The organism is Haloactinospora alba (assembly GCF_006717075.1).
Taxonomy (GTDB): domain Bacteria; phylum Actinomycetota; class Actinomycetes; order Streptosporangiales; family Streptosporangiaceae; genus Haloactinospora; species Haloactinospora alba.
The window spans coordinates 283554-339111 of the sequence record NZ_VFQC01000002.1 but is presented as its reverse complement, the minus strand read 5'-3'; the positions used below and the strand labels follow the sequence as shown (position 1 = coordinate 339111).

The 55558-nt window shown below is 69.7% G+C and carries 52 protein-coding genes, 2 tRNA genes, 1 other RNA gene and 1 pseudogene (2 of these 56 only partly in view); 26 read left to right on the top strand and 30 right to left on the bottom strand.

Going from position 1 to position 55558, the window contains the following annotated elements:
• The 7 genes from trxB to FHX37_RS19170 form a co-directional block, all read right to left on the bottom strand.
• Window positions 1-927, bottom strand: partial view of a thioredoxin-disulfide reductase gene (gene trxB, locus FHX37_RS19200; protein WP_141925610.1) — the 5' portion only. It extends 6 nt beyond the left edge of the window; only the first 927 of its 933 coding nucleotides appear in the window; the start codon lies at window positions 925-927; its stop codon lies off the left edge, out of view.
• A 134-nt stretch (window positions 928-1061) separates the two neighbouring features.
• Entirely contained in the window at window positions 1062-1937 is an 876-nt protein-coding gene (locus FHX37_RS19195) for an anti-sigma factor family protein (RefSeq protein WP_141925609.1), read from the bottom strand.
• A complete protein-coding gene (gene sigM / locus FHX37_RS19190) occupies window positions 1934-2554 on the bottom strand; it encodes an RNA polymerase sigma factor SigM (RefSeq protein WP_141925850.1) in 621 nt (206 codons plus the stop codon). The genes FHX37_RS19195 and sigM overlap by 4 nt, the downstream gene beginning before the upstream one ends.
• A gap of 8 nt (window positions 2555-2562) precedes the next feature.
• Complete coding sequence (locus FHX37_RS19185) at window positions 2563-4131, bottom strand: protein kinase family protein (protein WP_141925608.1); 1569 nt, start codon at window positions 4129-4131, stop codon at window positions 2563-2565.
• Between the two features lie 194 nt (window positions 4132-4325).
• Window positions 4326-6191: a murein biosynthesis integral membrane protein MurJ gene (gene murJ / locus FHX37_RS19180; protein ID WP_141925607.1), complete on the bottom strand. Its 1866-nt coding sequence runs from the start codon at window positions 6189-6191 to the stop codon at window positions 4326-4328.
• Window positions 6192-6245: 54 nt separating this feature from the next.
• Window positions 6246-8000 carry a murein biosynthesis integral membrane protein MurJ gene (gene murJ, locus FHX37_RS19175; RefSeq protein WP_342777633.1) on the bottom strand — a complete coding sequence of 585 codons (1755 nt, stop codon included), beginning with the start codon at window positions 7998-8000 and terminating at the stop codon, window positions 6246-6248.
• Window positions 8001-8062: 62 nt separating this feature from the next.
• Window positions 8063-10414, bottom strand: a complete 2352-nt coding sequence (locus tag FHX37_RS19170) for a DUF6049 family protein (protein ID WP_211351961.1) — start codon at window positions 10412-10414, stop codon at window positions 8063-8065.
• A gap of 498 nt (window positions 10415-10912) precedes the next feature.
• Between FHX37_RS19170 and FHX37_RS19165 the strand changes: the two genes are divergently transcribed.
• The gene (locus tag FHX37_RS19165; RefSeq protein ID WP_141925848.1) at window positions 10913-12292 is read left to right on the top strand and encodes a CCA tRNA nucleotidyltransferase; all 1380 of its coding nucleotides are present in this window, start codon (window positions 10913-10915) and stop codon (window positions 12290-12292) included.
• Window positions 12293-12315: 23 nt separating this feature from the next.
• Here the strand turns inward: FHX37_RS19165 and FHX37_RS19160 are convergent, their stop codons facing one another.
• From FHX37_RS19160 to FHX37_RS19150, 3 genes are all read right to left on the bottom strand, one after another.
• Window positions 12316-12885, bottom strand: coding sequence for a hypothetical protein (locus FHX37_RS19160; protein WP_141925606.1), 570 nt, complete (start codon window positions 12883-12885; stop codon window positions 12316-12318).
• Between the two features lie 166 nt (window positions 12886-13051).
• Complete coding sequence (locus FHX37_RS19155) at window positions 13052-14131, bottom strand: inositol-3-phosphate synthase (protein WP_141925605.1); 1080 nt, start codon at window positions 14129-14131, stop codon at window positions 13052-13054.
• A 90-nt stretch (window positions 14132-14221) separates the two neighbouring features.
• Window positions 14222-14854, bottom strand: a complete 633-nt coding sequence (locus tag FHX37_RS19150) for a PadR family transcriptional regulator (protein WP_141925604.1) — start codon at window positions 14852-14854, stop codon at window positions 14222-14224.
• Window positions 14855-15585: 731 nt separating this feature from the next.
• Between FHX37_RS19150 and FHX37_RS19145 the strand changes: the two genes are divergently transcribed.
• The 7 genes from FHX37_RS19145 to FHX37_RS19115 all read left to right on the top strand — a co-directional run bounded on the left by FHX37_RS19145 (window position 15586) and on the right by FHX37_RS19115 (window position 22273).
• The gene (locus FHX37_RS19145; RefSeq protein ID WP_141925603.1) at window positions 15586-18129 is read left to right on the top strand and encodes a transglycosylase domain-containing protein; all 2544 of its coding nucleotides are present in this window, start codon (window positions 15586-15588) and stop codon (window positions 18127-18129) included.
• Window positions 18130-18138: 9 nt separating this feature from the next.
• Window positions 18139-19509 carry a glycosyltransferase family 87 protein gene (locus tag FHX37_RS19140; RefSeq protein ID WP_141925602.1) on the top strand — a complete coding sequence of 457 codons (1371 nt, stop codon included), beginning with the start codon at window positions 18139-18141 and terminating at the stop codon, window positions 19507-19509.
• A 75-nt stretch (window positions 19510-19584) separates the two neighbouring features.
• Window positions 19585-19875, top strand: coding sequence for a 30S ribosomal protein S6 (gene rpsF / locus FHX37_RS19135; RefSeq protein WP_141925601.1), 291 nt, complete (start codon window positions 19585-19587; stop codon window positions 19873-19875).
• 60 nt (window positions 19876-19935) lie between these two features.
• Window positions 19936-20490: a single-stranded DNA-binding protein gene (locus FHX37_RS19130; protein ID WP_141925600.1), complete on the top strand. Its 555-nt coding sequence runs from the start codon at window positions 19936-19938 to the stop codon at window positions 20488-20490.
• A 94-nt stretch (window positions 20491-20584) separates the two neighbouring features.
• Entirely contained in the window at window positions 20585-20821 is a 237-nt protein-coding gene (gene rpsR, locus FHX37_RS19125; RefSeq protein ID WP_141925599.1) for a 30S ribosomal protein S18, read from the top strand.
• Window positions 20822-20848: 27 nt separating this feature from the next.
• On the top strand, window positions 20849-21295 hold the full coding sequence (rplI, locus tag FHX37_RS19120; protein WP_141925598.1) for a 50S ribosomal protein L9: 447 nt from the start codon (window positions 20849-20851) through the stop codon (window positions 21293-21295).
• A gap of 165 nt (window positions 21296-21460) precedes the next feature.
• On the top strand, window positions 21461-22273 hold the full coding sequence (locus FHX37_RS19115) for a peptidoglycan recognition protein family protein (protein ID WP_141925597.1): 813 nt from the start codon (window positions 21461-21463) through the stop codon (window positions 22271-22273).
• A 6-nt stretch (window positions 22274-22279) separates the two neighbouring features.
• Here FHX37_RS19115 and FHX37_RS19110 read toward each other — a convergent pair whose 3' ends face one another.
• A complete protein-coding gene (locus FHX37_RS19110) occupies window positions 22280-23632 on the bottom strand; it encodes an MATE family efflux transporter (protein ID WP_141925596.1) in 1353 nt (450 codons plus the stop codon).
• A 341-nt stretch (window positions 23633-23973) separates the two neighbouring features.
• Between FHX37_RS19110 and dnaB the strand changes: the two genes are divergently transcribed.
• Window positions 23974-25728, top strand: coding sequence for a replicative DNA helicase (gene dnaB, locus FHX37_RS19105; RefSeq protein WP_211351960.1), 1755 nt, complete (start codon window positions 23974-23976; stop codon window positions 25726-25728).
• 249 nt (window positions 25729-25977) lie between these two features.
• Here the strand turns inward: dnaB and FHX37_RS19100 are convergent, their stop codons facing one another.
• The 5 genes from FHX37_RS19100 to upp form a co-directional block, all read right to left on the bottom strand.
• On the bottom strand, window positions 25978-26217 hold the full coding sequence (locus tag FHX37_RS19100; protein ID WP_141925594.1) for a hypothetical protein: 240 nt from the start codon (window positions 26215-26217) through the stop codon (window positions 25978-25980).
• Window positions 26218-26449: 232 nt separating this feature from the next.
• Window positions 26450-26959: a PH domain-containing protein gene (locus FHX37_RS19095; RefSeq protein ID WP_141925593.1), complete on the bottom strand. Its 510-nt coding sequence runs from the start codon at window positions 26957-26959 to the stop codon at window positions 26450-26452.
• Window positions 26960-26969: 10 nt separating this feature from the next.
• A complete protein-coding gene (locus FHX37_RS23015) occupies window positions 26970-27134 on the bottom strand; it encodes a hypothetical protein (RefSeq protein WP_170181645.1) in 165 nt (54 codons plus the stop codon).
• Window positions 27135-27275: 141 nt separating this feature from the next.
• Window positions 27276-27500 carry a hypothetical protein gene (locus FHX37_RS19090; protein WP_141925592.1) on the bottom strand — a complete coding sequence of 75 codons (225 nt, stop codon included), beginning with the start codon at window positions 27498-27500 and terminating at the stop codon, window positions 27276-27278.
• 370 nt (window positions 27501-27870) lie between these two features.
• Window positions 27871-28524, bottom strand: a complete 654-nt coding sequence (gene upp / locus FHX37_RS19085; RefSeq protein ID WP_141925591.1) for a uracil phosphoribosyltransferase — start codon at window positions 28522-28524, stop codon at window positions 27871-27873.
• A gap of 252 nt (window positions 28525-28776) precedes the next feature.
• On the opposite strand from upp, the gene FHX37_RS19080 reads away from it, so the two are divergent.
• The 4 genes from FHX37_RS19080 to FHX37_RS19065 all read left to right on the top strand — a co-directional run bounded on the left by FHX37_RS19080 (window position 28777) and on the right by FHX37_RS19065 (window position 30432).
• Entirely contained in the window at window positions 28777-29283 is a 507-nt protein-coding gene (locus FHX37_RS19080; protein WP_141925590.1) for a tRNA adenosine deaminase-associated protein, read from the top strand.
• 44 nt (window positions 29284-29327) lie between these two features.
• Window positions 29328-29840, top strand: coding sequence for a tRNA adenosine deaminase-associated protein (locus FHX37_RS19075; RefSeq protein WP_141925589.1), 513 nt, complete (start codon window positions 29328-29330; stop codon window positions 29838-29840).
• On the top strand, window positions 29837-30337 hold the full coding sequence (locus tag FHX37_RS19070) for a nucleoside deaminase (protein ID WP_394344520.1): 501 nt from the start codon (window positions 29837-29839) through the stop codon (window positions 30335-30337). The genes FHX37_RS19075 and FHX37_RS19070 overlap by 4 nt, the downstream gene beginning before the upstream one ends.
• A 10-nt stretch (window positions 30338-30347) precedes the next feature.
• Window positions 30348-30432 (top strand) — tRNA-Ser (locus FHX37_RS19065).
• Between the two features lie 233 nt (window positions 30433-30665).
• Here the strand turns inward: FHX37_RS19065 and FHX37_RS19060 are convergent.
• The 3 genes from FHX37_RS19060 to FHX37_RS19050 form a co-directional block, all read right to left on the bottom strand.
• On the bottom strand, window positions 30666-31472 hold the full coding sequence (locus FHX37_RS19060; protein WP_141925587.1) for a nucleotidyltransferase domain-containing protein: 807 nt from the start codon (window positions 31470-31472) through the stop codon (window positions 30666-30668).
• Window positions 31473-31789: 317 nt separating this feature from the next.
• Window positions 31790-32215, bottom strand: a complete 426-nt coding sequence (locus tag FHX37_RS19055; protein WP_141925586.1) for a TIGR03668 family PPOX class F420-dependent oxidoreductase — start codon at window positions 32213-32215, stop codon at window positions 31790-31792.
• Window positions 32216-32316: 101 nt separating this feature from the next.
• A tRNA-Ser gene (locus FHX37_RS19050) sits at window positions 32317-32401 on the bottom strand.
• A 120-nt stretch (window positions 32402-32521) separates the two neighbouring features.
• Between FHX37_RS19050 and ffs the strand changes: the two genes are divergently transcribed.
• The 3 genes and pseudogenes from ffs to FHX37_RS24240 form a co-directional block, all read left to right on the top strand.
• An RNA gene (gene ffs / locus FHX37_RS19045) (signal recognition particle sRNA small type) lies at window positions 32522-32617 on the top strand.
• Window positions 32618-32729: 112 nt separating this feature from the next.
• Window positions 32730-34943: a DNA polymerase III subunit gamma and tau gene (locus FHX37_RS19040; RefSeq protein ID WP_141925585.1), complete on the top strand. Its 2214-nt coding sequence runs from the start codon at window positions 32730-32732 to the stop codon at window positions 34941-34943.
• Between the two features lie 177 nt (window positions 34944-35120).
• Window positions 35121-35297 (top strand): annotated as a pseudogene (locus FHX37_RS24240) (YciI family protein); the annotation flags it as partial.
• A gap of 5 nt (window positions 35298-35302) precedes the next feature.
• On the opposite strand, the gene FHX37_RS19035 reads toward FHX37_RS24240, so the two are convergent.
• The 4 genes from FHX37_RS19035 to FHX37_RS19020 all read right to left on the bottom strand — a co-directional run bounded on the left by FHX37_RS19035 (window position 35303) and on the right by FHX37_RS19020 (window position 37509).
• On the bottom strand, window positions 35303-35704 hold the full coding sequence (locus tag FHX37_RS19035; protein WP_141925584.1) for an NUDIX hydrolase: 402 nt from the start codon (window positions 35702-35704) through the stop codon (window positions 35303-35305).
• An 83-nt stretch (window positions 35705-35787) separates the two neighbouring features.
• Window positions 35788-36924 carry a methyltransferase domain-containing protein gene (locus FHX37_RS19030; protein ID WP_141925583.1) on the bottom strand — a complete coding sequence of 379 codons (1137 nt, stop codon included), beginning with the start codon at window positions 36922-36924 and terminating at the stop codon, window positions 35788-35790.
• Between the two features lie 172 nt (window positions 36925-37096).
• On the bottom strand, window positions 37097-37303 hold the full coding sequence (locus FHX37_RS19025) for a hypothetical protein (RefSeq protein WP_141925582.1): 207 nt from the start codon (window positions 37301-37303) through the stop codon (window positions 37097-37099).
• Window positions 37300-37509 carry a helix-turn-helix domain-containing protein gene (locus FHX37_RS19020; protein ID WP_141925581.1) on the bottom strand — a complete coding sequence of 70 codons (210 nt, stop codon included), beginning with the start codon at window positions 37507-37509 and terminating at the stop codon, window positions 37300-37302. The genes FHX37_RS19025 and FHX37_RS19020 overlap by 4 nt, the downstream gene beginning before the upstream one ends.
• Window positions 37510-38100: 591 nt before the next feature.
• Between FHX37_RS19020 and FHX37_RS19015 the strand changes: the two genes are divergently transcribed.
• Both FHX37_RS19015 and FHX37_RS19010 read left to right on the top strand, forming a co-directional pair.
• Window positions 38101-38331, top strand: coding sequence for a GntR family transcriptional regulator (locus FHX37_RS19015; protein ID WP_170181644.1), 231 nt, complete (start codon window positions 38101-38103; stop codon window positions 38329-38331).
• Window positions 38332-38459: 128 nt separating this feature from the next.
• Window positions 38460-39656, top strand: coding sequence for a helix-turn-helix domain-containing protein (locus FHX37_RS19010; protein ID WP_141925580.1), 1197 nt, complete (start codon window positions 38460-38462; stop codon window positions 39654-39656).
• Window positions 39657-39838: 182 nt separating this feature from the next.
• Here FHX37_RS19010 and FHX37_RS19005 read toward each other — a convergent pair whose 3' ends face one another.
• The 3 genes from FHX37_RS19005 to FHX37_RS18995 all read right to left on the bottom strand — a co-directional run bounded on the left by FHX37_RS19005 (window position 39839) and on the right by FHX37_RS18995 (window position 43220).
• On the bottom strand, window positions 39839-40681 hold the full coding sequence (locus tag FHX37_RS19005) for a polysaccharide lyase family protein (protein WP_141925579.1): 843 nt from the start codon (window positions 40679-40681) through the stop codon (window positions 39839-39841).
• On the bottom strand, window positions 40678-42285 hold the full coding sequence (locus tag FHX37_RS19000) for an alkaline phosphatase D family protein (RefSeq protein ID WP_141925578.1): 1608 nt from the start codon (window positions 42283-42285) through the stop codon (window positions 40678-40680). Before FHX37_RS19000 ends, FHX37_RS19005 begins: the two co-directional genes overlap by 4 nt.
• Window positions 42286-42611: 326 nt before the next feature.
• Window positions 42612-43220: a TetR/AcrR family transcriptional regulator gene (locus FHX37_RS18995; RefSeq protein ID WP_141925577.1), complete on the bottom strand. Its 609-nt coding sequence runs from the start codon at window positions 43218-43220 to the stop codon at window positions 42612-42614.
• A 125-nt stretch (window positions 43221-43345) separates the two neighbouring features.
• Between FHX37_RS18995 and FHX37_RS18990 the strand changes: the two genes are divergently transcribed.
• Both FHX37_RS18990 and FHX37_RS18985 read left to right on the top strand, forming a co-directional pair.
• Complete coding sequence (locus FHX37_RS18990) at window positions 43346-44323, top strand: ABC transporter ATP-binding protein (RefSeq protein WP_141925576.1); 978 nt, start codon at window positions 43346-43348, stop codon at window positions 44321-44323.
• A complete protein-coding gene (locus tag FHX37_RS18985) occupies window positions 44323-45912 on the top strand; it encodes an ABC transporter permease (RefSeq protein WP_141925575.1) in 1590 nt (529 codons plus the stop codon). Before FHX37_RS18990 ends, FHX37_RS18985 begins: the two co-directional genes overlap by 1 nt.
• Before the next feature lie 83 nt (window positions 45913-45995).
• On the opposite strand, the gene FHX37_RS18980 is transcribed toward FHX37_RS18985, so the two are convergent.
• On the bottom strand, window positions 45996-47216 hold the full coding sequence (locus tag FHX37_RS18980) for an MFS transporter (protein WP_141925574.1): 1221 nt from the start codon (window positions 47214-47216) through the stop codon (window positions 45996-45998).
• A gap of 213 nt (window positions 47217-47429) precedes the next feature.
• Complete coding sequence (locus FHX37_RS18975; protein WP_141925573.1) at window positions 47430-48551, bottom strand: alkene reductase; 1122 nt, start codon at window positions 48549-48551, stop codon at window positions 47430-47432.
• 69 nt (window positions 48552-48620) lie between these two features.
• On the opposite strand from FHX37_RS18975, the gene FHX37_RS18970 reads away from it, so the two are divergent.
• Both FHX37_RS18970 and FHX37_RS18965 read left to right on the top strand, forming a co-directional pair.
• Complete coding sequence (locus FHX37_RS18970) at window positions 48621-48983, top strand: MerR family transcriptional regulator (RefSeq protein WP_141925572.1); 363 nt, start codon at window positions 48621-48623, stop codon at window positions 48981-48983.
• A 132-nt stretch (window positions 48984-49115) separates the two neighbouring features.
• On the top strand, window positions 49116-49475 hold the full coding sequence (locus FHX37_RS18965; protein WP_141925846.1) for a YbaB/EbfC family nucleoid-associated protein: 360 nt from the start codon (window positions 49116-49118) through the stop codon (window positions 49473-49475).
• Window positions 49476-49534: 59 nt separating this feature from the next.
• On the opposite strand, the gene FHX37_RS18960 is transcribed toward FHX37_RS18965, so the two are convergent.
• Window positions 49535-50248 (bottom strand): DUF6882 domain-containing protein, encoded by a 714-nt coding sequence (locus FHX37_RS18960; protein WP_141925571.1) that lies wholly within the window; start codon window positions 50246-50248, stop codon window positions 49535-49537.
• A 160-nt stretch (window positions 50249-50408) separates the two neighbouring features.
• Here FHX37_RS18960 and recR point away from each other — a divergent pair, with 160 nt between their 5' ends.
• From recR to FHX37_RS18945, 3 genes are all read left to right on the top strand, one after another.
• Window positions 50409-51008 carry a recombination mediator RecR gene (gene recR / locus FHX37_RS18955; RefSeq protein ID WP_141925570.1) on the top strand — a complete coding sequence of 200 codons (600 nt, stop codon included), beginning with the start codon at window positions 50409-50411 and terminating at the stop codon, window positions 51006-51008.
• Between the two features lie 172 nt (window positions 51009-51180).
• Complete coding sequence (locus FHX37_RS18950; RefSeq protein ID WP_141925569.1) at window positions 51181-52452, top strand: aspartate kinase; 1272 nt, start codon at window positions 51181-51183, stop codon at window positions 52450-52452.
• A complete protein-coding gene (locus FHX37_RS18945; RefSeq protein ID WP_141925568.1) occupies window positions 52449-53507 on the top strand; it encodes an aspartate-semialdehyde dehydrogenase in 1059 nt (352 codons plus the stop codon). Before FHX37_RS18950 ends, FHX37_RS18945 begins: the two co-directional genes overlap by 4 nt.
• A 124-nt stretch (window positions 53508-53631) precedes the next feature.
• On the opposite strand, the gene FHX37_RS18940 is transcribed toward FHX37_RS18945, so the two are convergent.
• Window positions 53632-54840, bottom strand: coding sequence for an MFS transporter (locus FHX37_RS18940; protein ID WP_141925845.1), 1209 nt, complete (start codon window positions 54838-54840; stop codon window positions 53632-53634).
• A gap of 174 nt (window positions 54841-55014) precedes the next feature.
• Here FHX37_RS18940 and FHX37_RS18935 point away from each other — a divergent pair, with 174 nt between their 5' ends.
• On the top strand, window positions 55015-55558 hold the 5' portion of the coding sequence (locus tag FHX37_RS18935) for a LysR family transcriptional regulator (protein WP_141925567.1). Its footprint extends 386 nt past the window's final position; only the first 544 of its 930 coding nucleotides appear in the window; it begins with the start codon at window positions 55015-55017; its stop codon lies off the right edge, out of view.

Genomic DNA, 55558 nt, shown 5'->3' with positions numbered 1-55558 from the left:
GCCCATTTCCGCGAGGTAGCGTTCAGCGTCCAAGGCGGCCGAGCACCCCGTCCCCGCGGCGGTGACGGCCTGCCGGTACGTGTGGTCCACGACGTCGCCACTGGCGAAGACGCCGGGAATGTTGGTCTTGGTGGTGGGAGCGGCGACCGCGAGGTAGCCGTCCTCGTCCAGTTCGAGCTGATCGCTGAACAGCTCGACACGGGGGTCATGGCCGATCGCGACGAACAGGCCGGTGACGTCGAGCGTGCTCTCCTCGCCGGTGAGCGTGTTGCGTAGCCGGACCCCGGTGACCTTGCTGTCGCCCTGGACCTCGGCCACTTCGCTGTTCCACACGAACCGGATCTTGTCGTTGTTGAAGGCCCGCTCCTGCATGATCTTGCTGGCGCGCAGCTCGTCCCGCCGGTGGACGACGGTCACGGAACGGGCGAACCGGGTGAGGAAGGTCGCTTCCTCCATGGCGGTGTCCCCACCGCCGACCACGGCCAGGTCCTGGTCCCGGAAGAAGAAACCGTCGCAGGTAGCGCACCAGGAGGTCCCCCGGCCGGAGAACTCCTCCTCGCCGGGAACCCCGAGTTTCCGGTACCCGGATCCGGTGGCGATGATGACCGTGTGCGCGTAGTGTGCCTCGTCGCCGACCTTGACTACCTTCGGGGTCGCCCGCAGGTCGACCTCGGTCACGTCCTCCGGTACGAGTTCGGCACCGAACCGCTCGGACTGCTTGCGCATGTGGTCCATGAGGTCCGGCCCCATGGCGCCGTCGGGGAAACCGGGGAAGTTCTCCACATCTGTGGTGTTCATCAACGCACCGCCGGCCGTGATGGAGCCTTCGAACACGAGCGGCCGAAGTTCGGCACGCGCCGCGTAGATGGCTGCGGTGTACCCCGCCGGTCCTGATCCGATGATGATCACGTTACGGACGTCGCTCACGCTCGTGGGCCCTTCGCGTCGCTCGGATAGTCACTACGGTGAGTGACCCTCTGGGAAGTCGTTCAGTACCAACAGCTGGCACCCCCCGCCCATTCCCGGTGCGGTAGTGTCGCTGTTCCCGAGGCGAGAGTGCCCTACGGCGCGGGGATCGTGGTTTCGGTCTCCGGCGTGGCGGACCCGGAACCGCACTCCGTCGGCAGGATGAGGACCTCGTAGACCGCCGGCGGGTTGTCCGCGTCCGCCGAGGGGGCGGAGGCGTAGTACATCACCCAGGCGTCCTCTCCCTGGAAACGCGCCAGATCGACCAGTTCGGGCGCACCCGTGTCCTGCTGCTGGTCGATCTCCTGCGCGCAGGAGGGAACGTTGGTGGGAACCTCCTGCGGAGTCGCGAGTGTGTTCTCCTCGGCCGCGTCGTCGGACTCGGAGGCCACCCCGGAGGCTTCCAGCACGTGTGCGGCCTGACTGTCGAACCGGTTCTCGGTGTAGGAGGTACCGCTTTCCACGAGCACGGCCTGGTAGGCGGCGGCGGCGTCCGGACCGTTCTGCGCGGAGGAACTGTTGCTGGAGTCGTGGGGGGAGTTCCCGTCCGGCGCGGTCGTGGGCATCATGCCCCGTGCGATCGCGATCCCGCCTCCGACCACGAAGACCGCTGCCGCGGCGGCCGCGATGTAGGGCATCCAGCGTGCGAGTCCGGACTTGTGGCGCAGGGGAGTGACTGGGACGGGAGAGGGCGGCACGGCGGAAGAGGACGACTCCTCCGGCTCCCGTGCGGCGGGACCGTCACTCTCCGCCTCGGCACGCAGAGCCTCGTCGATTCCGCGTGCCGTGTCCTCGGGCAGTGGTGCTGCGGAAACCTCCGCCAGGACCCGGGATACGTCGGACAGCTCCGCTGCCTGGGCGGTACACGTCTCGCACTCCTGCACATGCTCCTGTACGGAACGCTCGTCCTCCTCGTCCAGAAGCCCTTCGGCTGACAGGGCGAGAGTTTCCGCGTCCACATGAGACGTCACGATCTCCAGTCACCTCCTCTCGGAGATGTGACGTCGGAGGAGGGCTCAGGGTTCCTGAGATGGACAAGATGTGGCAGAAGTCGCGCTCGCCCGCGGGCGCAGCGGCTCTTGACGGTTCCGGAGGCGACCTCGAGGATGCCGGCCGCCTCCTCGACGCGGTACCCCAGCATGTCCACCAGGACGAGCGCGAGACGTTGGTCGGGGGGAAGCTGGTCCAGGGCCGCGTGTACGTCCATGGAGGAGTCGCTGCGGGACGTCGGGTCGGGGCCGGTGCCCTTGGTCCGCTCGTTGGACAGCACGTCCAGAGTGACGTCGTCGGTCGGTACGGCGGGCCGCACCATCTTGCGGCGCATCCGGTCATGACACGCGTTGACGATGATGCGATGCAACCAGGTACTCACCTGGGCCTCACCGCGGAAACGGTGCGCTCCGCGGAATGCCGAAAGAAAGGCCTCCTGGAGCGCGTCGGCCGCTTCCTCCGGGTCACCGAGGACCCGGATGGCGACAGCCCACATGCGCTCTCGGTGTCGCCGGACCAGTTCACCGAAAGCTGTGTCGTCACCGTCGGTGTGTTTGGACAACAGCTCCTTGTCCGGAAGCTTCTCTGCCGCGTCCATCAGCGTTGTCACGTTTTCCCGCGCAATTCGACCTCGTTGATTGTCCCCCGGTACTCCCCGTCCTGAGGGAGTGATGTGAACCATATGGCTACATATCTCCCCTCGGCCGGATCAGACAGCTTAACGTCCTCTTCCCCGGACACCCCACTGGCCTCCGCCTTCTGCTGCAGCGCCTCGAACTCGGGGTCGTCCCCGACGAGAAGCTGCACGTCGGCGGCGCCGGCTTCCCCCAGGCTGAGGGTGGCCTCGTGCACCTCGGCCGTGTCGCCGAGATCGACGAGGAGCCCCACACCCTCCTTGAGCTTGCCGAAACTGGGTCCGTCGTAGCCCTCGGTCTTCCACCGGCTGTCCGGATCCCCGTCGATGGCCTTGCCGGCGTTGTCGCTGTGCTCGTCTCCGTCCCCGAGGGGATCGAACCCTTCGGCGTCGCTCAGCTCGATGGTCTCCAGCTCCGGATCGTCCCCGGATCCGCTCTGCCCGTCGCCGGGTTGGGGGTCCGCGTTCTGGCCCGGGTCCGCGTCGTCGCCTCCCATGGTGCTCCCGAGGGTCCACGCACCGGTCACCACGCCCACGAGTACGAGGAGCGCGGCGCCGGCGATCGCGATCTTGGCAAGCACCGGCGAGCGGGACGCGTCCCGCGACTGGTCCGGCGCGGAGGAGGCCCGGCCACGCGAGGCGCCGCGGGTCTCCCGTCCGGGAGCCGCGCCGAAGGCGCCGGAGGTGCGCGAGGTACCCCGTTCCGGTGGGGGAGCGTTCGCGGCGGCCGGCTGGGTGACCGGGATGGGCGCCATACGGGGGGCGTCGGACAGGGCGTGGGCGATCGCTCGGGGAGTGGTGAGGGACCCGCGCGCCTCGGGAGCGGGAGCCGCCGCGTAGCCGGCGATCTCGTCCAGGCGTTGCGGAACCTCGGCGCGCAGCTGCCTGGGCGGGAGTATCCCGTCAGCCGCGGGGGCCGCGGGGAGGTTGTACTTGGTGGCGTGGTGTTCGGGGGCGTGCGCCGACTCGGGCCAGTGCCCGGTGAGTGAGGCGTAGAGGAGTCGGCCCAACCCGTAGGCGTCCACGGCGGCGACGTCGGGTGTCTGCTCCGGGGGGAGGCCGCGTAGTGCCGCGTCCACGCCGATCCCGGTGACCTTTACGGCCCCTCCGACGCTCCAGATGAGTTTGTTGGGTGTCAGGAACTGGTGGGACAGCCCGGTCTCGTGGGCGGTCGCGAGGGCCTCGGCGGCCTCGGCGATCAGGCCGGCGGCCCGTTCCGGTGCGAGCGGGCCGCCGGACAGCAGGTCCGTGAGGGACTGTCCGATGACCCACTCCTCCACCAGGTACGGAGGCTGCGCGGTGTCGTCCGCGTCGAAGACCTGTGTGACCCGGGAGTCGGCGATGCGGCTGGTGGCGCGGGCGGCGTGGATGACCGCGCTGGTGTTGGGGAATCCGTCGGCGAAGGTCCAGACCGCGACCAGTCTGGCCAGGGTTTCGTCGGTCGCTTTCCAGAACGTTGCGCCGTTGGTCTCGCTGACGGGCTCGTCGAGGCGGTAGCGGTTCGCGAGACGCGCACCGGGTTCGATCATGAAAGTGCTCATGCCGGGAGTGACGGACACGACAGAGTTGTGTCCCCAACCTCCCTTCGGGCAGCTCGGACATACAGGGGGTGCGGGCGAACAGGTGCTGTTCCATGTTAGGACGCCCCGGGGGCGCTCCCGGAGGGCACGCGTGTCACCCAGAGGGGGGCCAGTAGGGCCGCCTGCGGTTACGCACCGTCATGCGTTCCTGGGTATCAACGGCGCAGGACCCGGCTACGCACCATTTCCAGGAACGTTGTGACTTCTGTCACCCCTAGGCGCCGCGCGACTAGGATAAACAGTACAGCACCGACAAGCCCGCCCACAGTAAGGGACAGCAGTGGGGGAAGAACAGCCCCGGGAAGGACCCCGAAGGCCAGAACCATCGCTGTCCCGAAGATCGTACTGGGTACGGACGCGACGTACAGCAGTACCAGTGTCCGCAGGATCCGACGTCCGTCCAGGCCGTTCATGCGCGTGCGCAGCCTCCACCAGGCGAGGACGGAGCCCACGACGTAGTAGAGGCCGTAGGCCACCGGTAGCCACACGACGATACGCGACGGCGGTGCCAGGAACAGCAGCGCGAACGCCGCGACCGTGTGGGTGACCTCGGCGGGGATCGCGATCAGCGACGGCATCCGGGTGTCGCCGAGCGCGTAGAAGACCCGCAGCAGCAGTTGGAACAGGGTGAACGGGATCAGCATCAGCGAGAACGCCATCAGGATCAGGCCGATGCTCTGCGCGTCCTCCACGGAGGTACTGCCGCGCGCGTAGATCAGGGTGCAGAACGGGACGGCGAACACCACCATCGCCGTCGAGATCGGCACGATCAGTACGGAGGACAGCCGCAGGCCCCGGGAGAAGTCCGAACGCACCAGGTCCTTGCGGCCGTCGGCGACGTGCGCGCTCATCCGGGGGAGCAGCGCGGTGATGACCGAGACGGCGATGATGGCGTACGGCAGCTGGAACAGCAGGGACGCGTACTGGTAGGCGGTGATCCCCGCGCCCGCGGTGGAGGCTCCCGCCTCCGCGGCGCGCACGCCGGCGCGGGTGGCGACGTTGGTCGTCACCAACAGTCCGGCCTGGGCGACACCCACGTAGACCATCATCCACGCGGCGGTGCGCATCGCCTCGCCGAGTCCCGAACCGCGCAGGTCCAGGCGGGGCCGCCAGCGGAACCCGGAGCGGAACAGGGACCAGAGGAGAACCGCGCACTGCAGTACCTGCCCGAGGGCGGTCCCCAGACCCAGCAGGGTCACCTGGCCGGTGGTGACGGAGCCGGGCGAGCTGCCCGATCCGGCGGTCACGAGGAACAGCACCCCGACCGTGATGATCACGAGGTTGTTCAGCACGGGGGCCCACATGGGCGCGCCGAAGTGCTTCCTGCTGTTCAGCATCGCGCTGGCGATCCCGCTCGCGCCGATGAAGAAGATCTGACCGAGCATGAAACGGGCGAGGAGGGTGGCGACCTCGTGCTGGGCGTCGGTGAACTCCCCCGCGTACAGCCGGATCAGCCACTCCGCGGCGAGGATGGCGAGCAGGGTGATCGTGCCCAGGGCCAGCACCATGACGGTGAACAGCCGCTGCTCGGTGGCGGTCCCGCCGTCCTGGTCGGATTTCTTCCGTTTCACCAGGAAGGGGACGAAGACGCTCGCGAGCAGCCCGCCGATGAGCAGGTCGTAGATCGCGAACGGCACCATGTTCGCCGTCTGGTAGGCGTCGCCGAGCAGCTGGGTGCCCAGCGCCGCGGCGAGCACGATCGTCCGGATGAAGCCGGTGGCCCGGGAGACGACGGTTCCCAGCGCCATGATCGCGCTGGAACGGGTCAGGTTCTCCTCGTCCTCGCCGTCGGAGGCCGCGTGGGCGGCCCCTCCGATCTCGTTGCCCTCCTCGCCGGGACGGTCGGCGGTTCCCAGGTCACCGTAGTCGCTGGGATCGTGGACGGTGGTGAGGCCGCTTTCCGGATCGGTGTCCGGTTCGCTGCGTTCGACCTCGTCGAGTACTTCACCCGGCAGCAGGATCCGGCCGTGCCATTGCTGTCTCGTCTGCCGGTATTCGTCGTTCGACACCGTGGGGGCCATCCTCGTGGTGGAGACGTTACGTCGGGGGTGGTTTTCGGAGGGGTGTGGCGGTACCTACCGTTTGAGCCGGGTTCGCACCAGGTGGAGAACCGAGTCCAGCTCCCGGATCCGCAGTAGCCGAGCGCAGAGCAGGAACAGTGCCCCGCCGGCCACACAGCCGGTGAGGGGGGCGCCGATGTTCGTGGCCAGCCCCGCACCGAACAGCCCGCCGAACAGTCGCAGGGTGAGGAGCCCCACGGCGACGCTCGGGGCCGCTGCCAGGTACAACCGCAACAATGTGCGACAAATGTGACGACCGTCAAGTCCGTTCAACCGGCGGCTGAGGATCGCGCCCGCGATGGAGAGGCCGGTGACGAAGGAGAACATGAAGCCGGCGGCGACACCGATGACGACCTGGTCCGGCGGCAGGATCATGTAGGCGGTCACCGCCAGCGTCCCGTGCACGGCGACGTTGGCGATGCTGATCAGGGCGGGGGTGCGGGTGTCGCTCATGGCGTAGAACACCCGCAGCATGAGCTGGAAGATCGTGAACGGGACGAGGCCGAGCGCCATGACGGCGAGGACGCTTCCGATGTTGTGCGCGTCGGCGGTGGAGGTGCTGCCGCGCGCGAAGATCAGTGTGGCGACCTGGGTCGCGAAGATGGCCGTCGCCAGCCCCAGCGGGACCAGGACGAGCGCCGACACGCGCAGTGTGCGGGAGAAGCCCGCACGGACCTCCTCCCAGTTGCCCTCCTCGACGTTACCGCTCATCCGGGGGAGGAGCACGGTGATGAGGGAGACGGCGATGATGGCGTACGGCAGCTGGAAGAGCTGGTAGGCGTAGTTGTAGGCGGTGATCCCCGCGCCGACGTCCGTGTCGGCCTGCACGCTGGCGACGCCCGCGCGGGTCGCGATGTTCGTGGTGATCAGCAGGCCGAGCTGGGTCATGAGGGTGTACAGCAGCATCCATCCGGCGGCGCGCAGGGCCTCGCCGAGTCCCGAACCGCGCAGGTCCAGGCGGGGCCGCCAGCGGAACCCGGTGCGGTACACCGAGGCGAGCAGGACGAGGGTCTGCAGTGCCATCCCGCTGGTGGTTCCGAGCCCCAGCAGCGTGAGTTCGCTCTGGGTGACGCTCTCGGGGGTCTTCCCGGGCCCGGCTATCCACAGGAAGAGGCATCCGACCGTGATGATCACGAGGTTGTTCAGCACGGGGGCCCACACGGGGGCGCCGAACTTGTCGCGGGTGTTCAGCATCGCGCTGACCAGGCCGCTCAGGCCGACGAAGAAGATCTGGGCGAGGAGGAAGCGCGCCAGGTAGACCGACACGTCGGCCTGGGTGGGGGTGAACTCGCTCGCGTACAGGCGGATGAGGAGCTCGGAGGCGGCGATGGCGGCGGCGGTGACGGCGAAGAGCAGCACGACCGCGCCGGTGAACAGCCGGTTCTCGGTCTTCACCCCGCCGTCGGCGTCACGTTTGCGCCGTTTCACCAGGAAGGGGATGATCACGCTCACCATCAGCCCTCCGAGCAGGAGGTCGTTGATGATGAACGGGATGGTCTGCGCCGTGTTGTAGGCATCGCCGAGCAGCTGGGTGCCCAGCGCGGCGGCGAGCACCATGACCTTGGCGAACCCGGTCAGCCGGGACACCGTCGTTCCGACGGCCATCACCATGCTGGAACGCATCGCTTTTCCCCCCGAACCGGGATCATCGGAGCCGGCGGGGGGCTCCTGCTCCGCGGCGTCGGAGGTCGTGTCGGTGTGCTCGTCGTGCCACGCGTCGCCGTTCGCGCGGCCGTTCGCGTCGCCGCTGCTCGCGGTTTCGGTAGCCACTGGTATGGCTCCCTTCGGAGATTGCGGGTGTCACGTGGCTGGGAGGGGGTGGAGGTTTCCCGTCAGGCTTCCGGGTCCCGCTCGCTCCCGCCGGTCTGGTTCGGTTGTTCGCTGGACGGGCGGTTGTCGTCGGAGGCCCCGCTGTCGGTCGGCCCCTCCGGTCCGTCCTGGCCGCTTCTGGCGCGTTTCCGTGCCCATTTGCGCAGTGCGCGAGGGGCGAGTGCGATGACGAGCACGAGCGCGCCGGCGGCGCTGATGATGAGGGCTTGGGAGCCCAGGCCGGTCGCGTTGACCGGGGTGAGCACCTCCCCGGAGGACAGTGGTTCGCCCGTGGTGTTGTGCAGGTCCAGGTGGAGGACGGTGCGTCCGTTGACCCGTGCCTCCAGCGGAACGTAGACCGTGGTCTTCGTCTCCGGGCCGAGCTCGATGGGGGAGGGGTAGTCGCCGACGCTCAGCTGTTCGTTGTTCTCCGAGAACATCGTGAGGTCGACCCGTACGGTGTGGTCCTGCAGGTCGTTGGCGAGCGGGATGCCGATCTTCCCGCGCTGGGCGGCGAGAGTGACGGGTTCGGTGGGGATGATCCGGACCTGGTTCAGGCTCTCGCGCACCGAGTAGTCCACCAGGTCCCGTGCGGTGGAGGCGAGTTTCTCCTCCTCGCGCCAGGCGGCGGACGACAGCCGCAACAGGGCCGGGCGGTAGGGGTCGTTGTCCTCGATGCTTCCCTCCTCGTCCTTGACGAGGATGCTGTTGAACAGGCGGACCTCCTCGCGCAGGTCGCCGCTGCCGTCCAGGTAGGAGCCGCTGAGCTGTTCCGGGGTTCCCCGCGCCGGGTAGCTCAGCTCCTGGCGTTGGGGCTCGTCCGTGGAGCCGGACCGGACGTCCTCCAGAGCCGCGGGTTCCAGCCAGGGAAGGTCGTCGCTGTCCCTCAGCACGTTGCGGGCGAACGCGGGGTCGGGGTTCCAGTCCCGGGGCGGTACCGCCACGATGCTGCCCCCGCTGTCGGAGTCCCCGTCCCCGGCCGCGCTGAGCATCGCGGTCTCGGCGGCGAACCGCTGGGTTCCCAGCGCCGCCTGGCCCGGGCCGCGGCCGTGCTGCGCCAACGCGTCGGTGAGTTGGCTGTCCGCGAGGAGGGCGGTGCCGTCCTCCTCACTCTCGGGAAGGGACAGGGGCGCCGCGGCCGGCGCGGACTCCTCCGCCCAGGGGTGCGGGGGCATGGCGGAGGAGTCGAGGACGAAGCGGGTCGCGCCGTGCTCGTTGTAGAAGTCGCGGGCGGCGGTGTCCATGTGGCCGTCGGCGGGCCAGGCGACGGAGCTGTCCGCGGCGCGCCCGAGGATGTCCGCGAGTTTCTGCTCGCTCAGGGTCATGGCGGCCTCGGCGTCCTCCTCGCGGCCGTTGGCGAGGAGGGCCGGGATGTCGGGGGAGGCGTAGGGGGTGGAGACCAGCGTCTCGTCGCCGAGCGCGTCCCGGGCCTGTTCCAGCCACACCTGGGCGGCGCCGCTGGAGTCGTGCTCGGTGGTCTCGGGGTCCTCGCCCTCGACGTCCGCCAGTGGTTCGGCCAGCACCTCGTAGCTGTCCTCGGTGAGGCGGTTGACGTCGTCGAGCAGCGCGGGGTCGACGGCCCAGGTGACGGGAACCCCGCTGTCGGCGTCCCCCTCCGCCCCGTCGTCGGCGTCGTCGTCGGTGGGCGACGCGGACTCCTCCTGGGGAGGGGCGGTGTCGTCCACCTCCGGGGCCAGGGGGAGTCCGCCTTCCTGGGCCCCGGCGGAGAGCAGTGTTCCCAGCCGGCCGTCCGCGGTGAGGCTCTGCGGGAAGTCCCGGTGCAGGTAGGTGTCGTCGTCGGTGCGGTGCGGGCCTCCCGCCAGCGGCCAGACCCAGGCGATATCGGCCGGTTCGGGGGACGAGTCGTCCTGGTAGGGGAGGAAGGTGCGCTGGCTGCCCAGCTCGGTTCCGGAGCCGGTCCGGGCCTCGACGGCTATCGGGTAGACGCCGGCGCCGCCCAGGTCGAGGTCGGCCACGTCGACCTCGAGCTCGTAGGTGGCGGACTCTCCGGCTTCCAGCTCCGTGTCGATCGGAGTCTCGCCGTGGGTCTGCTCCGGGGGGTCGCTTTCGCCATCGTCGTACGTGTCGAGTTCCGACCGTTGTTCGAACGGGACCTCGGTGTACCGGAGCCGGACACTGGCGTCCGTCAGCTCGCTGTCGGTGGTGTTGGTGACGCGGCCGGACAGCGTGAGGGTGTCGTCGGCCCCGACCGCGCGCGGGCTGATCTCGTCCACGAGGACGGCCCCGCTGCCGTCGGTGTTGTCCGCCGCCGCGGGGGCCGTGTCCGCCAGTGGGGCGGCGGAGGGCGCGCTCAGCGGTGCCAGCGCGAAAGCGGCCGTGGTCGTAACCGCGATGAGATGAACGAATCGACGCACACCAGAAGGCTTTCCCAGTCGTTTTGCGGTGGTCGGCGGCAACCTGCGCAACGAACAGTGCCGCAAGCGCGTTCAGCGCGACAGCATCGCAGGGGCGCGGTCCAGCCGCGGCCGGACTGGTTCGACACTACCGCGTTGCTGGTGCGCTCCCGAAGCGTTGACGCGCTGTCCGTGCGGACGGTGGTGGGACCTCCGGCGCGGCCGCGCGGTTCCCGCTGCCCGCGTCGGTCGCCGTGCAGCCGGGGATCCGCACCGGTCGCCTGCCCTGCGGTGGGCAGACGCGCCCCGAACCGCGACGTGGCGGGTCGAACACCGATTCGCACCATGGGATAACGCCCCCTACCCTCAGATGGCGTGCCGAACACTGCGTTTTCAGGTGAGTCCCCGCGTCCCGAGAGTGCCGGTGCGGCGAACGCTGCCGCCCGCGTGCCCCGCGAGGAGGGGGAGGCCGGTTTGACTGACGAACAACATGCCGCGCTCGTCGGACTGCTCGACGAGATGGGCCCGATAGCCGAGGAGCTCGGTGCGCGGTTCAGGGCGGGCGGCCACGAGCTGGCGCTCGTCGGTGGTCCGGTCCGGGACGCTCTGCTGGGTCGTGAGGTGCACGACCTGGACCTGACCACGGACGCGGTCCCCCAGCGCATCCTGGAGCTGGTGGAGGACTGGGCCGACGCCGTGTGGACCATCGGGATCGACTTCGGGACGGTGGGCCTGCGCAAGGACGGCCAGCAGCTGGAGATCACCACCTACCGCAGCGAGTCCTACGATCCCGAGTCCCGCAAACCCGAGGTGAGTTACGGCACATCCCTTCGGCAGGACCTGGTCCGGCGGGACTTCTCCGTGAACGCCATGGCGGTGCGTCTGCCGGAGGGCGAGTTCGTCGACCCGTTCTCGGGGCTCGCCGACATGCGTGCCGGGCGGTTGCGCACGCCGGGAGCGCCGCGGGACTCGTTCGGCGACGACCCGCTGCGCATCCTGCGGGCGGTACGGTTCGCCGCCCAGCTCGGTTTCGACCTGGCGCCGGAGCTCACCGAGGCGGCCTCGGACATGGCCGAGCGGTTGTCGATCGTGTCCGCGGAACGTGTCCGGGACGGGCTGAGCAAGCTCCTGCTCAGCCCGGACCCCCGGCGGGGGGTGGAGCTGATGGTGGAGATCGGCGCCGCCTGGTACGCCCTGCCGGAGATTCCCAAACTGCGGTTGGAGATCGACGAGCACCACCGGCACAAGGACGTCTACGAGCATTCGCTGACCGTGCTGGACCAGGCGATCGAGCTGGAGCGCGAGCGGGGGTTCGCCCCGGATCTGGTGCTGCGGCTGGCGGCGCTGCTGCACGACGTCGGCAAACCCAAGACGCGCTCCTACGAGCCGGGAGGCCGGGTCACGTTCCACCACCACGAGGTGGTGGGTGCCTCCATGACGAAGAAACGGCTCTCCGCGTTGCGGTTCTCGAAGGACACCGTCGCCGACGTGAGCAAGCTCGTGTCCCTGCACCTGCGGTTCCACGGCTACGGCAAGGGGGAGTGGACCGACTCCGCCGTGCGCCGCTACGCGCGCGACGCCGGTCACCTGCTGCAGCGGTTGCACGTGCTTACCAGGGCGGACTGCACGACCCGCAACCGGCGCAAGGCGGCGGCACTGGCCCGGGCCTACGACGACATCGAGGACCGGATCGAGCGGCTCGCCCGCGAGGAGGAACTCAACAAGGTACGCCCCGACCTGGACGGGAACGAGATCCAGGAGGTGCTGGGGATCAGTCCGGGACCGATGGTCGGCAAGGCCTGGCGGTACCTGCTCGAACTCCGGTTGGAGCACGGCCCGATGAGCAAGGAGGACGCCGCCGCCGAGCTGCGGAAGTGGGCCGAGGAGCACGGCGGTTAGGCGTACTCAGCCCCCGGTGTCCGTCACACGGGGTCCAGCACCCCTCGGGACACGGTCTCCTCGCCCTCCACAGCGCTGGTGACGCGGATCGCGAGGGCGTCGGAGGAGCGCTCCAGCAGCACGTCGCCGGTGGGGGCGCACTTGTCGTCGGGGTCCTTGGTGACGGTGTAGGAGAACGCGAGACTCCCGTCGTCGACCGGTTCGGGCCGGTGCACCTCCCACACGCAGTTGTCGTAGCCGAAGGCGCTACTGGACTCCTTTGCCGTGACACTGTCGTCGCGCAGGGTGATGGTGAGCTCCCACGTCCCCACCGCTGTCCGGTCGGGGGCGTACTGGGTGAGCTTTCCGGACCAGCTTCCCTGGAACCTGGGGGGAATGTCGTACTTCTCCGCGCTGCCCGGCACGGAGTCCCAGTACCACATCCCACCGAGGGTGGCGACGACGACCAGGAAAGCGAGCGAGACCGTGCAGACCAGCATGATGATGCCGTAGTTGGGGCTGTCGGCGGGGTTGGGCGGTGCGACCCCGTGGGGTGGTTCGTAGCCGCCCGGCGCTCCCGGCGGCTGGTGCTGCGGCTCGTTGGGAGAGCTCATCTGGGGCTCCTCGTACGCTCACCGGTCAGCCTAACGGCGCGGCGCGTGTCTCCGCCGCAGGAACGGCGGCCGTGTCCGCCGGGTGTGTCCGGGTGCGCTTCCCTTCCGGGCGGGGCCGGGCGCGGCGGCCCCGCCCGGAAGGGCGCGCTGTGTCGCCGGGCGAGGGTCAGCGCTCGATCTCTCCGGCGATGAACTGCCCCACCATGGTGTGGGCGTCGCTGTCGCTGTACTGCTCGGGCGGCGACTTCATGAAGTAGGAGGAGGCCGAGAGGACGGGTCCGCCGATGCCGCGGTCCTTGGCGATCTTGGCGGCGCGGATCGCGTCGATGATGATGCCGGCGGAGTTGGGCGAGTCCCACACCTCCAGCTTGTACTCCAGGTTGACGGGGGCGTCGCCGAACGCCCGGCCCTCCAGCCTGATGTAGGCCCACTTGCGGTCGTCCAACCACGGGACGTGGTCCGAGGGGCCGATGTGCACCGAGTCGTCCTGGACGTCGTGCGGGATCTGGGAGGTGACCGAGCGCGTCTTGGACACCTTCTTGGACTCCAGCCGCTGGCGTTCCAGCATGTTCATGAAGTCCATGTTCCCGCCGAAGTTGAGCTGGTACGTGCGGTCCACCACGACGCCGCGGTCCTCGAAGAGCTTGGACAGCACCCGGTGGGTGATGGTCGCGCCCAGCTGCGACTTGATGTCGTCGCCCACGATCGGGACCCCGGCGTCGGTGAACCTGGCGGCCCACTCCGGGTCGGAGGCGATGAAGACGGGGAGCGCGTTGACGAAAGCGACCCCGGCGTCGATGGCGCACTGCGCGTAGAAGCGGTCGGCTTCCTCGGAGCCCACGGGCAGGTAGGAGACGAGGACGTCGGCCTTCGCGGCCTTCAGCGCCGCCACGACGTCCACGGCGTCCTCGGCCGACTCCTCGATCACCTCCTGGTAGTAGGTGCCGAGGCCGTCGTAGGTCGGGCCGCGTTGTACGACGACGTTGGTCGGCGGGACGTCGCAGATCTTGATGGTGTTGTTCTCGCTCGCCCCGATCGCGTCGGCGAGGTCCTGTCCGACCTTCTTCGCGTCGACGTCGAACGCCGCGCAGAACTCCACGTCCCGCACGTGGTAGGGACCGAACTGGACGTGCATGAGGCCGGGAACCCGGGTCTCGGCCTCGGCGTCCGAATAGTACTGGACCCCCTGTACGAGCGATGCGGCACAGTTGCCCACCCCCACGACGGCTACGCGTACCGATCCCATTGGTCCTTGCTCCTTCTCACTTGTCCGTTGACTTGGTTCGCACGGCGCGGTACTGACGCGGCGCCGTGCGGTGGCGGGGACTGCCGCCGGTCATGGCTGTCGGTCGGCCGGAGGCGCACCCTGCCGCGGCGGGACGGTGGTGCCGATGCTCCCATCAGCGGGGTGTTCCTGCCCGGCGCAGCGCCGCTCGCGCTGGATTAGCTCGTCAAGCCACGCGACCTCGCGCTCGACGGATTCGGCGTGGTGTCGGTTCAGTTCGATGGTGTACGGGTCCCCGCGCTGGTTCACGACGTGTTCCACACGCTCGTGCAGGTGGCGCAGTCGTTCCGACATCCGGTCGCGCCGTCCGCTGAGGATGCGCAGCCGCACCTCGGAGCGGGTACGTGCGAACATGGTGAAGTGCACTCCGAAGCACTCGTCGTCATCGGCTGCTGGTGCGCTGTCGGCGAGTAGCCGGTTGAGCCGTTCGGTGCCCTGGTGGGTCAGCTGGTAGACGACACGGGACCGTCGGCCCGCGGAGCGTGCGCTGTCGGGGTGCTGTTGGCGGACCAGACCCGTGCGCAGCATCTCCTTCAGGCAGGGGTAGAGGGAGCCGTAGGAGAACGCGCGGAACGCTCCCAGTTCGCGGTTGAGGCGTTTGCGCAGTTCGTAGCCGTGCATCGGTGCCTCGGCCAGGTGGCCGAGGACGGCAAGCTCGAGGACCCTGGTCCTGCGCGGGCTCATCCCGCCACCCCCTTGTCCGGTTGTCCGTTCGCCGCTTCCACACGTGTCAGCTCCGCGCGCGGCGGTTCTGTTCCCAGCTGGCCGCTCCCGACCGGCCGCGTTCTCGTCACTCGGCGGAGGATCCGCTCCGCCGCGGCTCCGGGCCCGCCAGCGCGGCACGGGACGTGTCGCTCGTCACGGACAGCCTCCACCAGGCAGGGCCCGGTTCCGGACCGGGGAAAGGAACGGGATGTGCACGTGCTTTATCCGATATGAGTATATCGCTGTGATATATAGTCACCGCTGTTGTTTTTCTAACATCGGAGAGTGCGCCGGAGCGGGGGGGTGTCCCGACGGCGTCGCGCCTCCGAGGGGTAGTCTCCCTCGGGGTTGTGCTATGTGATGTCATGGCTCTACCGTGACCATTGCTTTACTTTCGAATCCCCCAGGGGCCGACCCCCGCGAGGGTGCCGGTGTACGGCACAGGGCACAGGGCTGACTGGCCCCAGTCCCAGGCACCGGAAGTCGTAGGTCATCGAGCAGGAGGAAACCGCGGGTCACGTTTCCGTTGTCCGGTCGAAAACCACAGGCACGGGTTCGGCGTCCATCCTAAGGACGGGGTGACCGCATCCGGTCTGGATTCCCCTCCCGTTTTCGTAAACCGGACTCCCGGTCCCGTTTCCCGCAGGGAGAACGGTCCCCTCCCACCGAGTCGCAAGGCCGATCGGCCGTCGAGGAGCAATCGAGGACGCGTGAGTACCGAAAGACGACGGAGTTCCGGTGGCCGCCGCCGGGCCAGTGGCTCGGGCGGTGCGGAGCGCGAGAGCGCCCGCCCCCGGACTCCCGGCCCAGCAGCTGGTGATGGTGGTTTCTGGGAAGACGAACGCCCTTCCCGTCGCCGTTCGGAAGGTGCGCGCTCGGAGGGGGGACGACGTTCCTCCGGGGACGAGGGCGAACGCCGCTCCACCGAGCACGGTGCCCGGTCCGGCGGGCGACGCGCCGCGGGCGGTTCGGGCGGTGGAGGCCGCCGCCCGCCGCAGCGCGGGCGCTCCGGCGGCGGCGACGGCCGCGGTCCGGTGCGCCGGTTCCTCTCCCGGGCCTGGAAACCGGCCCTGATCGTCTGCGGTGTGGGATTCGTCCTGAGCGTCGCCGGGTTCGGTGTCGCCTACGCGATGCTTCCGGGCGCGAACGAGATGGGCGCCAAGGAGGGCGTGGACGACTTCGCGACCACGGTCGAGTTCGAGAACGGGGACGAGGCCGTCACACTCGGCGCCACCAAGCGCACCGAGGTGGACTCCGATCAGATCCCGCCCGAGGTGATCAACGGTGTGCTCGGCTCGGAGCAGCAGAGGTTCTACGAAGAGGCCGGCGTCTCGGTCAGCGGAACCATGCGGGCCCTCCTCTCCGGCGGTGAGAAGGGCGGCGGCTCCACGATCACCCAGCAGATGGCGCGCAACTACTACAGCGGGCTGTCCAAGGACCGCAGCGTCACCCGTAAGGCCAAGGAGATCGTGATCGCGCTCAAACTGGGCAACCAGTTGAGCAAGGAGCAGATCCTAGAGCAGTACCTCAACACCATCTACTTCGGCCGCGGCGCCTACGGCATCCAGGCGGCCTCCCAGGCCTACTTCGAGAAGGACGTCGAGGACATCACCGCGGCCGAGGGCGCGTTCCTCGGGGCGATCATCCAGCAGCCGGGCAACTTCGAGCACGTCGAGGAGGGCTCGGACATGGAGAAGGTCCTGCGCGACCGCTGGGAGTACGCCGTCAACGGCATGATCGAGATGTACAACGAGAACCCCGAGCACGGCATGCGCGAGGAGGAGGCCGAGAAGCTCGAGTTCCCCGAGAGGGCCGAGTACAATCCGGACGAGCAGTTCGATAAGGAGTACACCGGTTTCATCAAGAAGGCGGTGGAACAGGAGCTCAAGGACCGCTACGACTTCACTGCCCAGGAGATCGCGACCGGTGGCTACACGGTGCAGACCTCCCTGGACGAGGACCTGATGCAGGCGGCCGGCGAGGCGTTCGACAAGGCGCTGCCCGAGGGCATGCCCGAGGAGACGAAGGAGGGGCTGGCCTCGGTCGATCCCGCCACCGGCGAGGTCAGGGCCTTCCACGGCGGCGGCGACTGGACCGCGGACAACAACGACTCGCTCACCCACCGCACCCAGGCCGGGTCGGCGTTCAAGCCCTACGTGCTGGCGACCGGCCTGAAGCAGGACATCGGGCTGCGCAGTCAGTTCGACGGCGACTCGCCGCAGGATTTCCCCGGGGTCGGCGAGCCGATCCAGAACGACAGCGACCGTTCCTACGGTCCGGTCAACCTGATCGAGTCCACCGAGAAATCGATCAACACCGCCTACGTGCAGCTCGCCATCGAGACCGGGCCGGAGAAGGTGAACCGGACCGCGGGCGACGCCGGGATTCCGGAGGAGCAGTTCGAGACCGCGCAGCTGGGACCGAACATCGCGCTGGGCACCTACCAGCTGACGGCGCTCGACCAGGCCTCCGGGTTCAGCACGTTCGCCAACGAGGGCGTGCACATGCCCCGCCACATGGTCACCAGCGTGAAGCAGGGCGACGGCCAGGAGATGGAGCCCAACGACGCCGACCGCCTGGAGACGGGCAAACGCGCGTTCAGCGCCGACGTGGCCGCCGACGCCACGCACGCCATGAGCAAGGTGGTGGACGGCGGCGGTGGTGAGGAGGCCGCCCTGCCGGACGGCCGCCCCGCGGCCGGCAAGACCGGTACCTCCAACAGCGCCAAGTCGGCCTGGTTCGTCGGCTACACCCCCCAGCTCTCCACCGCCGTCGGGCTGAGCCGCGGGGACGGCAAGAAGCTGGAGATCCCCGGCGTCCGGAACATCTACGGCGGTACCACCTCCGCCAAGGTGTGGCGGGAGTTCATGACCATCGCCATGGAGGGCGAACCGCAGAAGCAGTTCCCGGAGCCCGCCTGGGTCGGGGAGGAGCAGAACTTCGGTCCCACTCCCGAGCCCAGTGGCGAGTCGCCCACGGACCAGCCCGACGAGACCCAGGAACCCGACGAGACCCAGGAACCCGACGAGACCCAGGAACCCACCCAGACCACGCCCCCGCAGAGTCCGACCGACACCACCTCGCCGGGGGACGAGTGCACACCGGACTTCTGGAACGACTGCGAGGACGACGGGAACGGCGGCGGCCCCGGCGGCGGTGGCGGCGGCGATGAGTCGCCCTCCGACGAGTGCCGTCCGGAGGAGGGAGACGTTTGTCCCCAGGGAGGAGAGGAGAACAACGCCTTCTTCCACTAGGGTGACCGCGTGACCTCCCACGCTGACGATTCCGGCTGCCCGCACCCCGCTCGGGGTGCGGGCAGCGTCACTTCCCCCGACGGGCCGTCCGCGCCCCGGCGCGCGGGGACGCCGTGGCTGGCGCTCACCGGTCTGGCGCTCACCGGCGCCCTGCTCGCCTACCTGGTGAAGATCCCCTGCCGCTTCGGCGGCGGATGGATGTACGGGGGGCAGTACGCCTACGGCTGCTACACCGACATCTTCCCGCTGTACTTCCGGGACGGGCTGGGCGAGGGCGCCATCCCCTATGTGGATGTGGACCTGGAGTACCCCGTCCTCATCGGGGGACTGATGCGGGTGCTGGCCTGGGCGGTGGAATGGCTTCCCGACCCCACCGCCCGCGGGCTGGGCTACTTCGACGCGACCGCGGCGGTGCTGGCGCTGTGCCTGCTCGCCGCCGTGCTCGGCACCGGCTGGCTCGCCGGGCGGGGCGGGGTCCTCGCCCCGGCGGGGGCGGTGGACCGGCGGCGGGCGCTGTGGGCCGGCGGTTTCGTCGCGTTGACCCCGCCGGCGTTCCTCGCCGCCTACATCAACTGGGACCTGCTGGCGGTCGCGTTGCTGACGGGCGGCCTGGTGGCCTACGCGCGCGGCCGCCAGTGGTCGGCCGGCGTGCTGTTCGGTCTGGCGGTGGCGGCCAAGTTCTACCCCGTGCTGGTGTTCGGTCCGCTGTTCGTCCTGCTGGCGCGCCGGTACCTGCGTGGGGACGGGCTCACCCCCGGGGGATTCCTGCGGCCGCTCTGCGGGGCCGGCCTCGCGTGGGCCGCGGTGAACCTCCCGGTGTACCTGGCCGCTCCGCGGGGGTGGGCGACGTTCTTCACGTTCAGCCAGGAGCGCGGTGCCGACTGGGGGTCGGTGTACTACGTGCTCTACGGATTCGGGATCTTTCCCATGTCCGACCAGAACCTGGTGAACACGGTGGGCATGGCCGCCATGGTGGCCGCGTGCGCCGGTGTCGCCGCGCTCGGGGTGTGCGCCCGGCGCGCACCGCCGCTGGAGCAGCTGGTCTTCCTGGTGGTGGCGGCGTTCGTCCTGACGAGCAAGGTGTGGTCGCCGCAGTTCGTGCTGTGGCTGCTGCCGCTCGCGGCGCTGGCGTGGCCGCGCACGGTGCGTCCGTGGGTGGCGGCGGCCGCCGTGGGCCTGTGGCAGCTCGCCGAGGTCGGGTACTTCTTCGGGATCTGGCAGCACCTGATGTGGAACGAGGCGGCGTCGGTCGGGCTGGACTTCCCCGGATACGCGGTGGTGGCACTCGCCCGGATGGCCACACTCCTCCTGCTGTGCGGACTTGTCGTCGTGGACGTTGTACGGAACGGAACCGTCAGGGATCGGCGGCTGTTATCCTGAATAGCTGTCTGGCTCAGTGCCCTCCTGCCATGGAGAGACCATGGCCGCGACAGTCCAGAGGAGGTAAGAACGCTTATGCGTCGCTACGAAGTAATGATCATCCTCGACCCCAGCCTCGACGAGCGCACGGTGTCCCCGTCGCTGGAGCAGTTCCTGGGAGTCGTGCGCAACGACGGCGGCACGGTGGAGAAGATCGACGTCTGGGGCAAGCGTCGTCTCTCCTACGACATCGCGAAGAACAGCGAAGGCATCTACGCGGTGGTCGACCTCTCCGCGGAGCCGGCGACGGTCAAGGAGCTGGACCGCCAGCTCAACATCACCGAGACCGTGCTGCGTACGAAGGTGCTCCGCCCCGAGGTGCACTGATCCCGCTCAGGTCAGCAGCCCCCGTCCGCCTGATCCGACTACACCTACCGGAGTCAAGCCATGGCAGGCGAAACCCAGATCACGATCGTCGGCAACCTCGTCGACGACCCTGAGCTGCGATTCACTCCGAACGGAGCCGCCGTCGCGAACTTCCGCGTCGCCTCCACCCCCCGGTACTTCGACCGCCAAGCCGGCGAGTGGAAGGACGGGGAGGCCATGTTCCTCACGTGCAAGGTATGGCAGCAGTACGCGGAGAACGTGGCCGAGAGTCTGCAGCGCGGCGCCCGCGTCATCGTCCAGGGCCGGCTCAGGCAGCGGTCCTACGAGACGAAGGAGGGCGAGAAGCGGACCGTCTTCGAGGTCACCGTTGACGAGGTCGGCCCCGCGCTGCGCTACGCCACGGCGAAGGTGACCAAGACCCAGCGCCAGGGCGGCCAGGGCGGCCAGGGCGGCCAGGGCGGCGGCTTCGGTGGCCAGCAGGGCGGCGGCGGTTACGGCAACCAGGGCGGCGGCTTCGGCGGCCCGCAGCAGGGCGGGGGACCGCCTGCCGACGACCCGTGGGCGAGCAACGGCGGTGGTTTCGGCGGAGGATTCTCCGACGAGCCCCCGTTCTGACCGCCGTCGGCGGGCCGGGCGTCGCCGCTCGGCCACCAGTACTGTCCGAATGACCATCCCCGGATGACCGGGGCTCTTGCGAAGGAGCACCACGATGGCGAAACAGGCAGCACGCAAACCCAAGAAGAAGGTTTGCCTGTTCTGTCAGGAGAAGGTGTCCTACATCGACTACAAGGACACGAACCTGCTGCGTAAGTTCATTTCCGACCGCGGCAAGATCCGTGCGCGCCGGGTGACCGGCAACTGCACGCAGCACCAGCGCGACGTCGCCACGGCGATCAAGAACGCTCGCGAGATGGCGCTGCTGCCGTACACGAGTACCGCTCGCTAACGGGGATATTCCGAGGGAGGTTTAGTCGTGAAGCTGATCATGACCCACGAGGTCAATGGCCTCGGCGCCCCGGGCGACGTCGTCGAGGTGAAGAACGGTTACGGCCGTAATTACCTGCTGCCGCGCGGCTACGCGATCCGCTGGACGCGTGGGGGGCAGAAGCAGATTGACGCTCTCCGCCGGGCGCGGGAGGCGCGGGACATCCGCGACCTGGACGAGGCCCGGCAGATGGCCGAGCGGATCAACGCGCTGAAGGTCACGCTGGCCCAGCGCGCCGGCAAGGGCGGCCGCCTCTTCGGCTCGGTGACGGCGGCGAACATCGCCGGTGCCGTGAAGGAGGCCGGCGGCCCGGATGTCGACAAGCGCCGGATCGACATCACCACTCCGATCAAGTCCCTGGGGGAGTACAAGGTGGGCATCCGCCTGCACCCCGAGGTGACGGCCACGATCTCGCTGGAGGTCGTTGAGGCGTAGCAACGCCGCGAGAACGCCCGGTTCCCGCCCGAGATGGGTGGGGCCGGGCGTTTTTTGTTCGGTTGGTCATGGACACGCCGAATTCGCATAGTGACTATTTGTTCACTAATTGTGATCTAATCTTTCTCCGTGGGCCTGTTGCTCCACAGGAAGGATGAGGTCGGAATGTCCACTCATGACCAGTGTTCCGCGCACACGGCGGTGTCCCGCCGGAGCGCGCTCCGCGCCGCCGCGTTCGCGGGAAGCGGGGTGCTCCTGTCGACAGCGATAGATCTGGGAGGCGCGCGGCCCGCTGAGGCCGCCTCGGAACCCCGGGTTTACACCCGTAGTGAATGGGGGGCGCGCAGTCCCGTGCGGGCTGCTCAGGTGGTGAGCGCCCCGGACCACATCGTGGTGCACCACACCGCGACCGCCAACTCCGGCGACAGCTCCCTCGGCCACGCGAAGGGCCTGTCGCGGTTCATCCAGAGGTACCACATGGACAACAACGGGTGGGACGACGTCGGTCAGCAGCTGACGATCAGCCGTGGCGGACACGTCATGGAGGGGCGGAACAGGTCGCTGTCCGCCATCCGTGACGGGTCGCACGTGTTGGGGGCGCACACGGCGAACCACAACTCGCACACTGTCGGGATCGAGAACGAGGGAACCTACAGTTCGGCGACGCCGCCGAACGACCTGTGGCAGGCCCTGGCCGACACGTGCGCGTGGCTGTGCCTGGTCTACGGGCTCAGTCCGCACTCGGCCATCGTCGGGCACCGGGACTACAACTCCACGGGGTGTCCGGGAGACCAGCTCTACTCGATGCTGCCCGAGCTGCGCCGCCAGGTCGCGACCCGGTTGCGCACCGTGGACCGAATGCTCGCCGAGCGGGGCCGGGACAGTGACGTTCCGCCCGGGCACCGTCCCACGTTCCCGGACGTTCCCGAGCGGGAACGTGGGGCGAGGTTCGAGCACGGTCCGGCGGCCGGCTCCTGACGGTGGTCAGGGGCGCGTGGCACCGAGGACGACCCACTGCTGCCCGCGTGCGCGCAGTCCCAGGGTGAGTCCTCGGGCCACCATCCAGCCGCCGAAGGCGAGCCACAGGTAGAGCAGGGCTGTGGGTGAACCGGGGGAGGACACCCACAGCACCAGTGCGGCCATCGGGAGGAAGGCGAGCAGGGTCCAGAAGCTCGCCCAGGCGAGGTAGCGCTGGTCACCGGCTCCCATCAGGATCCCGTCGAGGACCATCACGACGCCGCTGAGGGGCTGTAGCGCCGCGACGACGAGCAGCGTCAGCGTGATGGCGTGGTGCACCTGGGGGTCGGAGGTGAACGGCAGCGGGGCCCAGGGGCGCACCAGGAGTACCACGGCGGTGAACAGCAGCCCGACGAGTACGCCCCACTCGACCATGCGCCGTGTCGCCGAGCGCGCGCCGCCGGCGTCGGAGGATCCCAGGTAGCGGCCGATGATCGCCTGGCCGGCGATGGCGATGGCGTCCATGGCGAACACCAGCAGGGACCACATCTGGAAGGCGACCTGGTGCGCCGCGATCTGGGCGTCGCCCAGTCGGGCGGCGACGGCCGTGGTGAGCACCAGGACGATCCGCAGCGAGACGGTGCGGACGAACAGCGCCGCTCCCGCGCGTGCCGAGCTGGTGACGCCGGCCCGGCTGGGGGCGAGGGAGACGCCGTTCCTGCGGGCCGCGCGGGCGACGATGGAGACGTAGACCACCGCGCCCGCTGTCTGGGCGAGGACCGTCGCCCATGCCGAGCCGGCGATCCCCCATCCCAGGCCGAGGACGAACGCCAGTGCCAGCAGGACGTTGGCGACGTTGGATCCGACGGCCACGACGAGAGGGGTGGTGGCGTCCTGCAGGCCGCGGAGGACACCGGTTCCCGCCATGACGACGAGGAGGGCGGGTGTGCTGAGTAGGCTGACCCGCAGGTAGGAGAGCGCGTGCGGCGTGACCGCGTCCGAGGCGCCGAGCAGGTCGACCAGCCAGGGGGCCGCGGGGTAGCCGAGGAGGACCACGACCGCGCCGATCAGCGCGGCCAGCCACAGGCCGTCGACGCCGCTGCGGATGCCCGAGGTGGTGTCTCCGGCGCCGAACTGCCGGGCGACGGCCGACGTGGTGCCGTAGGCCAGGAAGATGCACAGGTTGGCCAGGGTCATCAGTACCTGGCTGGCCACGCCCAGGCCGCCGAGCGCCTGGGTTCCCAGTGTCCCCACGATCGCGGAGTCGGTGAGGAGGAACAGCGGTTCGGACACGAGCGCCACGAAGGTGGGGATGGCGAGGCGGAAGATCTCGCGGTCGTGGAGGTGTCGGAACGGCGGTGCGGAGAGCAGTGTGGGCATGACCGTGCAACAGTAGCGGACGGGAACGTGGGACGCGCGGTGGGGGGAGAAGTTGTCCACGGGGCGGGGATCCGCTTGTGGATAACTTGTGGATGAACGGATGTGAAGTTTCTTTCAGAATGCGGTGGAGATTATTGTTTTCGCAGTTCAACTAGGGTATCCGCGAGAACCGCGGGAGTTATCCACAGGCTTTGTGTACAAGATGTTCGTAGTGGATCCGCAACCCCCCACAAGATCTCCCCGGTTCGTCCCGCAGACCGCTTTGCGTCGCCATGGTCCAGCGGTCAGAATCCAAGTCCAGGTACGTGAGCCGTGCCATTCGTGTCGCAGGGGGAGAGCTCGTGAGCGTCGCCGATCAACCACCGGACCAGGGTGGGTACGAACGCACGCCACCGCACGACATCATGGCCGAGCAGAGTGTGCTCGGCGGTATGTTGCTCTCGAAGGAGGCGGTCACCGAGGTCGTGGAGATCGTTCGCTCCGCTGACTTCTACCGGCCCGCCCACCAGACCGTGTTCGACGCCGTGGTGGACATGTTCTCCCGCGGCGAGCCGGTCGACGCGATCTCGGTCAACGCCGAGCTCACCAAACGCGGCGAGATCGCCCGGGTGGGCGGGGCGCCCTACCTGCACACCCTCACCGAGGCCGTACCCACGGCCGCCAACGCGGGCTACTACGCCCGTATCGTCGCCGACCGGGCGGTGATGCGCCGACTGGTCGAGGTGGGAACCCGGATCGCCCAGATCGGCTACTCGGGGGACGGCGAGGTCGACGACCTGGTCGACCACGCCCAGGCCGAGGTGCACAAGGTCGCGGAGAAGCGCACCGGTGAGGACTACCTCGCGCTGAGCGACATCATGCCCGGCGCGTTGGACGAGATCGAGGCGATCTCCGCCCACGACGGTTCCATGACCGGCGTTCCCACGGGGTTCACGGACTTCGACCAGCTCTCCAACGGGTTGCACCCCGGGCAGATGATCATCATCGCCGCCCGACCCGCGGTGGGCAAGGCCCTCGCGCTGGACACCCCTCTGCCCACCCCGGACGGGTGGACGACGATGGCCGAGGTGGCCGTCGGCGACACCCTCCTCGCGGCGGACCGGACCCCCACGAGCGTCGTCGCCGCGACCGGGGTCATGCACGACCGGCCGTGCTACGAGCTCGTCCTCGACGACGGCACCGCGGTCGTCGCGGACGCCCAGCACCAGTGGCCGGTGGTGACCCCGCGGCGGCCGGTGGAGCTGCGCACGACGCGCGACATCGCCGAACACGCGGACGGCGAGGAGATGGCGGTCGGGGAGCGGACCGTACGCAAGGTCCACCGGGTCGCGAGCGTGCCGGTGCGCTGCGTCCAGGTGGACCACCCTGACCATCTGTACCTGGCGACGCCGGCGATGGTGCCCACGCACAACTCGACCCTCGCGCTCGACTTCGCCCGCGCGGCCTCCATCAAGCACCAGATGACGTCGGCGTTCTTCAGCCTGGAGATGGGACGCAACGAGATCGTGATGCGGCTGCTGTCGGCGGAGTCCCGTGTTCCGCTGCACACGATGCGGTCGGGCCTGATGACCGACGACGACTGGACGCGCCTGGCGCGCCGGATGGGTGAGGTCGCCAGCGCCCCGTTCTTCATCGACGACTCGCCGAACATGACGATGATGGAGATCCGCGCCAAGTGCCGGCGGTTGAAACAGCAGCACGACCTCAAGCTCATCATCGTGGACTACCTGCAGCTGATGACCGCGGCCGGCCGGGTGGAGAGCCGCCAGCAGGAGGTCTCGGAGATGTCGCGGTCCCTGAAGCTGCTGGCGAAGGAACTGGACGTGCCCGTCATAGCGCTCTCCCAGCTCAACCGTGGGCCGGAGCAGCGCACCGACAAGAAGCCCCAGGTTGCCGACCTGCGCGAGAGCGGGTCGATCGAGCAGGACTCGGACATGGTGATCCTGCTCTACCGGGAGGACGCGCACGACAAGGAGTCACCGCGGGCGGGGGAGGCCGACCTCATCGTCGCCAAGCACCGGAACGGACCCACGGCCACCGTGACGGTGGCGTTCCAGGGACACTACAGCCGGTTCGTGGACATGGCGCCGAGCTGAGCCGGTCCGTTCCGCCGTCCGCCCCGGCGGCGGGATGGTTGGCTTGTCGTTAACCCGCTGTTCACCCGTGGGCGTGCGCCCAGGGTGCGGGAACGCTCCGGCCGTTTGGACGTAGTCCTCCGGGCGGCCGATCAACGGGCACGTGAACGGTGCGCGACCGCACCGGACCGGGCGATGCGGGACGTGTGTCGCGCCGTTCGCTGCCCTCGCGGGTCCTCGCGGCTGGCGGACGGGGCGTGAGCCGCTGGTTCAGCAGGACCAGCGGGCTTCCGGGCGGGTGCGGCCGTCGGCGTCGGTCACCAGCACCCAGCTGAGTTTCGGCGGGCCCGCGGGGGTGGACATGCGGGGTTCGACCGGTTCGCGCTGCCGCACCGCCGCGTCGCGGCGCCGGCCGCGCGCGGTCCCCGTGGCCGTCCCGAACAGCCGGGAACGGCGCCGTTGTGTGCTGGAGCGGTCCGTGCGCGTCGCGCTGCCCGTGTTGTGAGCCATGGCGACACCCCCTTGTTCATCCCCGTGAAGACTACAGTTAACCGTCCGTTCACCAAAAAGTCAATCCTGGTTCCCGCGTGGCGGTCGTGTGCAGTGGCCGTGTTCCGGTGCGCGCCCGGGGTGTCACGGAAAGCAGCGCCCGCCGGTGGGCGGGCGCCTGGCGCGCGGGGGCGACGGGGGCGGTGGTGCGGGCGCCCGGCCGGACCAGTGAGCCGAGCGCACCGGGCCGTGGTTACTCGGGAAAGATCAGCCCCACGACCTCGAGATAGAGCTGTTCCGGGTACGGAACGAAGTGGATCCTGCTCAGTGCCTGATCCTGACCGGCCGACTCCATGACGAACGTGCCGTAACCGAGGAATCGGCCCAGCAGCGAACGTTCGAAGCGCATGTCGGTGACCTTGCCCAACGGCATCATGTTGACCTGCCGGGTGATGAGCCCGGTGGTCAGCAGCAGCCGCTGCGACGTGATCACGAAGTAGTCGACCGACCACTCCGCCACGCGCCAGACGAACCACACCAGGACCAACAGCCACAGCCACCAGATGATGGCCAGGGCTGCGGGACTGGCGGCGATGGCGGTGTTACTCAGCAGACCGGCGAAAATGAGGCTGCCGAGTACCACGGAGACCGGCGTTATGAGTACCGCCGGGTGACGGCGGATGGTGACGACGTCCTGCTCGTGTGGGAGCAGGTAACGGTTGACCGACGCCGGCGCGCGATTGGTCGGTGCTACGAGCCGCATGCCGGGGTACCTATGCGCCCAAGGCGTTCACGAAACGGGAGAGCGACTCCGCCCCGTCCATGATGCCGCCCAGCCCGCTGTGGATGACCCCAGCGGCGCTTTCCGGCTGAGTGAGTAGATAGAACGCTATGAAAGCAATGAGGATATATTTTCCCCATTGTTTCAACTTCGCCATGACCAACTCCCACGAAGACTCCTGACCCACTGACCCACGCTAATTGTTACACCGACAATCGCCCCCGTAAAGGCAGATTGGCGTCATCGGCGTGGCTGTTCCTGCTGCGGAGGTGTGGTTCCGGTCACCTTCCGGTGCGGGTCAGCCGCGTTCCGCGAACGCCATCGCCAGCACCTGCAGATGCTGGCGGGCGATACGCTCCACCAGGTCAGGGCGCGCTTCTCCGGTGACCTCCAACGCCCCGTGGTGGGCGGCCTCCACGCATCTGGACACCGTGGCCGGTACGTGCACGTGGGAGAACTCGGCGTGGAGCCGGTTCACGATCGGTGCCTCGTCGTGGGGCGCGGTCTCGGTCTGTTCAGGCATGTCACTCCTCGGGGAAGGGTGAGTGCTAGCGCCATGCGCAACTGCCGTGCCGGTGGCTGTCGCGTGGGCCAACAGGCCGTTCGGGTTCGGTTGGGAGGCGATCGACGTCATGCGGTGAGCGGCCAGAAAGAGACCGTTGACCGGGGCCAACTCCGGACCATGGTCGCACCTCCGTGTCACATCGCCATCTCGGGATGAATTCAGGTTATGCAAACCGTGTCGCCATCCGATATCCGGAGGTGAGGGGGAGCATCCACCACCATAAGTCGCATGCTTCCCTGGTTCCCCAATTGTGGACTTCCATTCACGAAGAATCGTGAAAGATGGGAAGGAAATCCGTTTTTGCTGGTGGAAACGTGTGTCCCGGGGGTCAGAGGCACCCGTACAGCCGGTCGCCGGCGTCCCCAAGACCGGGAACGATGAACCCGTTCTCGTCGAGGCGCTCGTCCATCGCCGCCGTGACCACACGCAGCGTCGCGGTGTGCTCCTCTCCCAGGCTGCGGGCGAGCTTCTCCTCGACGGAGGAGACCCCCTCGGGCGCGGCGAGCAGGCATATCGCGGTGATGTGGTCGGCTCCCCGCTCCACGAGCAGCGTCAGCGCGGCAGCCAGGGTCCCGCCGGTGGCGAGCATCGGGTCCAGCACGTAGCACTGCCGCCCGGACAGGTCCTGCGGCAGCCGGTCGGCGTACGTGGCCGGCTGCAGGGTCTGCTCGTCCCGGGCCATGCCCAGGAAGCCGATCTCGGCGGTGGGCAGCATCCGGGTCATGCCGTCGAGCATCCCCAACCCGGCGCGCAGGATGGGCACCACCAGCGGCCGGGGACGGGTGAGCTGGAAACCGGTCGCCGGTACCAGCGGCGTTTGCACTGTGACTTCAGCCACTCGCACATCCCGTGTGGCCTCGTAGGCGAGTAGGGTGACGAGTTCGTCGGTGAGTTTCCGGAAGGTGGGGGAGTCGGTGTGGGTATCGCGCAGCGTGGTGAGTTTGTGCGCGACGAGCGGGTGATCGACAACGAGGGTATCCATGGCGTACTCCGAACGAGCTGGGCAAACCAGGGGATGCGGGCCGTTGCGAGTCTAACCGCGCTGCGGACGGAGAGTGGGGCCCGCGCGTTCGGCCGCCCGGTCCGAAGCCTCGGGTTCCGGCCGCCCGTTCCCCGGCACTTCCGGACCCGCCCCAGGTATCGCGGGTGACGGGGCGGCGGAAACGACGGTTACGATGACGCTGCCCAACACAATCTGCGACCCTGTTCGGGTCGACCCTCGGGTGGAGTGACGATGACGGGACTCGAACGGAGCGACGGCGCACCCGCTGACGGCGATTTCGTCGCTGTCGCCTATCGGGAGGAGGACCACTGGGATGTGGACCTGCTTCCCGTGGCACTGACCCAGGACTTCAAGGGGCTTCTGCACGCGCTGCGCCAGCAGCCCAGCATCAGCGGCGCGCTGGGAATGGTGGCGGTGGGAGACGACTTCTTCATCATCGCCCGGGTCTACGGCGACGACGTGAGCCTCTTCCTCTCCGACGTCACCGCCTCCGTGGAGTGGCAGGTGGCGCGGGAACTCCTGGAGTACCTGGACATCGACGTTCCGGATGATGAGGACCTGGACCAGGTGCTGCCGGCCGGTGAGCTCTCGATCGTCGCCGACCTCGGTCTGGACGAGATGGAACTGGGCGCTCTGGCGGGTGACCTCGAGCTGTATCCGGACGAGATCCTGGCGAGTATCTCCGAACGGTTGGGTTTCGGCCAAGCGTTCCAGCGTGCCGTTGACGGTCTCGGGTAAGGATCACTGCCGGAGCTGCCGTAGAGAGGACGGGAGAGCCGACGGTGTCGATCTTCTCGGTGGTGCTGTTCCACAGGGGCGGCTCGTGGCACGGCGCCGAGCTCGAGCTGGAGGAGGATGTCGCGACGATCGACGACATCGCCGATCGGATGCGCGACGCGGCTTTGGCGGGTGACGTCTCCCCGGACGGGGAGACGATGCTGCTGTTGATCGAGGCGGACGACGAGTGGTTCGGCATCGTCCGGGTGGACGGGCACGAGGAACCGCGTGTGTTCCTCTCCGACAGCCGGGTGATGAACGACTACACCATGGCGGCCCTGCTGGTGGAGAGCGGCGGGATGACCCCGCCGGAGCAGGTCGAGGGCACGGGGCAGAAACCGCACCCCACCCCCGGCGGGGATCGGGAGCTGCTGGGTGACCTCGGTGTCACCGAAGCGGAGCTGACGGCACTGACCGCGAGTGAGGGAACGCTGCCCGGGGACGCTCTCACCTCTCTCGCGGAACAGGTCGGCTTCGACGAGGTACTGGAGCCGTTGCGGTTCGCCCAGGGACTATGACGGGCATGGAGCGTCCCGCCACCCGGGCGGGGATCGACGCGGCGCTGCGGCGGGCACTGGAGTACGCCGAGCCCGTGGGTGACGACGCGGACGTTCCGGTCGGCGCGGTGGTGCTGGACCCCGACGGCGCCGTGCTCGGAGCAGGGCGCAACGAACGGGAGGCGGCGGGCGACCCCACGGCGCACGCGGAGGTGGTCGCGCTGCGGGCCGCCGCCCGGCGGCGGGGGGAGTGGCGCCTGGAGGGCTGCACCCTGGCCGTGACACTGGAACCCTGCACCATGTGCGCGGGTGCGGTGGTGCTCGCGCGGATCGGGCGGGTGATCTACGGCACTCGGGACGCGAAGGCCGGTGCGGCGGGGTCCCTGTGGGACGTCCTCCGTGACCAGCGGTTGAACCACCGTCCCGAGGTGATCCCTCCCGACCTCGCCAGCCCGGACGTCGCCTCCCGGTGCGGTGAGGTGCTCACCGCGTTCTTCGCACGGCGACGCGTCAGGTAGAGTGGCCCCCGGTGGAGTCGCCTAGCGGCCGAGGGCGCTCGCCTCGAAAGCGAGTGAAGGGCAACCTTCCGTGGGTTCGAATCCCACCTCCACCGCTTTGAGTCGGAGTTTGCGCAGGTAAGCGGCCGACTGAATGAGCGATCGAAGCCGGTCACCGGTTGCTGTTGCACATTTGCTGCACATGGCGATCGGCGACCGGCTTTTCGCTTGTTCGGGAGGTGATCCGGACCCGCACCGGGGCGGCTGAGCCTTCCAGCCGGACGAGGGCGACGCCAGCCGGCATCATGCGGGCCCTTCTCAGGATCAACCGTTGAGGTGCGCGGCCGAACTATGGGTGAGACATCTTCTCGCCGTGCACTGCGGTGTATTCAGCGGCAAGCCAAGGCCCCAGGTCATCGATGAGCATACTGATCACCTCGGGATCGGTGGTGGGAGTGCGGGCGGTGGCGGCGGTGATCTGCATCTGTCGCGAACGCCCCGGGTAGTAGTGACCGAACAGGGCCGCCGAGCGGTAGAGGTCGCTGGTCCAGCCGCCCCAGGCGGGCATGATCAGGGTGAATCCCGTGCGGACGATGCGCCGGGCAAGGGTGCGGGTCAGCGCGGTCCGTTCTCTGGCGGTGGTGGATCCGGCGGCGCGCGCGCTCCAACGGACGAGCATGGCAGCAAGGTCGCCGTTGGTGTCGCGGGCGAGCCGACTGGTCGGACGATAACGCGGCAGGTACCGGGCGAGGTCTTCGCCGAGCAGCGGCGTGCATAGGCACGCGACGAAAAAGCCGTCGTCGTGGCGCTCGCGTTCGCTGAGCAGAGATCGCGTGCTGTCCAGCAGGATCCCGGCCCCGCGGATCTGGGGGAAGTCGCGATCGAGGTCGGCCTCGATCGCCCTCACGGTCGCAAGATCGGCGTCGGTGGGCTCGTCGCGGAGAGCGATCAGCATATCGAGGTCGGAGACTCCGGGTATCGCGCTGCCGCGGGGAACGCTGCCGTAGAGATAGACACTGTGGAGCCGGTCGCTGGCGAGCGCGGCGGCGATATGAGCCTGGGCGGCGGTGACGACAGGTGCGAACACTGCAGGCACGCTGTCCAGAGCGCCCTCCCGGGCGATGCTCCCGTCCCCGGCGAGTCCCCGATCGTCCATAGGGGCACTCTGACTGGGGTGTGCCGTGCTGTCACCTGTTTTTCGTGGGGTTCGCGTTACGGGTCCTGGACCCTCCAACATCGAACGGCCCGACGGCTCATCGTTACCGAATTGCGCTGTGTGAGACCAATGCGCCGCCGCTCCCGGCCTGCCGACCGGCCCCGGCGCGGCCGAGCACCTCGGACCGGGACCGTGGCTGCCGAATGTCTCGGGTTGCTGGAGGTTCGGTCTCCGTGGCCGGGACAGTGCGCGTACGCTGCGCTCGTCCCAGCGATCGGCCCTACGCGTGCCGCCTCCTGGTCCGCGGCCCGCCGGCCCTAGCGGAACGACCAGCCCGACCAGTGCCGCACCTCGATCAGGACGACCGGCCCCTGCGGGGGCGTGTCCCGGTAGTGGCGGTAGCGTTCCCGCAGTTCGCGCACCGCGGCGTGCCACTCCTCGCCGTGGGTGACGATGCGCGCCGTGCCGTCGGCGCGCACCCACCAGAGCTGGTGCCAGTCCTCGGAGTACTCGTCGGCGAGGAGGCTCACCCTGGGATTGGCGGTGATGTTCGCCAGGCGTTTCAGGTTCCGGGTCCGTTTCGGCTTGTGGTCGACGGCGGTCGCGACCGTGTCCCGCTCCTGGCCCAGCACGGCGAACGTCACCGGTACGAGGTGCGGTTGGCCGTGCGCGTCGGCCGTCGCGAGGCGGGCGACACGGCTGCGGGCGAACCGTTCGCGGCAGTACTCCACGCTCCAGCGCATAACCGAACCTTGTCACGCGCGCGGACGCTGGCGGGTCGCGACACAACGAGGGCCCGGACCGCGCACCCGGTCCGGGCCCTCGTCTTGCCTGCATGAGGCGGCGGAGGATACGAGATTCGAACTCGTGAGGGGTTGCCCCCAACGCGATTTCCAATCGCGCGCCCTAGGCCGCTAGGCGAATCCTCCGCGGACCACGATACACGTTCTGGCCCAGTGGTTCGAACCGGGCGGAGAGTGAGGACGGGCACGGTCGGGGTTTTCCGCGTCGCTGTGTATCCCACGGTCTGTGCGTCCGATACAGTAGGGGCAGACCCCTCGTGCGGCGTCATCTTATGAACCTCCCCAGGGCCGGAAGGCAGCAAGGATAAATGAGCTCTGGCGGGTGCGCGGGGGGTCCTTTGCTTTTCCCCGGAGATCCATCCCTCTACCTCCCCGCCGGTGTGCACAGGTGCGAACTGTCCCCGGTACCGGGTTGAATGGGTGGGGTGACGCCTAAGGGAGCAGTGAGCGCGCCGTGAACATCGCGCTGTATCGTAAGTACCGGCCGGGAACGTTCGCCGAGGTTCGGGGGCAGGAGCACGTCACCGAACCGCTGCGCCAGGCCCTGCGCAACGGCCGGATCAACCACGCCTACATGTTCAGCGGCCCCCGCGGGTGCGGGAAGACGTCCAGTGCGCGGATTCTCGCCCGGTCGCTCAACTGCGAACACGGTCCGACACCCGATCCGTGCGGCGAGTGTGAGCCCTGCGCCGCGCTCGCCCCGGACGGTCCGGGCAGTATCGACGTGATCGAGATCGACGCCGCCTCGCACGGTGGTGTGGACGACGCCCGGGACCTGCGGGAGCGCGCGTTCTTCGCGCCGGTGAACTCCCGCTACAAGATCTATGTCGTCGACGAGGCGCACATGGTGACCCGGGAGGGCTTCAACGCGCTGCTGAAGCTCGTGGAGGAGCCGCCGCCGCACCTGAAGTTCGTGTTCGCCACCACCGAGCCGGACAAGGTCGTCACGACGATCCGGTCCCGGACGCACCACTACCCGTTCCGGCTCATCCCGCCGGCGACGCTGCGCGGGCTGATGGAGGAGATCCTCACCGAGGAGGGGGTGTCGTTCGACCCGGCCGCGCTGCCGCTGGTGGTACGCGCGGGTGCCGGCTCGGCGCGGGACTCCCTGTCCATCCTGGACCAGCTGCTCGCGGGATCCGACGAGAACGGCATCAGCCGCGAGGGCGCGGTGGCCCTGTTGGGCTACACCGACGCCACGCTGCTGAGCGAGATGGTGGACGCGCTGGGCGCGGGGGACGGAGCGGCCGCGTTCGGCCTGGTCGACCGGGTGATCGAGAGCGGGACCGACCCGCGCCGGTTCACGGCGGACCTGCTGGAGCGGGTGCGGGACCTGGTGGTGCTCGCCGCGGTGCCCGACGCGTTGGACAAGGGGCTGATCAACGTCACCCCGGACGCGGTGGAACCGATGAAGGAGCAGGCGTCCCGCATCGGCTCGGCTCAGCTCACCCGGGCGGCGGAGATCCTCAACACCGGTCTGACCGAGATGCGTGGTGCCACCTCCCCGCGGTTGCTGCTGGAACTGCTGTGCGCGCGCGTGCTGCTGCCGGGGGTGGACAGCAGCGGTGGCGGCGCCGTGCTGGCGCGTCTGGACCGCCTGGAGCAGCGGGTGGAGTCCGGCGGCGGAACGGCCCCGGCAGCATCCGCTCCGGCACCGTCGGCTCCGGCGCCGCCCGCCGCCGCTCCCCCCGCGCCGCCCGCTCCGGAGGCGCGTCCCGCTTCCGGGGAGGAGGCCCCGGAGAGCCCGCAGCCGCAGCGTCCGGAAACCGCTGACGCGGGGCGGACGCAACCGGAGTCCGCCCCGGCTCGGGAACCGTCCGCGCCCGGAGCCGGAGGCCGGCAGTCGGCTCCCGAGGCGCCCGCTCGGCCCCCGGCTCCCGCGGGGGCCGCCCCTGCCTCCGGTGATGCTTCCGGTGGGGGATCCGGTGGTGGTGGGGACAGCGCCGCTGTCCAGAACGCCTGGCCGCGCATCCTGGAGTCGGTGAAGCAGCGCCGCAAGGCGACCTGGATGATCCTCAACGGCTATGACGTGCAGATCCTCGGCGTTGAGGGGAGCACGCTCCAGTTGGGGTTCACGCGCCCCAACGACGCGAAGGGGTTCTCCAACAGCGGCAGCGACAAGGTGGTGGAGGCGGCGATCACCGAGGTGCTCGGTGTGAGTCTGCGCGTGAGCCCGGTCCCGGCGAACCGCACCTCCTCGACGCCGCAGCGCTCCGGCAACGGCGGTGCGGAACAGGCGCCGGCCCCGAGCCAGGACTCCCAGCCTCCTTCCCGGGAGCCGGCGGGATGGGAGGAGCCCGCGGCGGCTCCCGCTCCCAGCCAGCCCGCCGCCGCTGCCGCCTCCCAGCCGGCCGAGCCGGCACCGCCGGAGCCCGAACCGGCTGCCCCTGCGCCGCCGGAACCGGAACCGGAACCCGAACCGGACCTTTCCGAACCGGAACCTCCCGAGCCCGAGCCGCCGGAACCCGACCCGGGCCCGGAGCCGGAACCGGACGCGGAACCGCCGGCCCCGAAACCGCCGGCCCCGAAGCTGGCGGCTCCGGAGGCGCCCGCGTCAGGTCCGAGGAACGGCTCCGCCCCGGCGGTGCCGCCCGGTTCGGGGAGCCGGCTGATCGAGTCGGAACTCGGCGGGAAGGTCATCGACGAGATCGACCACACGGGGTCCTAGGCTCCGCGCTTCCGAAGGTGTTCCGAGCGGTGGGGGCGGCGGAGGCCCGGACCCGCGGCGCGCGGGTCGTCGAAATCCGTCGGGAAAAGTCGCGGCGGGATGTCGAGAACCCGCGCGCGGCTCCGTCCCCGGAGTGAACACGGCCGCGATGGGCCGTACCTCACCAAGGAGAACACGATGGCCAAGTACCTGCTGCTCAAGCACTACCGGGGCGCGCCGGTACCGGTCAACGACGTGCCGATGGACCAGTGGACACCGGAGGAGGTCTCGGCCCACATGCGGTTCATGCGGGACTTCGCGGCTCGGGTCGGCTTCGGGATACGGGTTCGGGAAGGGGCGGACGTCTCCCCGGACCGGCCTCAGGACAGCTCGCCCCGCGCCCTGAGGTCGTCGAGAACCAGACGGTCGACAGGGGGAGTGCTGTTCCGGTCGGCGTGGGTCAGCCACACGACGTCCGCGATCTCGTTGCTGGGGGTGAGGGTTCCCCGGTAGTCGCCGGTGTAGCAGCTCATACGCACCGTCACACCGTCCGGGTGGCCGTGTGCCTGGGCCTCGTAGGTGCCGAGGTGGACGGCGGTCTCCGGGAGCACGGAGACGGTGAGCTCCTCCCCGACCTCGCGCAGCAGGGTCTGGAGGTCGCTTTCCCCGTTCTCGCGTTTCCCACCGGGAATGTAGTACACGTCCTTCTCCCGGGACCGCGTGCCGAGAACGCGGCCGTTCTCCACATGCACCCACGCCACTGTGTCGATCACGGTCGGCATCGTCGTGTTCCCACGCTTCCTCGACGTTCGGTGGCCGGACGAGCGGAGCCTACCAGGACGCGGTGCGGGCGGGCCGCGGACGGTCAGTCGGGCAGTGTCCACGCCGGGCCGGTGGGGGAGTCGAGCCACACGCGGTGCGTGCCCTCGCGGGTGACGGTGAGCCCGTAGCGTTCCGGGGTAGGGCTGCCGAGGTCTCGCCACCGCTGGTGGGCGGCGGCGAGTTCGTCGTGGAGGCGGCGCGGCCCGCCCTGTTCCACCACCCACTGCCCGTCGCGCGGTAGGAGGCGCGCCCACGAGGGGCTGTCGGTGGCGGAGAGCCACACTCCCGTCCCGGTGCTGGCGGCACGCGGCCCCATCCGCCAGGAGGGCACCATGAACGTCAGCGGGAAGGCGCTGTCGAACGCGGTGAGCGGCGCGGTCGGGTCGGTGTCCGTGAGCCGGGTGGTTTCCGGTCGTTGACCGGCGTCGTGGGGCTGGTGGGTGGGCGGGCGCTGCGACCGCAGGCACATGAACCCCAACCCGCCGTGGAAGTGGCCGCTGGCTTCCCCGCCGGCGGACACGCACAACCGGGCGAGGACCCCGGCGCCTTCCAGGACGCACCATGGGGCGACGATCAACCCGCCGCTGGTGGTCTGGTCGATCCAGGGCCGGGGGAGGCGGGTGACGCTGCAGGTGGCGATGACCCGGTGGTAGGGGGCGTGGGGCGGGTAACCGTGTTCGCCGGGGTGGTGGTGCGGAGTGACGGCGTGTCCGGCCCGGCTGAGGGCGGTGCGCGCGGCGGCGGCGACAGCGGGGTCGATGTCGACGGTGGTGACGTTGGCGTCGCCGAGCCGGGCGGCCAGGAGGGCGGCGTTCCATCCCGTGCCGGTGCCGATTTCCAGCACCCGTTGGCCGTCGGTCAGCTCGGCGGTTTCCAGCATCCGGGCGACGACGCTGGGGGCCGAGCTGGAGGAGGTGGGGGTGAGCTGTCCGGGGGAGAGGGTGCCGCTGTCGGTCTGGGTGATGACGGGGGCGTCGGTGTAGACGGCGGTGTACCACTCGTGGGGTCGCTCGCGGGCGTCGAGTTCGGTGCCGTCGGGGGTGCGGGCCCCGTGCTCGGGGATGAAGAGGTGCCGGGGGGTCGCGCGGAACGCGGCGACGAGGCGCTCGTCGGTGAGGGTGCCGTCGTGGACGAGCGCGTCGGTGAGAGCGGTGTGGAGCTGGTGTGCGGTGGTGTCCATCGGCGTCACCCGGATTCGGGCGTCTGCGGTGGCGTGGTGCGTAACCACTGACACCGTGGTTGTCCACGTGTCGCGCGCCGTACAAACGTGGTTGTCTGCGGGGCCGAGGAGAGCGGTGGGTCCCGCACCCGGGGAAGGTGGCCGAGTGCGGGACCCGTGTGCGGGTGGAGGGTTAGGGGTCGTGGTGGGGCGGGGCCGTGGGCTCTGGGGGCTCCGCTGCGCCCTCGTCCGTGGTGGTGCGGTAGGCATCCAGGAGTGAGCGCAGTTCTAGGCTGGTCTCACGGATCCGGCCGGGCCACAACGCGTCTCCCCCAGCGTCCTGGATGAGCAGGTCGGCCAGTTCACACAACTCGCGGTGCTCGCGCGGGGTGAGGCTCACTCCCACCACCCCCGCCAACCCACGGCCAGCAGCTGGTGGATCTCGGTGGCGCTGAACCGGGACGTGCCGCCCGGGGTGGTGCAGGCGGGCAGCAGGTGGCCGTCGCGCACCCACCGGCTGACGGTGCTGGTGCGCACCCCGAACAACTCGGCCACCTCCCCCGGAACCAGCAGCTCGGGGCACTGGAGCGGTTCGCGTGCGGTCATCGTTCCACCCCGCCGTGCTCGTCTGCTCGCGCTGGGCCAGCCACCTGCGCACCAGCGGGGACAGCTCCGCGCGCAGGTCGTCCAACCCGTCGCCGTAGGCGGGCGGGGCGGGGTCGGGTGCTGTGGTGGCAGCGCCGCAGGCCGGACAGTGCTGCGCTGCTCCCTCCTGCTCTTGGCGGTGGCGTTCGTACCGGGTCACGTAGGGCCGCACCGGGTCGGTCTCGGTGGGATCCAACCACTCCGGCTCGGCAAACGGGTTCCGACCGGGGGCACCCACTGGCCCCGGACGCCGCGGCGCGACACGGGCGGGGCAACTGTGCGGGGCTCGGGTGCGGGCGCCGGTGGGCGGTTGCGGTTCCGGCTCGGTGCCACGAGGGCAACGGCCGTCAGGACGAGCAGCGTCCCCAGGGACACCAGGGCGCGCATAGAATCGGACGCTGTCATCGACTCCATTCCAGTCGGTGGCCACGCTCCCGGACGTGTCGGCGTCGCGGGAGCTTTTCATGTACAGCTGAGTTTAACCTAGCATGCTATAGGATGCTAGGGATATCATGCATTGGCTAGCATTCAGTGGTTGCTTAGCGTGCTGGAGTGGAATTTCGTGAAGATGTGCCTCGGTGGCGTCAGGTAGCTGACGAGTTGGAAAGGCGTATTCGCGAAGGCGAGTATGCACCTGGGACACGTGTTCCCTCAGTGCTCCAGCTCCAGGAGGAGTTCGGTGTGGCGTCCGCTACCGCGCAGAAAGCGTTGGGTGGTGTCCGGAAACGCGGACTGACCTATACGGAACCCGGGCTGGGCTCGTTCGTTCGCGCGCAAACATGACGTGCCGTCCCGGAGTGTCGAGGACCTCTGTCGTTACGTTCATGCCTGGAAGTGTCCCGCTGCTGTGGCGGGCACGGGAGTAGCCAGACAGGGGGCCACGCTGTGGGCCAGTGGGTGACACTGGGGGCATGCCGCACGAACCGCTTCCCGCGTTGATCCGGACTCTCCGTGTCCAGCGAGGGTGGTCGCAGGCACGGTTGGCGCACGCTGTGTGCGAGGAGTCGGAGCATCCTACGGTCACGCGACACGACGTGTCCCGGTGGGAACGCGGGAAGCGGGTCCCGCGTATGTGGCTTCCGGTACTCGCGGACGTTCTCGATGTTTCCCGGGAGACTCTGGAGCGCGCCACTGTTGCTGACGATGGTCCCGTTGCCGGGGAGACCCTGGAGTCCTTGCTGCCGCCTGGGGATGCTCTCGCTCCGCTCACGGCATCCACCGGACGGAGGGTGGGCCGGACGACAGCGGATGACCTCGCCGCCCGCGCTCACGGTCTCCGGCTCGCTGACGACGTTCTCGCCGGGGGCGACCTGATCGAGCCGGCGTTCCGGGAGCTGAACTCTGCCGTTCGCGTGCTCCGGGAATCGGCACACAGCGACGTCATACACCGGGAGCTTCTTCGGGCCGTTGGAGAACTCGCCCAGATCGCGGGGTGGGTTGCCAGTGATGCGGCGGACTCACGAGCGGAACCGACCTACCGGCTGGGGGTGGACGCAGCACGGGAAGCCGGAGACGCGCCGCTTGCGGCGCAGCTTGCGGGATCGTTGGCCTATCACTGGACGAACAATGGCCGTGTCGCCGACGGTGTGGCGCTCTCGGACGCGGCTGTTCTGGAAGCCGGACCAGAGGCTCCGGGGAAAACGCGTGCGTTGTTCCACGACCGGGTCGCCTGGGCACACAGCCAGGCCGGCGACGCACAGGCCGCCATGCGGGCATTGGGGGATGCCCACGAGGCGTTGGGTGAGGATGCCGACGACGCGCCGGACTGGGCCTACTGGGTGACGGAGGACGAGCTGCGCGTCATGGATGCGCGCGTGTACACCGAACTCCGGCGTCCTCTCCGGGCTGTCCCGCTGCTCACGGACGTACTTCGGGAGTATCCGGCGACAGCTCTTCGTGAGCGTGCCCTGTACGAATCCTGGCTGGCCGTGGCCTACGCGGATGCGAACGAACCGGAGCACGCCGCCCATATAGCTGGCCGGGTTATCGCTCTGTCGGGAGATGTGGCGAGTGCGCGAGCCTCCGAACGTGTCCGTGTCGTGTTGTCGCGGCTCGCGGCTTTCCGGGAGGTGCCGGAAGTGCGAGACCTGCTGGACTCTCTTCGCTGAACGCGAGCCGCGGGCGACCACGGTGCGACGGGCCGGACCGCCTGACAAGCCTCCTTGCTCGCGGCGGTGGCGAACAGACCTCTCGGGGAGGGCGCCCAGCCCGGGGCATTGGGTGGGCGCCCGTCGCACGCGCTGTATCACGGCGCTCGTTCGGCCCGGTCGTGTTATCCGGGTTGCCCGGGTTACTCGGAGAGGTCGAACACGCCCACCGCGTCGTAGGCGTGCCAGGAGCCCGCGGTCTTGTGGATGGTGACGGTGTTCTCCCCGCTGGTGAAGTGGCGGGCGGGCAGGGTCACCTCCTCGAAGGAGGGTTTCAGGGCGGTGTCCGGAACGGTGGCGTCACCCTCCAGGGAACCGCGGGTGGCCCCGCCGTGGAACTCGATCTCGGCGGCGTCCGCACCGTTGACGCTGACCGTCGCTGTGCCGGGTTTGGTGGCGTGCGTGTCGATGAGCCAGAGTGCCAGCCCCGGGTCGGCGGACGGCGCCGATTCCAGCGGGAAGCGCAGCCGGAAGGTGTGTCCGGCCGGTGAGCTCCAGGCGTCCTGCGGCCCGGGGTGCAGGTAGCTCCAGTCCGTTCCCGCGTTGTCGTCCGGGTAGCGGAAGTCCACACCGTTCGGGAACGTGGCGTCGAACCGCTCGTACCCGTCGGGTGCGAGGGCGAGCTCCAGGCTGGCGGAGTCGAACTCGCCCACCTGTGCCAGGGGGCGCCCCCGGACCACGATCGACTCGGCCGACGTCGCCCGCACCGGTACCGAGGGCCCGCTGCGGCGTCCCGCGTCGTCGACGGTGACGAGCCGGTAGTAGCGGGTCTGGGCGCGCGGTCCGAGCGTGTCGTGGGTGAAGCGTCCGTAGACCGTCTTGCCGAGGAGCGTCTCCTCGGAGATCTCCACGTCCGGGGACGTGGAGGCGTGCACCGCGACGTGGTCCACCAGCGGGGTCCAGGCGGGAAGGTTCCAGTTGAGGTCGATCGCGCTGACCCGGCCCTCGGCGGACAGGGCCGTGACGGGATGGGGACGCTTGCTCACGGTTGGCCTCCGCTCTCCCGGTCGAGGCCGGGTCTGCCGGCTTCGGTGACGAACCGGGCCGCCGTGCTGACGGTTCCGGTGTCGTCCGCCTCGATCTGGTCGATCACGTTGAAGTCCGAGGTCACCTCGGTGGGAGTGATCCGCGCCTGCAGGTACCCGCGGTTGGCGTTGTACAGCTTGACGTGCGGGTTGGCCAGCCACATGTCGGTGAGTTCGTCCCGGTCGGAGCCGTTGCCGTTGGAGGCCACCGAGGTGCACATCAGTTCGGTGCCGATCGTAGCGGAGTCCGGGTCGGTGAAGTCCCTCTTGAGCTCCGCGGCGGAATGGCGGTGGATGTCCCCGGTGAACACGAGCGGGTTGGAGACGTCGTGCCGGGTGAGGGTGTCGAACAGCCGCTCGCGGTTGGCGGTGAACCCGTCCCAGGAGTCCATGCTGAACATCTCCCCGGAGCCGGGGTCGCGGTCGATACGCGCGAGGGTGACCTGCTGGGCGAGGATGTTCCACGTGGTGTCGCTGGACCGCAGTCCCCGGTACAGCCACCGCTCCTGGCGCGATCCCAGGATGGACCGGTTCGGGTCGGTGTGCTCGCCTCCGGGCTCTCCGCCGTCGGAGGGGACGTCGTCGCGGTACTGGCGCGTGTCCAGCACGTTGAACTCGGCGAGGTTCCCGTAGCGCACCCGCCGGTAGATCCGCATGTCGGCCCCGTCGGGCAGGGCATCGGACCCCAGCGGCTGGTTCTCGTACCAGGCGCGGTAGGCGACGGCGCGGCGACGCTGGAAGTCGGCCGGACTGGCCCCGTACCGCGAGTTCAGGTCGGCGTAGTTGTTCTCCACCTCGTGGTCGTCGGTGGTGACGAGCCAGGGGGCGTTCGCGTGGGCGGCCTGCAGGTTGGCGTCGCTCTTGGTGAGGGAGTAGCGCAGCCGGTACTGCTCCAGGGTGGTGGTCTCCGCCGCGTGGGCCGGGCCGAGATCGCCGACCCCGCCCCGGTACAGGTTCGCGTCGGTGATGCCGTACTCGTAGATGTAGTCGCCGAGGAACAGCACCAGGTCCAGGTCCTGGTCGGCCATGTGGCGGTAGGCGGTGTAGTGGCCGTGGTACCAGGCCTGGCAGGAGACCGAGGCCAGGGTGAGGGAGTCGACCCGGGCTGTTGTAGCCGGTGCGGTCTTGGTGCGGCCGACGGGGCTGATCTCGGTTCCGACGCGGAAGCGGTAGAAGTACTCCCGGCCCGGTTCGAGCCCGGTGACCTCGGGGTGGACGGAGTGGGCGAGTTCGGCCGAGGCGACGGACCGGCCGCGTTTGACGACGTCGCGGAACCGTTCGTCCGTGGCGACCTCGTACTCCACGGTGTAGTTCTCGTCCGGCATGCCGCCGTGGCCGTCCTCGGCCAGTGGTTTCGGCGCCAGCCGGGTCCAGAGGACGACGCCGTCGGGGGCGGGTTCGCCGGAGGCGACGCCGAGACCGAACGGGTCGGCCGGAGGGTTGCTACTGGTGGGGGCGGCGTGTGTGGGGGCCTCGATGCCGAAGGCGAAGGCCGCGGCGCTGATTCCGGTGAGTGTGAGGAACGTTCGTCGACTGGGGGTGTGCGGGCCGTTCTTCGGGGCCATGCGTCGCTTCCCATCCACTCGTCACGGGGAACACTGCCGGGCGATCCTCGCGGAGCCCGTTGTCCGTCGCGTTAACCGTGCTTCTAGCGGCACCGACTCTGGGCTGAAGTCTCGGGGGCACACCGTTCTCACTCAACGCTGTGCGTTGGTGACTATACGGAATGGACGCAGTGGGGCGACACCACGTGGCGGGTGTGAGCGTGTCGTCCGATACGGCCGGTGCGGCGGGGAAGCCGCGGTGGGAACCTTCCGCGCGCGGTCGTTTCGGTGCCGGGATGACGGGCGGCCGGCCTCCGTCCCCCGGCGCGAGGGTCGGCGCGGGTCCGCTATTTCCCCGCTGTTCCGGTGTCCCCGGCCAGGCCGTGGTAGAGGAGGTCGAGGGCGCGCTGCATGCGTTCGTTCAGGTCGACGGCCTCGGGGACGACGGTCCACACGAGGAAGGCGCCGTCGAAGAGTTCCACGAGGGTGCGCGCCGTGCGCGCGGTGTCGGTGATCCGGAACTCGCCGTGCGCGTTGCCCTGCTCCAGCAGTGTGGCCAGGGCGTCGGCCCACTGGGCGTAGTACCGCTCGAGGGACTCGCGCACGCGCTCCTGCCGGGGAGCCAGGGCGTAGAACTCGACGGCGAGCGGGCCGAGGTGGCGGTGCTCCTCGAGCAGGGGGGCATAGGAGCTGAGGTAGCCGCGCAGTCTCTCCGCCACCGTGCCGGGCGCCTCCAGGAGCTCGACCAGTCCGGTGTGGGCCCGGGTGAGGAACGCTTCCACCAGTGCGAAGACGATCTCGTCCTTGCTCGGGAAGTACCAGTAGACGGTCCCTTTGCTCACCCCGGCCGCGGCGGCGATGTCGTCGATGCGGGAGCGGTGGATCCCGTGCTCGGCGAAGACGTCGCTGGCCGCGGTGAGGATCTGGTCCCGACGTTCGGCTGGTGCCTGCTGCACCTGGGGCCTCCCTTGGCGTCTGTTCGCTTCTTGCGCGCCTGTTGACTGACTGACTGGTCAGTCTATTATAGGGAACGGACGCTCGACCGGACAGTCAGTCAGTTCTGGAGGTGGGAAGAGCGACCATGGCCGCCAAACGACGACCGCGCACCCCCGACGGGAGCGCGACAGCCACCGGAGAGCCCGAACCGCGCGGACCCGCGATCGACGTCGCCGACCTGGTCAAGACGTTCGGCTCCACCCGGGCGCTGGACGGGCTCGACCTCACCGTCCAGCGGGGGGAGGTGCACGGTTTCCTCGGTCCCAACGGCGCGGGGAAGTCCACGACCATCCGGATACTGCTGGGCATGCTGCGCGGGGACAGCGGGACCGCCCGCATGCTGGGCGGAGATCCGTGGCGGGAGGCCACCCGGTTGCACCGCCGGCTCGCCTACGTTCCGGGGGACGTGGCGCTGTGGCCCGCCCTCTCCGGGGGTGAGGTGATCGACCTGCTCGGCCGCCTGCGCGGCGGACTCGACCCCGGCCGGCGGGCGGAACTGCTGGAACGCTTCGAGCTCGACCCGCGCAAGAAATGCCGCGCCTACTCCAAGGGAAACCGCCAGAAAGTGGCGCTGGTGGCCGCGTTCGCCTCCGACGTGGAACTGATGATCCTCGACGAGCCCACAGCGGGGCTGGACCCGTTGATGGAGAGCGTCTTCCAGGAGTGCGTCCGCGAGGTCCGGGCGCGGGGGCGAACGGTGCTGCTCTCCAGCCACATCCTCGCCGAGGTGGAGGCGCTGTGCGACCGGGTCAGCATCATCAAGGCGGGCCGCAGCGTGCGGAGCGGGACGCTGGACGACCTGCGGCAGCTGACACGCACCACGGTGACCGCGGAGACCGCCACCCGCGCCGACCGTATCGGCGAGCTGGACGGGGCGCACCAGCCGCGGTTCCACAACGGCAGAGTCAGCGTGGACGTGGACTCCCAGGCGCTCGACCCCGTCATCGCCTACCTGTCCAGCCTGGGAATCCGTTCGTTGGACAGCCACCCGCCGACGTTGGAGGAGCTGTTCATGCGCCACTACGGCGAGGACGTGCACGCCGGGTCGGAAGAGGCCCGGTAATGCTGCGGGGGAGCCTCACCGGTACCGGCGCGATGGTCCGGCTGATCCTGCGGCGCGACCGGTGGCGGCTGCCGGTCTGGCTGCTGGCGATCGTCGGGCTCGTCTACGCCTCGGCCAGCGCCGCCCAGGGGCTGTACTCCACTCCGGAGGAGCTCCGCGTCTACGCGCGGACCGTGGAGTCGAGCCCGGCCGCGATCATCATGAGCGGACCGCCCGTGGCGCTCGAGACCACCGGCGGCGTCGCCGTGTTCGAGGTCAACTTCGTCGCCATGATCGCCGTGGCGCTGATGGCGATCTTCGCGACCGTCCGCCACACCCGCGCGGAGGAGGAGGCCGGACGAACCGAGCTGCTGCGGGCGGCCGTGCTGGGGCACCTGGCACCGAGCGCCGCCACCGCCGTCGTGGTGTCGGCGGCATCGCTCCTGGCCGGGGCCGGGGTCGCGGCCTCGTTCCTCGCCCTGGACCTCGACGTGGCGGGGGCCCTGGTGTACGGTGCCTCGCTCGCCGCCCTCGGTGTCGTGTTCACCTTCGTCGCGCTGGTGGCAGCCCAGGTCACGGAGCACAGCCGCGCGGCGTTGGGCCTGTCGGCGGCGGTGCTGGCCGGCAGCTACGTGCTGCGGGGCGCGGGCGACGTCGGTGATGGCACGCTGAGCTGGCTGTCCCCGATCGGGTGGGTGCAGGCCTCCCACGCCTTCGACGACGACCGCTGGTGGCCGCTGACCCTGGCGCTCGCTGCGAGCGCCGTCCTCGGGTGGCTGAGTGTCGTGCTGGTGCACCACCGCGATCTCGGAGCCGGGATGCTCGCGTCCCGACCCGGACCGGCGCGGGCCTCCCGCGGTCTGCGCGGGATGGTGGGCTTCGCCGCCCGGATGCAGCGCGGTTCGGCGCTGGGCTGGGGCATCGGAGTGTTCCTGCTGGGGGCGGCCCTCGGCTCACTGGGCCAGGAGGTCACCGACATGGCCGAGGAGAGCCCCGAGTTCACCGAGATCCTGGCGAACGGGGACAGCCGGGATCTCGTGGACTCCTTCTTCGCCACCGTCCTGCGGCTGCAGGCGCTGCTGGCGTCCGGGTTCCTCGTGAGCTCCGTGCTGCGGCTGCGCGGGGCGGAGAGGTCCGGCCGGGCGGAACTGCTGCTCACCACCGGCCAGTCGCGCTCGCGGTGGGTGGGGTCGTGGCTGCTGGTGGCCGGTGTCGCCACCGCTGCCGTCGTCGCCGCCGGCGGTCTCGGCGCCGGACTCGCCCACGGCGCGGCCACCGGTGATCCCGACCAGGTGATGCGGCTCCTCGGAGCCTGCCTGGCCTACCTTCCCGCCACCCTGCTCCTCGGCGGTCTCGCGGCCCTGCTGTTCGGGACGGTTCCGCGGCTGGCGTTCGTCGCGTGGGCGGCACTGGCGGGATGCTTCGTGGCCGGATGGCTCGGCGACCTGCTCGAGCTGCCCGAGTGGATCGTCGACCTCTCGCCGTTCGCCCACATGCCCCGGTTGCCCGCGGCCGAACCGGAGTGGACACCGATCGCGGCGGTGTCCGTGCTCGCCCTCGTTCTCGGGAGCCTCACCTTTGCCGGACTGCGCCGCCGCGACCTCGGTTGAGCGCCTCGTCCGCGCCCGGCTCCGGTACCGGGTCGCGGCGGGGCGCCGCCACCGGACTCCCGCGGAGCCCGCGGCTGCTGGGTTCAGGGCAGCGGGGCCGCCTCCCCCTCTCCCAGAGTGCTGTCCTCACTGGGCTGGCTGGTTGGAGCGTTCGACGCGCCCCTGCGTTCGAGCGCGGCGAGCACGCCCACGAGGGCGAGCCCGAGCAGGGCCAGCAGCGCCCCGACGGCGTTGGGGGCGAGCAGTCCGAACCCGGCGCTGAGGACGGCACCGCCGAGGGCGGACCCCAGCGCGTTGGCGACGTTGAACGCCGAGTGCATGCCGGAGGAGGCCAGGCTCGGCGCCTCCCGGGCCTTGTCCAGGATCATCGTCTGGATACAGGCGATCGCGACGAAACCGGTGACGCCGATCAGGAACACGTTCACCACGGCCAGCGGTTTGCTGTGCGCGGTGACCAGGAACAGCGCCATCATCGCGGACAGTGCCGGCAGGGACAGGGCGAGGGAGCGCATGGGGGAGCGGTCGGCGAGCCTGCCGCCGAGCAGGGTGCCGGCGGTCATCCCGAGGCCGAACACCGCGAGCATGACCGTCACCAGCAGCGGACGGAACCCGGTGACGTCGCTGAGCATGGGGTTGATGTAGGTGTAGAACGCGAACGTCCCCCCGAAACCGAAGACGACGATCGCGAACGCCGCCCACACCTGGGGGCGGCGGAACACGCGCAGCTCGCCGCGCAGCGACGCCTGCCCGGCGTCGTGTTCCTGTCGGGGAACGAGCGCCCAGATGCTGGCCACGGTGGCGGCGCCGATGAGGGCGACCACGGCGAACGTCCAGCGCCACCCGAGCTGCTGCGCCAGCAGGGTCCCGACGGGAACCCCGCCGATGTTGGCCAGGGTGAGCCCCAGCAGGACCCGGGCGACGGCGCGGCCGCGCTTGTGCCGGGGGACGAGGTCGGCGGCGACGACCGCCCCGATCCCCAGGAAGGCGCCGTGCGGGAGGCCGGTGAGGACGCGTGCCGCGACCAGGGTGCCGAAGTCGGGGGCGGCGACGGTGAGCAGGCTGCCGAGGGTGAACATCCCCATCATGGCGAGCAGCATGGTCTTGCGGGACAGGCGGGCGCCGGCGGCCGCCAGCAGCGGAGCGCCGACGACGACCCCCAGCGCGTAGCTGGAGACGAGGGTGCCCGCCGTGGCGGTGGAGACGCCCATGTCCGCGGCGACGTTCGGCAGTACCCCCATCGCGACGAACTCGGTGGTGCCGATGCCGAAGGAACCGAGGGTCAGCGCCAGGATGGCGATGGGCAAAACGGGGTCCTTTCCTACGGTTCGTTCCGGAGGCCGGGAGGACGGGCAAGACCCGTCGGGACGCGGAACACGACAACGGGAAACGCCGCGGGGATGCTTCCCGGGTGCGTCCATGAGACGGGTCACGGCGCCGCGCGGGTTGCCGGGGGAACCCTCGGAAAGGTCGTGGCGGGTTTCCCGCGCTCCGGGGAACCCGCCACGGCGGCGGTGGTCTCAGGCGGGCACGGGGACGTCCGTGGCCGCGGGGTAGTCGATGTAGCCGCGGGTGCCGCTCGTGTAGTGGTAGTTCTTCTCCCGGATCGCCGTCCACGGCGTGCCGGTGCGGATGCGTTCCACCAGGTCGGGGTTGGAGATGTAGGGGCGGCCGAAGGACACCAGGTCGGCGCCCTTCTCCCGGAGGAGGCGCTCCGCGGACTCCTGGCTGGTCTCCCGGGGGTGTTCCCCGGTGTTGCCGACGAGGGTGGTGCTCCAGCGCGGGCGCAGGTCATCCAGGGCCGGGTAGTGGGGGTCGTCGGTCAGGTGCAGGTAGGCCAGGCCCAGCGGGTCCAGCGCGTCGAGCACCGCGCGGTACACCGGTGCCGGGTCGGACTCCGACATCTCGAACTGGGTGTTTCCGGGGGAGAGCCGCAGCCCGGTCCGGTGGGCCCCGACCGCCTCGGCGACCGCTTCGGTCACCTCGATGACGAACCGGGCCCGGTCGCGCGGGGTCCGACCGTAGCGGTCGGTGCGCTGGTTGGTGTTGTCGGCGAGGAACTGGTGCGGGAGGTAGCTGTTGGCGCCGTGGATCTCGACCCCGTCGAACCCGGCGCGGACGGCGTTGCGCGCGGCCTCCTGGTACTCGGCGAGGGTGGACTCGATGTCGCCGGTGGTCATCGCGCGCGGTGTTACCGGGGTGACCTTGCCGTCCAGGGTGTGCAGCGGGACGGTCTGCGGAACGGGGGAGGGGGCCTCGGGAACGCCGCCGTCCAGCCGGTTGGCCGGGTGCCCGTTGCGTCCGGCGTGCATGATCTGGGCGAAGACCGGGCCGCCGCTGCTGTTGGGGGCATCGCGTACCGCCGCGAGTACCCGGGACCATCCGGCGACCTGTTCCTCGGTGAACAGTCCGGGTTCGGTGAGGTACTGCTGGCCGCGCACGCTGGGCGCGATGCCCTCAGTCACGATCAGTCCCGCACTGGCGCGCTGGGAGTAGTAGGTGGCCATGATGTCCTGCGGGATGCCGTTGGTGTCGGCCCGCAGCCGTGTCATCGGCGCCATGGCGACGCGGTTCGGGGTCCGCAGCTCTGCCGCGGAGTGGGGGGACAGCAGGGGGCTGGTGAGTGCGCTGTTGTTCGTCATGGTCAGAACCGTAGAATCTGACATCGGTGTCAGAATCAACCCGTGAGGCGGGAGTGTGGGAGAGGCCACATGCGTATCGGTGAGTTGGCGCGGCGTACCGGGGTCAGCGAGCGCTCGCTGCGTTACTACGAGCAGCAGGGGCTGGTCAGCTCCGAGCGGACGGCGGGAGGCCACCGGGAGTTCGGCGAGGAGACGGTGGAGACCGTGGAGCGCATCCAGTGCCTGTTCGCGGCCGGACTGTGCAGCTCCACCATCGTCCACCTGCTGCCGTGTATGCGGGACCGGGAACAGGGTCTTCCGGCTCCGGACCTGGTGGGCAACCTGGAGGCCGAACGGGACCGCATCGACGGGATGATGGACCGGCTGGTGACCTCGCGCCGTCTCCTGGACGAGTTGATCACCGAGAGCTCCGCTCATCCGGACAGCGCGTGAGCCGGTAAACCGGGGTGCCGCGCCGGCCCGGGTTCTGCGGGCGCGGATGGCCGCCGATCCTTGGGGAGAGCGGCTAGGCTCGCGGGTACCGATACGCAGCAAGGAGATGCGCAAGTGAATCCAGACAACGGCATGGACATGCAGGCGCTGCTGCAACAGGCACAGCAGATGCAGCAGCAGCTCATGGAAGCCCAGCAGCAGCTCGACGACACCACGGTGGAGGGCACCGCCGGCGGTGGGCTGGTGAAGGTCACGGTCAACGGCCGCGGGACGGTGAACGACATCACGATCGATCCCGCCGCTGTGGACACGAGCGAGGCGAGCGAGACCGCCCAGAACATCTCGGACCTGGTGCTCGCGGCGATCCGCGACGCCGAGTCCTCGGTGGAGGAACTGCAGCAGGAGAAGATGGGCCCCCTGGCAGAGGGGCTCGGCGGGGGAGGAATGCCGGGTATGCCCGGCGGCGGTATGCCCGGCCTCTCCGGGACCTGACCGCTTCCCCGTCCGCGCGACCGAGGGCGGGTCGGCCGCCCCCGCCCGTCGGTGCGGGCTCATCCCGGTGTGTTCTGCGCGGAGATGTCGGAGATCCGTCCGTTCGGGTCGAAGGTGGTGCGTACCGTGCAGTCGGGACGGCTGGCGTAGCGGGTGCCGTCGTTGGCCGCCGCCACGTCGAAACCGTGCCGGCGGAGGTAGCCGTCCACGGTGGCGCTGTGGTTGTGCGGGAAGACCTCGGTCCCCTGCATGAGCCGACGCGGGAGGGTCGCCAGGTCGAAGGCGGGGCGCGGCAGGGCATCGTCGATGACCAGCATGGCGTAGTGGGCCCCGGTGTCGGTGGGAACGGTGGCGTAGCCGTAGCCGTACAGCATCCCGGTGACGGCGAGGAGCAGCCGTTCGGCGGCCGTTCCGGCGTCGGCGAACTCGGTCAGCTCCAGTCGCGGGGTGGCGAGTTCGGGTATCCCCTTCTCACCGAAGTCGTACAGTATGCGTGCGGCCGAGAGGCGGGACGAACCGGGCGGGTGCATGTGCTCGTTGGCCCAGGCCCACACCCAGCTTCCATCGGTGCCCAGCGTTCCCAGGGGCGCGACCCGCACGGTGGTTCCGCCCTGGCGGAACAGCCCCTCCTCGACGTCGACGCTCCAGTCGGCGGGCGGATGGTGGGCGTTGTACAGCTCGAGCTGCTCCAGCGTCCACGCCGCGTACATCGCGCCGAAGTACTCCAGGTGCGCGCTGAACCACTGGCGCGGTTCGGGAGAGGGGACGTTCACGTCGGTGTCCTTTCGCCTGATGTCGGTGGTGCCGGGTTTGCTCGGACGCCGCCCGGTCCCGGGCCGTTCCCGGACACGTGCCCGCGCGGGCGCGGTGGCGGCACCGCGCGACGGGTTGGGCTACGGTGGTAGGCAAGCTGGTGACGCGTGTAGGTGGGCGATGTACGAGGGTGCGGTTCAGAATCTGGTGGACGAGCTCGGGCGGCTTCCCGGGGTCGGGCCGAAAAGCGCGCAGCGTATCGCGTTCCACCTGTTGTCGGCCGAGGAGGCCGACGTGAAACGGCTCGCCAACGCCCTTGTGGAGATCAAGGAGCGGGTGCGGTTCTGCTCCGTGTGCGGCAACGTCTCCGAGGAGTCCGAGTGCGCGATCTGCCGGGACGAGCGCCGGGACGGTTCGGTCATCTGCGTGGTGGAGGAGTCCAAGGACGTCGTCGCGATCGAACGGACGCGTGAATTCCGCGGCAGGTACCATGTACTCGGCGGTTCGATCAGTCCGATCGAGGGCGTTGGCCCGGATGACCTGCGGGTCAAGGAGCTGATGTCGCGGCTGTCCGACGGGGAGGTCACCGAGCTGATCCTCGCCACCGACCCCAACCTGGAGGGCGAGGCCACCGCCACCTACATCGCCCGAACCGTCAAACCCATGGGGGTGAAAGTCACTCGGCCGGCCAGTGGCCTGCCCGTGGGCGGGGACCTCGAGTACGCGGACGAGGTGACGCTGGGCCGGGCGTTCGAGGGACGCCGCAGCGTGGAGTTCTAGGCGGCACCGCAGCAAGCGGGCACGGCCGCCGTCCGGGCGTCTTCGCCGTAGCGCCACCGTCACCCCGCCGCCCGATTCGCGGTGGTTTCGGCAGGTGGGAAGGCGTCCGGGTGTACCCGACGGCTACACTTCAGTTGATTATCGTGATCCCAAATATCCAGGAGCGTCGACCGTGGCTTTGATCGTGCAGAAGTACGGTGGGTCTTCCGTCGCTGACGCGGAGGCCATCAAGCGGGTAGCCCAGCGGATCGTCGCCCAGAAAAAAGCGGGATATGACGTGGTCGTCGTGGTCTCGGCCATGGGCGACACCACCGACGAGCTTTTCGACCTCGCCGAGCAGGTCTCGCCCCTGCCCCCCGGGCGCGAGATGGACATGCTGGTCACGGCGGGTGAGCGCATGTCCATGGCCCTGGTAGCGATGGCGATCGGGAACCTCGGCTACGAGGCACTGTCCTTCACCGGTTCACAGGCCGGTGTCATCACGACATCGGCGCACGGCAACGCCAAGATCATCGATGTCACCCCGGGACGGATCCAGGACGCTCTCAGCGAGGGCTCGATCTGCATCGTCGCCGGATTCCAGGGCGTCTCCCAGGACAACAAGGACATCACCACGTTGGGCCGCGGCGGTTCCGACACCACCGCCGTCGCGCTCGCGGCGGCGCTGGACGCCGACGCGTGCGAGATCTACAGCGACGTCGACGGGGTGTTCACCTCGGACCCGCGGATCGTGCCGTCCGCCCGCCGTATCCCGCGCATCTCCTACGAGGAGATGCTGGAACTGGCGGCCAGCGGCTCCAAGATCCTGCACCTGCGCTGTGTCGAGTACGCGCGGCGGTACAACGTCCCGATCCACGTCCGTTCGTCGTTCAGTCAGAAACCCGGTACCTGGGTCGTTTCGGAAGTTGAGGAAACCGAAGGCATGGAACAACCGATCATCTCCGGTGTCGCGCACGACCGGAGCGAGGCCAAGGTCACCGTCGTGGGTGTGCCGGACAAGGTCGGTGAGGCCGCGGCCCTGTTCAACGCGCTCGCCGAGGCCGGTATCAACATCGACATGATCGTGCAGAACGTGTCGGCGGCCTCCACCGCACGCACCGACATCTCGTTCACGGTGCCCTCGGACTACGGCCAGACCGCGCTGGCGGCGCTGAAGAAGGTGCAGCCGGAGGTCGGGTTCGACTCGCTGCGCTACGACGACCAGATCGGCAAGGTCTCCCTGGTCGGTGCCGGAATGCGGTCGTATCCCGGCGTCACCTCCCGGTTCTTCGACGCCGTCGCCAGTTCCGGGACCAACATCGAGATGATCTCCACCTCGGAGATCCGCATCTCCGTCGTCGTGGAACAGGACCAGGTCGACGCGGCCGTCGCCGCCGCGCATTCGGAGTTCCGGCTCGACGCTGACCAGGTCGAGGCTGTTGTTTATGGAGGTACCGGCCGATGAGCACCCGACTCCCCACCCTCGCCGTCGTCGGCGCGACCGGCGCTGTCGGCTCCGTCATGCTCGACATCCTCTCCACCCGGGAGAACGTGTGGGGCGAGATCCGGCTCGTGGCCTCGCCGCGTTCCGCCGGTAAGCGCCTCACCGTCCGCGGGGAGGAGGTCGAGGTCCAGCCGCTGTCCCCGGAGGTGTTCGACGGGGTCGACGTGGCGATGTTCGACGTTCCCGACGAGGTGTCCAAGGAGTGGGCGCCGGTCGCGGTCGAGCGCGGCGCGGTGGCGGTGGACAACTCCGGCGCCTACCGGATGGATGCCGGAGTCCCGCTGGTGGTCCCGGAGGTCAACGCCGCCCAGACGCGCGACCGCCCCAAGGGCATCGTCAGCAACCCGAACTGCACCACCCTGTCCATGATCGTCGCGCTGGGCGCGCTGCACGGTGCCTACGGGCTGACCGATCTCGTGGTGGCTTCCTACCAGGCGGCCTCGGGCTCCGGCCAGGAGGGCATCGACACGCTGCACGACCAGACCGAGAAGGTCGCCACCGACCGCACGCTGGGCAGCCGCGCCGGTGATGTGCGCGCCGCGGTGGGTGATCTGGGTCCGTACCCCGCGCCGCTGGCGCTGAACGTCGTGCCGTGGGCGGGCTCGCTCAAGGAGGACGGCCACTCCTCCGAGGAGATGAAGGTCCGCAACGAGTCCCGCAAGATCCTGGGGCACAGCGAGCTGCGCGTGTCGGCGACCTGCGTGCGGGTTCCGGTGGTGACGACGCACTCGCTGGCGGTGCACGCCACCTTCGACCGGGAGGTGCGGGCCGGGGAGGCCCGTGAGCTGCTCGCCTCCGCCCCCGGCGTGGTGGTGCAGGACGACCCGGCCGGCAGCGAGTTCCCCACGCCGATCGACGTCGTGGGAACCGACCCCACGTGGGTGGGGCGCATCCGCCGTTCGGTGGACGACCCCCGCTCGCTCGACCTGTTCCTGTGCGGCGACAACCTGCGCAAGGGCGCCGCGCTGAACACCGCCCAGATCGCCGAGGTGATCGCCGGCGAGTTCACCGGGTGACGGTTCTCCGGAAGCGGTGAGAAGCCGCCGGTGGTCCGGTGCGGACGGTGGTGTCCGCACCGGACCACGTTCGTCGGCAGGGGCGGAGATCCCGTGGTGACCGTTCCGCCGGCCCCACGTACCTCTACACCCCGCCGGGCCGGGGTTCCGAGGAGCGTTGCCCCTGGTGTTGCGGCTCCGGGCGGGAACCGGCACGTGACGGCCGCGGCCCGCGGTTCGTGTGGACGATCGCGGCGCCGGTGAGCGGCACGAGTGCCGCCGCGGCGATGCTGATCCAGGAGACCGCCGCGGCCAGGGGGATCCAGATGGTCAGGAGGCCGACCGCGACCGCCGGTCCGCCGGCGCCGGCGTAGAAGGCGAGGTACAGCGCGGAGTTGATCGCCGCGCGTTTGCCCGCCGGCGCGGCCGCGTCGATGACGGCCGCGGCGCCGCCGTACGCCAGCCCGTGCCCCGTCCCGGCCGCCACGGCCGCGATCACGGTGACGGGAACCGAGCCGACACCGGTGAACGCCAGGATGGCGAGGCTGACCGTGAGAGCGCCGAGCCCGGCGAGCTGCGTGTTGCGCGTGCCGTAGCGGGCCACGAGGAGTTGGGACAGCACGGAACAGGCCAGTACGGCGCCGAGGATCCCGCCGATGGCCGCCAGGTTGCTGATCTGGGCGCCCCGGCTGAGCACCGACGGGATGACCGCCAGGAACAGGCCGGCGACGGTCCAGGCGAGGAAGCCGGTGGCCGCGGCGGCGGTGAACAGCAGCCGCATGCCGGCCGGTATGTGCGGTCGCGTGGGCCTCCAGCGACGCGAGCGCGCGGTGGGCGCCGGCAGGGCGGACACGAGACGCCACCCGGCCGCGAGCAGAGCCAGGTGCACCAGGTACGGCAGCACCTGCGGCGCAGGCGCGTACTGTGCCAGGAGGCCGGCGGCGACCGGTCCCGCGGCGGTTCCGGCCACGAACGCCATGCTGGCCAGTACCGACCCCCGCCCCCGGTTCCCTCCGGCAGCGTGCTCCGTGATCAACGCGGTCGCCGCCCCCGTGGCCGCACCCAGCGCCAGCCCCTGCGCGGCGCGGCCGGCCAGCAGCCATGCCGGCCCCTGGGCGAGTGCGAAGCAACCCGAGGCGAGAGCGGCCACCACCACACTGACCCGCAGTACCGCCCGGGGCCCGAACGAGTCCGAGGCCGGGCCGAACAGCAGCAGTATGGGCGCGCTGACCAGCACGAACATCGCGTAGACCAGGGTCATCGTCAGGTCACTGAACCCGAAAGCGTGCTGGTACTCCGGATACAGCGGACTGGGCAGGTACGCCCCGGCCGTGAGCACCACCAACAGGTACACAGCCGTGTACACCTCGCGCGTGTGACCACGGGGCCGGCGCGTGGACCGGCGGCTGTGGGGAGCAGCGGCGTAGCCTTCGTCAGAGAACCTTTTGAGTAGCACACCCCCAGCGTGGAGCTCATCAAACCTGAAGAGAAGCAAACGTTCATGCACGAAACCGTGCAAAATGGTTGCATGATCGATCCGAAGCTCCGCGTGCTGCAGATGGTGCACCACCACGGCACGGTCACCGCCGCGGCGGAGGCGCTGCACTACACGCCCTCCGCGGTCTCCCACCAGTTGCGCCAGTTGGCGGCCGAACTCGGCGTCGAGCTGATGACCCAGTCCGGCCGGGGCATCCGGCTGACCGCCGCGGCGGCCACCGTGCTCCGCCACGCCGACGCGCTGTACGCCCAGGCCGAACGCGCTCACGCCGAGCTGGCGGCCGCCACGGACGAACCCGGCGGCTCCTTCACGCTGTGCGGCTTCTCCACGGCCGCCACGCACCTACTGCCCCCGGCCGCGGCGACCCTGCGGGACCACTACCCGCACCTGTCCGTGCGGGTCATCGAAGCCGAGCCCGCCCGCTGCTTCGACCTGCTGCTGGCCGGCGACGCCGACCTCGCGCTGCTGATCGCCACCGCCGACACCCCGCCCACCTCGGACACCCGCTTCGAGCAGCACCCTCTCCTGGACGACCCCCTCGACCTGGTCGTGCCCAGCCAGCACCCCCTGACCG

What these genes read in the sequence shown, in the direction of transcription:
- sigM (WP_141925850.1), bottom strand. Translation starts at nt 2,554, where the DNA reads ATGGACGCGGCAGAGAAGCTTCCGGACAAGGAGCTGTTGTCCAAACAC.
- FHX37_RS19185 (WP_141925608.1), bottom strand. Translation starts at nt 4,131, where the DNA reads ATGAGCACTTTCATGATCGAACCCGGTGCGCGTCTCGCGAACCGCTAC.
- murJ (WP_141925607.1), bottom strand. Translation starts at nt 6,191, where the DNA reads ATGGCCCCCACGGTGTCGAACGACGAATACCGGCAGACGAGACAGCAA.
- FHX37_RS19165 (WP_141925848.1), top strand. Translation starts at nt 10,913, where the DNA reads ATGGGCCCGATAGCCGAGGAGCTCGGTGCGCGGTTCAGGGCGGGCGGC.
- FHX37_RS19160 (WP_141925606.1), bottom strand. Translation starts at nt 12,885, where the DNA reads ATGAGCTCTCCCAACGAGCCGCAGCACCAGCCGCCGGGAGCGCCGGGC.
- FHX37_RS19155 (WP_141925605.1), bottom strand. Translation starts at nt 14,131, where the DNA reads ATGGGATCGGTACGCGTAGCCGTCGTGGGGGTGGGCAACTGTGCCGCA.
- FHX37_RS19150 (WP_141925604.1), bottom strand. Translation starts at nt 14,854, where the DNA reads ATGAGCCCGCGCAGGACCAGGGTCCTCGAGCTTGCCGTCCTCGGCCAC.
- rpsF (WP_141925601.1), top strand. Translation starts at nt 19,585, where the DNA reads ATGCGTCGCTACGAAGTAATGATCATCCTCGACCCCAGCCTCGACGAG.
- FHX37_RS19130 (WP_141925600.1), top strand. Translation starts at nt 19,936, where the DNA reads ATGGCAGGCGAAACCCAGATCACGATCGTCGGCAACCTCGTCGACGAC.
- rpsR (WP_141925599.1), top strand. Translation starts at nt 20,585, where the DNA reads ATGGCGAAACAGGCAGCACGCAAACCCAAGAAGAAGGTTTGCCTGTTC.
- FHX37_RS19115 (WP_141925597.1), top strand. Translation starts at nt 21,461, where the DNA reads ATGTCCACTCATGACCAGTGTTCCGCGCACACGGCGGTGTCCCGCCGG.
- FHX37_RS19110 (WP_141925596.1), bottom strand. Translation starts at nt 23,632, where the DNA reads ATGCCCACACTGCTCTCCGCACCGCCGTTCCGACACCTCCACGACCGC.
- FHX37_RS19100 (WP_141925594.1), bottom strand. Translation starts at nt 26,217, where the DNA reads ATGGCTCACAACACGGGCAGCGCGACGCGCACGGACCGCTCCAGCACA.
- FHX37_RS19095 (WP_141925593.1), bottom strand. Translation starts at nt 26,959, where the DNA reads ATGCGGCTCGTAGCACCGACCAATCGCGCGCCGGCGTCGGTCAACCGT.
- FHX37_RS23015 (WP_170181645.1), bottom strand. Translation starts at nt 27,134, where the DNA reads ATGGCGAAGTTGAAACAATGGGGAAAATATATCCTCATTGCTTTCATA.
- FHX37_RS19090 (WP_141925592.1), bottom strand. Translation starts at nt 27,500, where the DNA reads ATGCCTGAACAGACCGAGACCGCGCCCCACGACGAGGCACCGATCGTG.
- upp (WP_141925591.1), bottom strand. Translation starts at nt 28,524, where the DNA reads ATGGATACCCTCGTTGTCGATCACCCGCTCGTCGCGCACAAACTCACC.
- FHX37_RS19080 (WP_141925590.1), top strand. Translation starts at nt 28,777, where the DNA reads ATGACGGGACTCGAACGGAGCGACGGCGCACCCGCTGACGGCGATTTC.
- FHX37_RS19070 (WP_394344520.1), top strand. Translation starts at nt 29,837, where the DNA reads ATGACGGGCATGGAGCGTCCCGCCACCCGGGCGGGGATCGACGCGGCG.
- FHX37_RS19060 (WP_141925587.1), bottom strand. Translation starts at nt 31,472, where the DNA reads ATGGACGATCGGGGACTCGCCGGGGACGGGAGCATCGCCCGGGAGGGC.
- FHX37_RS19055 (WP_141925586.1), bottom strand. Translation starts at nt 32,215, where the DNA reads ATGCGCTGGAGCGTGGAGTACTGCCGCGAACGGTTCGCCCGCAGCCGT.
- FHX37_RS19035 (WP_141925584.1), bottom strand. Translation starts at nt 35,704, where the DNA reads ATGCCGACCGTGATCGACACAGTGGCGTGGGTGCATGTGGAGAACGGC.
- FHX37_RS19030 (WP_141925583.1), bottom strand. Translation starts at nt 36,924, where the DNA reads ATGGACACCACCGCACACCAGCTCCACACCGCTCTCACCGACGCGCTC.
- FHX37_RS19020 (WP_141925581.1), bottom strand. Translation starts at nt 37,509, where the DNA reads ATGACCGCACGCGAACCGCTCCAGTGCCCCGAGCTGCTGGTTCCGGGG.
- FHX37_RS19010 (WP_141925580.1), top strand. Translation starts at nt 38,460, where the DNA reads ATGCCGCACGAACCGCTTCCCGCGTTGATCCGGACTCTCCGTGTCCAG.
- FHX37_RS19000 (WP_141925578.1), bottom strand. Translation starts at nt 42,285, where the DNA reads ATGGCCCCGAAGAACGGCCCGCACACCCCCAGTCGACGAACGTTCCTC.
- FHX37_RS18990 (WP_141925576.1), top strand. Translation starts at nt 43,346, where the DNA reads ATGGCCGCCAAACGACGACCGCGCACCCCCGACGGGAGCGCGACAGCC.
- FHX37_RS18985 (WP_141925575.1), top strand. Translation starts at nt 44,323, where the DNA reads ATGCTGCGGGGGAGCCTCACCGGTACCGGCGCGATGGTCCGGCTGATC.
- FHX37_RS18975 (WP_141925573.1), bottom strand. Translation starts at nt 48,551, where the DNA reads ATGACGAACAACAGCGCACTCACCAGCCCCCTGCTGTCCCCCCACTCC.
- FHX37_RS18970 (WP_141925572.1), top strand. Translation starts at nt 48,621, where the DNA reads ATGCGTATCGGTGAGTTGGCGCGGCGTACCGGGGTCAGCGAGCGCTCG.
- FHX37_RS18965 (WP_141925846.1), top strand. Translation starts at nt 49,116, where the DNA reads ATGGACATGCAGGCGCTGCTGCAACAGGCACAGCAGATGCAGCAGCAG.
- recR (WP_141925570.1), top strand. Translation starts at nt 50,409, where the DNA reads ATGTACGAGGGTGCGGTTCAGAATCTGGTGGACGAGCTCGGGCGGCTT.
- FHX37_RS18945 (WP_141925568.1), top strand. Translation starts at nt 52,449, where the DNA reads ATGAGCACCCGACTCCCCACCCTCGCCGTCGTCGGCGCGACCGGCGCT.